The sequence below is a fragment of the Streptomyces sp. NPDC006512 genome (assembly GCF_040611935.1).
Taxonomy (GTDB): Bacteria; Actinomycetota; Actinomycetes; order Streptomycetales; family Streptomycetaceae; genus Streptomyces.
In genome coordinates, this window is record NZ_JBEXPG010000059.1 from 1 (window position 1) to 54371 (window position 54371).

46 protein-coding genes are annotated in these 54371 nt (G+C 73.1%); 30 read left to right on the forward strand and 16 right to left on the reverse strand.

The window, feature by feature from the left end:
• Together ABZZ17_RS31440 and speB are read left to right on the forward strand one after the other, a co-directional pair.
• Positions 1-219, forward strand: a 219-nt coding sequence (locus ABZZ17_RS31440; RefSeq protein ID WP_356881105.1) for a carboxyl transferase domain-containing protein, incomplete at its 5' end; no start/stop codon positions are given.
• 95 nt (positions 220-314) lie between these two features.
• Positions 315-1307 (forward strand): agmatinase, encoded by a 993-nt coding sequence (gene speB, locus ABZZ17_RS31445; protein WP_356881107.1) that lies wholly within the window; start codon positions 315-317, stop codon positions 1305-1307.
• 299 nt (positions 1308-1606) lie between these two features.
• Here speB and ABZZ17_RS31450 read toward each other — a convergent pair whose 3' ends face one another.
• From ABZZ17_RS31450 to ABZZ17_RS31460, 3 genes are all read right to left on the reverse strand, one after another.
• Positions 1607-3931, reverse strand: coding sequence for an arylsulfatase (locus tag ABZZ17_RS31450; protein ID WP_356881109.1), 2325 nt, complete (start codon positions 3929-3931; stop codon positions 1607-1609).
• The gene (locus ABZZ17_RS31455) at positions 3928-4548 is read right to left on the reverse strand and encodes a rhodanese-like domain-containing protein (RefSeq protein WP_356881111.1); all 621 of its coding nucleotides are present in this window, start codon (positions 4546-4548) and stop codon (positions 3928-3930) included. Before ABZZ17_RS31455 ends, ABZZ17_RS31450 begins: the two co-directional genes overlap by 4 nt.
• 209 nt (positions 4549-4757) lie before the next feature.
• Positions 4758-5771 carry an amino acid ABC transporter permease gene (locus ABZZ17_RS31460; RefSeq protein WP_356881113.1) on the reverse strand — a complete coding sequence of 338 codons (1014 nt, stop codon included), beginning with the start codon at positions 5769-5771 and terminating at the stop codon, positions 4758-4760.
• Positions 5772-6418: 647 nt separating this feature from the next.
• On the opposite strand from ABZZ17_RS31460, the gene ABZZ17_RS31465 reads away from it, so the two are divergent.
• The 3 genes from ABZZ17_RS31465 to ABZZ17_RS31475 all read left to right on the forward strand — a co-directional run bounded on the left by ABZZ17_RS31465 (position 6419) and on the right by ABZZ17_RS31475 (position 9383).
• Positions 6419-7588: an LLM class flavin-dependent oxidoreductase gene (locus tag ABZZ17_RS31465; RefSeq protein ID WP_356881115.1), complete on the forward strand. Its 1170-nt coding sequence runs from the start codon at positions 6419-6421 to the stop codon at positions 7586-7588.
• A gap of 65 nt (positions 7589-7653) precedes the next feature.
• Positions 7654-8622, forward strand: a complete 969-nt coding sequence (locus tag ABZZ17_RS31470; RefSeq protein ID WP_356881195.1) for an ABC transporter substrate-binding protein — start codon at positions 7654-7656, stop codon at positions 8620-8622.
• A complete protein-coding gene (locus ABZZ17_RS31475; protein WP_356881117.1) occupies positions 8619-9383 on the forward strand; it encodes an amino acid ABC transporter ATP-binding protein in 765 nt (254 codons plus the stop codon). The genes ABZZ17_RS31470 and ABZZ17_RS31475 overlap by 4 nt, the downstream gene beginning before the upstream one ends.
• An 18-nt stretch (positions 9384-9401) precedes the next feature.
• Here the strand turns inward: ABZZ17_RS31475 and ABZZ17_RS31480 are convergent, their stop codons facing one another.
• Positions 9402-11300, reverse strand: a complete 1899-nt coding sequence (locus tag ABZZ17_RS31480; RefSeq protein ID WP_356881119.1) for a M6 family metalloprotease domain-containing protein — start codon at positions 11298-11300, stop codon at positions 9402-9404.
• Positions 11301-11425: 125 nt separating this feature from the next.
• Positions 11426-12052 (reverse strand): response regulator transcription factor, encoded by a 627-nt coding sequence (locus ABZZ17_RS31485; RefSeq protein ID WP_356881121.1) that lies wholly within the window; start codon positions 12050-12052, stop codon positions 11426-11428.
• 424 nt (positions 12053-12476) lie between these two features.
• On the opposite strand from ABZZ17_RS31485, the gene ABZZ17_RS31490 reads away from it, so the two are divergent.
• Together ABZZ17_RS31490 and ABZZ17_RS31495 are read left to right on the forward strand one after the other, a co-directional pair.
• Positions 12477-12896 (forward strand): subtilase-type protease inhibitor, encoded by a 420-nt coding sequence (locus ABZZ17_RS31490; RefSeq protein WP_356881123.1) that lies wholly within the window; start codon positions 12477-12479, stop codon positions 12894-12896.
• 437 nt (positions 12897-13333) lie between these two features.
• Complete coding sequence (locus tag ABZZ17_RS31495) at positions 13334-14131, forward strand: CAP domain-containing protein (protein WP_356881125.1); 798 nt, start codon at positions 13334-13336, stop codon at positions 14129-14131.
• Between the two features lie 79 nt (positions 14132-14210).
• Here ABZZ17_RS31495 and ABZZ17_RS31500 read toward each other — a convergent pair whose 3' ends face one another.
• Positions 14211-15428: an FUSC family protein gene (locus ABZZ17_RS31500; protein WP_356881127.1), complete on the reverse strand. Its 1218-nt coding sequence runs from the start codon at positions 15426-15428 to the stop codon at positions 14211-14213.
• Positions 15429-15545: 117 nt separating this feature from the next.
• On the opposite strand from ABZZ17_RS31500, the gene ABZZ17_RS31505 reads away from it, so the two are divergent.
• Positions 15546-16058 (forward strand): hemerythrin domain-containing protein, encoded by a 513-nt coding sequence (locus ABZZ17_RS31505; protein ID WP_356881129.1) that lies wholly within the window; start codon positions 15546-15548, stop codon positions 16056-16058.
• A gap of 64 nt (positions 16059-16122) precedes the next feature.
• On the opposite strand, the gene ABZZ17_RS31510 is transcribed toward ABZZ17_RS31505, so the two are convergent.
• A complete protein-coding gene (locus ABZZ17_RS31510; RefSeq protein ID WP_356881131.1) occupies positions 16123-16266 on the reverse strand; it encodes a hypothetical protein in 144 nt (47 codons plus the stop codon).
• Between the two features lie 757 nt (positions 16267-17023).
• Between ABZZ17_RS31510 and ABZZ17_RS31515 the strand changes: the two genes are divergently transcribed.
• The 20 genes from ABZZ17_RS31515 (at position 17024) to ABZZ17_RS31610 (ending at position 42575) form a co-directional block, all read left to right on the forward strand.
• Complete coding sequence (locus ABZZ17_RS31515) at positions 17024-18175, forward strand: NAD(P)/FAD-dependent oxidoreductase (RefSeq protein ID WP_356881134.1); 1152 nt, start codon at positions 17024-17026, stop codon at positions 18173-18175.
• Positions 18176-18191: 16 nt separating this feature from the next.
• A complete protein-coding gene (locus ABZZ17_RS31520) occupies positions 18192-19229 on the forward strand; it encodes a hypothetical protein (protein ID WP_356881136.1) in 1038 nt (345 codons plus the stop codon).
• Positions 19226-20266, forward strand: coding sequence for a D-alanine--D-alanine ligase family protein (locus ABZZ17_RS31525; RefSeq protein WP_356881138.1), 1041 nt, complete (start codon positions 19226-19228; stop codon positions 20264-20266). The genes ABZZ17_RS31520 and ABZZ17_RS31525 overlap by 4 nt, the downstream gene beginning before the upstream one ends.
• 42 nt (positions 20267-20308) lie before the next feature.
• A complete protein-coding gene (locus tag ABZZ17_RS31530) occupies positions 20309-21550 on the forward strand; it encodes a M20/M25/M40 family metallo-hydrolase (protein WP_356881140.1) in 1242 nt (413 codons plus the stop codon).
• Positions 21551-21568: 18 nt separating this feature from the next.
• Positions 21569-22087 carry a GNAT family N-acetyltransferase gene (locus tag ABZZ17_RS31535; RefSeq protein WP_356881142.1) on the forward strand — a complete coding sequence of 173 codons (519 nt, stop codon included), beginning with the start codon at positions 21569-21571 and terminating at the stop codon, positions 22085-22087.
• Entirely contained in the window at positions 22084-23124 is a 1041-nt protein-coding gene (locus ABZZ17_RS31540) for a pyridoxal-phosphate dependent enzyme (protein ID WP_356881144.1), read from the forward strand. Before ABZZ17_RS31535 ends, ABZZ17_RS31540 begins: the two co-directional genes overlap by 4 nt.
• Positions 23125-23137: 13 nt before the next feature.
• Positions 23138-23740: a TIGR00730 family Rossman fold protein gene (locus ABZZ17_RS31545; protein ID WP_356881146.1), complete on the forward strand. Its 603-nt coding sequence runs from the start codon at positions 23138-23140 to the stop codon at positions 23738-23740.
• 36 nt (positions 23741-23776) lie between these two features.
• The gene (locus ABZZ17_RS31550; protein ID WP_356881148.1) at positions 23777-25141 is read left to right on the forward strand and encodes an MFS transporter; all 1365 of its coding nucleotides are present in this window, start codon (positions 23777-23779) and stop codon (positions 25139-25141) included.
• A gap of 23 nt (positions 25142-25164) precedes the next feature.
• Positions 25165-26502 (forward strand): allantoinase AllB, encoded by a 1338-nt coding sequence (gene allB / locus ABZZ17_RS31555; RefSeq protein WP_356881150.1) that lies wholly within the window; start codon positions 25165-25167, stop codon positions 26500-26502.
• A gap of 67 nt (positions 26503-26569) precedes the next feature.
• On the forward strand, positions 26570-27325 hold the full coding sequence (locus ABZZ17_RS31560; protein ID WP_356881152.1) for an aspartate/glutamate racemase family protein: 756 nt from the start codon (positions 26570-26572) through the stop codon (positions 27323-27325).
• 153 nt (positions 27326-27478) lie between these two features.
• Positions 27479-29293 (forward strand): ABC transporter ATP-binding protein, encoded by a 1815-nt coding sequence (locus tag ABZZ17_RS31565; RefSeq protein WP_356881154.1) that lies wholly within the window; start codon positions 27479-27481, stop codon positions 29291-29293.
• Between the two features lie 445 nt (positions 29294-29738).
• Positions 29739-30992, forward strand: a complete 1254-nt coding sequence (locus ABZZ17_RS31570; protein WP_356881156.1) for an ROK family transcriptional regulator — start codon at positions 29739-29741, stop codon at positions 30990-30992.
• Between the two features lie 437 nt (positions 30993-31429).
• Positions 31430-31939 carry a flavin reductase family protein gene (locus tag ABZZ17_RS31575; RefSeq protein ID WP_356881158.1) on the forward strand — a complete coding sequence of 170 codons (510 nt, stop codon included), beginning with the start codon at positions 31430-31432 and terminating at the stop codon, positions 31937-31939.
• 45 nt (positions 31940-31984) lie between these two features.
• Positions 31985-33049 (forward strand): ABC transporter substrate-binding protein, encoded by a 1065-nt coding sequence (locus tag ABZZ17_RS31580; RefSeq protein WP_356881160.1) that lies wholly within the window; start codon positions 31985-31987, stop codon positions 33047-33049.
• Positions 33046-33981 carry an ABC transporter permease gene (locus ABZZ17_RS31585; RefSeq protein ID WP_356881162.1) on the forward strand — a complete coding sequence of 312 codons (936 nt, stop codon included), beginning with the start codon at positions 33046-33048 and terminating at the stop codon, positions 33979-33981. The genes ABZZ17_RS31580 and ABZZ17_RS31585 overlap by 4 nt, the downstream gene beginning before the upstream one ends.
• Positions 33957-34769 (forward strand): ABC transporter ATP-binding protein, encoded by an 813-nt coding sequence (locus ABZZ17_RS31590; protein ID WP_356881164.1) that lies wholly within the window; start codon positions 33957-33959, stop codon positions 34767-34769. The genes ABZZ17_RS31585 and ABZZ17_RS31590 overlap by 25 nt, the downstream gene beginning before the upstream one ends.
• Positions 34753-36123 (forward strand): LLM class flavin-dependent oxidoreductase, encoded by a 1371-nt coding sequence (locus ABZZ17_RS31595; protein ID WP_356881166.1) that lies wholly within the window; start codon positions 34753-34755, stop codon positions 36121-36123. Before ABZZ17_RS31590 ends, ABZZ17_RS31595 begins: the two co-directional genes overlap by 17 nt.
• On the forward strand, positions 36120-39995 hold the full coding sequence (locus ABZZ17_RS31600; protein WP_356881168.1) for an ABC transporter ATP-binding protein: 3876 nt from the start codon (positions 36120-36122) through the stop codon (positions 39993-39995). Before ABZZ17_RS31595 ends, ABZZ17_RS31600 begins: the two co-directional genes overlap by 4 nt.
• Positions 39992-41029, forward strand: coding sequence for an aldo/keto reductase (locus ABZZ17_RS31605; RefSeq protein WP_356881170.1), 1038 nt, complete (start codon positions 39992-39994; stop codon positions 41027-41029). Before ABZZ17_RS31600 ends, ABZZ17_RS31605 begins: the two co-directional genes overlap by 4 nt.
• Before the next feature lie 199 nt (positions 41030-41228).
• Positions 41229-42575, forward strand: a complete 1347-nt coding sequence (locus ABZZ17_RS31610; RefSeq protein ID WP_356881172.1) for an NAD(P)-binding domain-containing protein — start codon at positions 41229-41231, stop codon at positions 42573-42575.
• 66 nt (positions 42576-42641) lie between these two features.
• Here ABZZ17_RS31610 and ABZZ17_RS31615 read toward each other — a convergent pair whose 3' ends face one another.
• The 6 genes from ABZZ17_RS31615 to ABZZ17_RS31640 all read right to left on the reverse strand — a co-directional run bounded on the left by ABZZ17_RS31615 (position 42642) and on the right by ABZZ17_RS31640 (position 47876).
• Entirely contained in the window at positions 42642-43712 is a 1071-nt protein-coding gene (locus tag ABZZ17_RS31615) for a tryptophan dimethylallyltransferase family protein (RefSeq protein WP_356881174.1), read from the reverse strand.
• A gap of 290 nt (positions 43713-44002) precedes the next feature.
• Positions 44003-45364 carry a cytochrome P450 gene (locus ABZZ17_RS31620; RefSeq protein WP_356881176.1) on the reverse strand — a complete coding sequence of 454 codons (1362 nt, stop codon included), beginning with the start codon at positions 45362-45364 and terminating at the stop codon, positions 44003-44005.
• A gap of 8 nt (positions 45365-45372) precedes the next feature.
• Positions 45373-45966: an ATP/GTP-binding protein gene (locus tag ABZZ17_RS31625; protein ID WP_356881178.1), complete on the reverse strand. Its 594-nt coding sequence runs from the start codon at positions 45964-45966 to the stop codon at positions 45373-45375.
• Positions 45941-46315, reverse strand: a complete 375-nt coding sequence (locus tag ABZZ17_RS31630; protein ID WP_356881180.1) for a DUF742 domain-containing protein — start codon at positions 46313-46315, stop codon at positions 45941-45943. The genes ABZZ17_RS31625 and ABZZ17_RS31630 overlap by 26 nt, the downstream gene beginning before the upstream one ends.
• Positions 46312-46713, reverse strand: a complete 402-nt coding sequence (locus ABZZ17_RS31635; RefSeq protein ID WP_356881182.1) for a roadblock/LC7 domain-containing protein — start codon at positions 46711-46713, stop codon at positions 46312-46314. Before ABZZ17_RS31635 ends, ABZZ17_RS31630 begins: the two co-directional genes overlap by 4 nt.
• A complete protein-coding gene (locus ABZZ17_RS31640) occupies positions 46710-47876 on the reverse strand; it encodes an ATP-binding protein (RefSeq protein WP_356881184.1) in 1167 nt (388 codons plus the stop codon). The genes ABZZ17_RS31635 and ABZZ17_RS31640 overlap by 4 nt, the downstream gene beginning before the upstream one ends.
• Positions 47877-48447: 571 nt before the next feature.
• Between ABZZ17_RS31640 and ABZZ17_RS31645 the strand changes: the two genes are divergently transcribed.
• Together ABZZ17_RS31645 and ABZZ17_RS31650 are read left to right on the forward strand one after the other, a co-directional pair.
• Positions 48448-50265 carry a hypothetical protein gene (locus tag ABZZ17_RS31645; RefSeq protein ID WP_356881186.1) on the forward strand — a complete coding sequence of 606 codons (1818 nt, stop codon included), beginning with the start codon at positions 48448-48450 and terminating at the stop codon, positions 50263-50265.
• A gap of 12 nt (positions 50266-50277) precedes the next feature.
• Positions 50278-50787 carry a 2'-5' RNA ligase family protein gene (locus ABZZ17_RS31650; RefSeq protein ID WP_356881188.1) on the forward strand — a complete coding sequence of 170 codons (510 nt, stop codon included), beginning with the start codon at positions 50278-50280 and terminating at the stop codon, positions 50785-50787.
• Positions 50788-50868: 81 nt separating this feature from the next.
• Here ABZZ17_RS31650 and ABZZ17_RS31655 read toward each other — a convergent pair whose 3' ends face one another.
• The 3 genes from ABZZ17_RS31655 to ABZZ17_RS31665 are packed head-to-tail and all read right to left on the reverse strand — an operon-like array spanning position 50869 to position 54227.
• Positions 50869-51471, reverse strand: a complete 603-nt coding sequence (locus tag ABZZ17_RS31655; protein WP_356881190.1) for a TetR family transcriptional regulator — start codon at positions 51469-51471, stop codon at positions 50869-50871.
• Entirely contained in the window at positions 51468-52589 is a 1122-nt protein-coding gene (locus ABZZ17_RS31660; protein ID WP_356881191.1) for a saccharopine dehydrogenase, read from the reverse strand. The genes ABZZ17_RS31655 and ABZZ17_RS31660 overlap by 4 nt, the downstream gene beginning before the upstream one ends.
• A gap of 24 nt (positions 52590-52613) precedes the next feature.
• The gene (locus ABZZ17_RS31665; protein ID WP_356881193.1) at positions 52614-54227 is read right to left on the reverse strand and encodes a carboxylesterase family protein; all 1614 of its coding nucleotides are present in this window, start codon (positions 54225-54227) and stop codon (positions 52614-52616) included.
• Positions 54228-54371: the final 144 nt, after the last annotated feature.

Sequence of the window (54371 nt, forward strand, 5' to 3'; positions counted from 1 at the left end):
CAGATCGCGGACGCCGAGGATCCCGAGGCGATGCGCGCGCGGATGGTCAAGGAGTACAAGGCCGAGCTGATGCACCCGTACTACGCGGCCGAGCGTGGTCTCGTCGACGACGTCATCGATCCCGCGGAAACCCGTGAGGTACTCGCGAGCGCCCTCGCGATGCTCCGCACCAAGCACGCCGACCTGCCCGTCCGCAAACACGGCAACCCGCCGATGTGACCTGGCCGACAGGCCCGCGGGCGCCCGGCGCCCCGACCCCCTGGGCCCGGTCCGGGGCACCAGGCAGCCGTACCCTGAAAGGCACAGATCGCACCATGACCGCCCAGCCCCCCAACGGAGTGACCCCGCCGCTGGCGCCGACCGAGACCGACCGGACGCTGCACTTCGCGGGCCAGGCCACCTTCGGCCGCATCCCCCGCCTCGACCAGGTGGAGAAGGCGGACATCGCGGTGGTCGGGGTCCCGTTCGACGGCGGTGTCACCTACCGCCCCGGGGCCCGCTTCGGCGGCAACGCCATCCGCGAGGCCTCCCGCACCCTGCGCCCCTACAACCCCGCGCAGGACGTCTACCCCTTCCACTTCAGCCAGGTCGCGGACGCCGGCGACATCAGCGCCAACCCGTTCGACACGGGCGAGGCGGTGGAGACGATCGAGGCGGCCGCCGACGAACTGCTCGCCGGCGGCGCCCGGCTGATGACCCTGGGCGGCGACCACACGATCGCCCTGCCGCTGCTGCGTTCCGTGGCCAAGAAGCACGGGCCGGTCTCCGTCCTGCACTTCGACGCGCACCTGGACACCTGGGACGACTACTTCGGTCAGCAGTACACCCACGGGATGCCCTTCCGCCGGGCCGTGGAGGAGGGCGTCATCGACACCTCCGCCCTCTGCCACGTCGGAACCCGCGGCCCCATCTACGGCAAGAAGGACCTCGACGACGACGCCAAGCTGGGCTTCGGCATCGTGACCTCGGCGGACGTGATGCGGCGCGGAGTGGACGAGATAGCCCAGCAGCTGCGCGAGCGGGTCGGCGACCGGCCCCTCTACATCTCCATCGACATCGACGTCCTGGACCCCGCCCACGCCCCCGGCACCGGTACGCCCGAAGCCGGCGGCATGACGTCCCGCGAGCTGCTGGAGATCCTGCGCGGCCTCGCCGACTGCCACCTGGTCTCCGCCGACATCGTGGAGGTCGCGCCCGCGTACGACCACGCCGGCATCACCTCGATCGCCGCGTCGCACGCCGCGTACGAGCTGATCACGATCATGTCCAAGCAGATCGCTCCGGTCCGCTGGGGCGTCGCGCAGTAGCCGCGCGGGCGCGGCCGCCGCACGAGCGGCGGTCCGCGCCCGTATTCGTGAATTCACCCCGACGAAACGGCGGCGGCACGAAAGCCATTCGGCATTCATCCGGGCCCAGGTGGACCCCGCCGTGCACCGTTCGCCTTTTCCTTGCGATCCGTGCGGCCCGTGTCAATAAAACGCAGCTAAAATCGGCGACATTCTTCCGCCGGGTGCGGCCGGGAATTGAGCGATGACGCGTCCCCCCGACCATGCCCCGGCGCGGGCGCCGCGGTCATCCTTTCGTTCATAGAGTTCACGGGCCGCCGTCATTCGAAGGCGGCGGCCGCCTCCCGCAGCGCGTGGGCCACCAGTGCCGGGTCGTACGCCGCCGACGGCCCGGGGACGTAGGTCACCGAGCGCAGACCGCCGGTGTAGCGGAAACCGCGGTGGCGTTCGTAGAGCGGCCAGGAAACCGGGGACTTGCGGTCCACGCCCACGCTGATGCCCTGCAACGGCGCCATCCCGATGAGCTGGTGGACGCTGCCCGACCGGCCGGTCTCCACGCCGTCGACGAGGACGCGGAACTCCCACCGCAGTCCCTCCAGCGCGGTGGCCCCGAGCGTGACGGTCCGGCGGCCCGCGGACAGGGGCCCGGCGTCGGTCTCGTGCAGCTCGCCGTACTCGTTGTAGGCGAACCGCAGCCGGCCGTCCTCCACGTACAGGCTGTAGCCGCCGCCCTGGTCGCCGTGCGAGACCAGCACGCCCTGGTCCGACGCGGCGTGTTCGTCGAGCTCCACGGTGACCTCGAAGGAACGGAAGGAGATGAGCCGGGAGGACCGGTAGCGCTCCAGCTCCGGCGTCCCGGCCAGCAGGGTGAGGGGGCGGTGGAACCGCTCCTCGTCCGGGTTGCGCCGGGCCAGTGCCCCGCCGGCGTCGACGAGCGGGAAGACGCCGTTGCGCCAGGCGGCGGCCTCCCACGCGGCCGCCAGCTCCTTCACCACCTCGGGATGGTCCGGAGCGACGTCGGTGGTCTCCGTCGGGTCGGTCCGCACGTCGTACAGCGCCCATTCGCCGTCGTCGTACGGTGCGCCGGGCCGGTGGAGGGTGACCAGCTTCCAGCCGTCGCGGTAGTAGCTGCGGTTGCCGGACATCTCGCAGTACTGCTCGGTGTGGGCGCTCGGGGTCCGGGCGTCGCGGAGCACGGCGGCGAAACCGGCGCCGTCGAGCTCCTGAGCGGGGCGCGAGCGCCACACCTCGGGGCGCCGCACACCCGCCAGTTCCAGCAGGGTGGGGGTGACGTCGGTGACGTACTGGTACTGCGCGCGCACCCCGGAGTCGCCCTCGGCCCGCCGCAGGCCCTCGGGCCAGGAGATGACGAACGGCACGCGCACACCGCCCGCGTAGGTCTGGCCCTTGTAGAGCCGGAAGGGGGTGTTGGAAGCCATGCCCCAGCCGCGCGGGTAGTGCACCAGGCTCCGCGGGCCGCCGATCAGGGCGGTGTCGCGCTCCACGTCGCCGTTCCAGTCGTCCGGTACGGGCTGGTGGACGAAGCGGCTGAAGTAGCTGCGGGTGCCCTCGGCGCCGCCCTCACCGGTGCCGCCGTTGTCGGAGGTGAACACGATGACGGTGTTGTCGAGCTCCCCGAGGGCCCGCAGGGTGTCCGTGAGCCGCCCGAGGTTCTGGTCGATGTTGTCGACCATCGCCGCGTAGACCTCCATGTAGCGCGCGTAGCGGCGCTGCTGCTCGGCGGTCAGCTCGTCCCAGGGGCCCACCTCGAAGCCCGCCTCGGCGTTGCGGTCCGGCAGGACGGTGCCCTCGGGGAACAGACCGGCGGCGACCTGCCGCGCGAACCGGGCCCCGCGCAGTGTGTCCCAGCCGACGTCGTAGCGGCCGCGCTGCCGCTCGATGTCCTCCGGTTTGGCCTGGAGGGGGCCGTGGACGGCGTTGTGCGCCACGTAGAGGAAGAACGGCTTGTCGGGATCGTGCGCGCGCAGCGACTTCACCATCGAGATGGCCTCGTCGGTGATGTCGTCGGTGTAGTAGTAGCCGTCGGGCAGTTCGTCGATGTCCAGCGGGCTGTTGTCGCGGACCAGCTGGTGCGGGTGGAAGAGGCTCGTCAGGCCCTCCAGCACGCCGTAGTACCGGTCGAAGCCCTTCTGCAGCGGCCAGTTGCGCCGGTCGTCGGCGGCATTGGAGGCGGAGTCGCGGGTCAGGTGCCACTTGCCGACCGCGTAGGTGGCGTAGCCGGCTTCGTGCAGGAGCTCGGCCAGGGTGGGGACGTCCTCGCCGATCTCCATGCCGTAGCCCGGGAACCCGGGATCGGAGTTGGCGACCGACGCGTAGCCGACCCGGTGCGGGTTCAGGCCCGTGAGCAGGGCGGCGCGGGCCGGTGAACACAGCGGCATGGTGTGGTAGTTGGCCAGGCGCAGACCGCGCTCGGCCAGCCCGTCGAGCACCGGTGTGGCGATCTCCGAACCGAAGGGTCCGATGTCGCTGTAGCCCATGTCGTCGACGAGGACCACGACCACGTTCGGGGCGCGCCCGCCGGGGCGGCGCCGCGGCGGCCAGGCGGGTTCCGACTCGGAGAAGGTGCGCCCGGCCCGGCCGGCGAATCCCTCGTACGGGTCGCTGCGGTGCACGCCGCCGGTCACGCGCGGGGCTCCTCGGAAACGGAAGCGGCAGCGGGGGCGGGGGCGGGGGCGGCCGGGGAGGGGAGCGGGGCGTCCGGAGGTGTGGCCCCGCGCCGGTTGAACGGAAGCCCGCCGAGTACGACGGCCATGCCGCAGGTGTTGGTGAGGGCGGAGAAGACGAGCCCGGCCGCGATCCCCGCGGACAGCAGCTGGAACGCCGGGTGGACGAGGAGGGCGAGGGCCAGGCCCAGCAGGACGACGGCGCCCGCGGTCAGGCGGACCTGGCGCTCCATGGCCCACACGGCCCGGGACCGGCCCGCGGGGCGGTCGAGCCGGTGCCCGCCGGCCGCCCAGGCGGCGGTGCCCCCGATGAGGACGGACGCGTCGACGCCGTCGGACGCCAGGGCGGCGACGGCGTTCTCGGCGCGGGCGCCCGAGGCGCACACCACCAGCAGGGGCTTGCGGGCGGCGGCCTCCCGGAGCTCCGGCAGGGCCCGCCCGACACGGTCGAGGGGAATGTTGACGGCGTCCGGCAGGTGACCGGACGCGAACTCACCCGGGGTACGGACATCGACGACGGTCAGCTCGTGGAGGCGGGGGAACGCCTCGCTCACGCTCAGGGCGGCGGAAACACTCATGGCGGATCGTGTCCTTGGCAGAGGGGACGGCGTGCGCGGAAGACCGGCGGCACGTGCCGGGGATGCTAGACCTCGCCGCGCCCCCGGGGCCGCAGACCGGCACGAATGCCACACGCTCGCCACGTTGCGGCAACAACCGGCGACGGCCGGCCCCTGCGACCCGGCGGACCGCCGGATCCGCGGACACCGGCCCCGGGCAGCCCGGCGGACTACCGGCCCCCGGGGGAGGTCGCCGTGTGCAACCGCACCCGCACGGCCGCCAGCCGGACGCGCAGCCGCTGCGGCGGCGTGGGAGGCAGGCCCCGGGACGTGCCGCGCGCGTAGTAGCGCTCGATGTAGTACTGACCCGCGCTCAGCACGGTGGTGACGGCGATGTACCAGAGGGTGGCCACCATCAGCAGCGGGATGACCTGGTAGTTCTGGTTGTAGACCAGCTGCACCGAGTACAGCAGGTCGTGCACGGCCAGCACGCTGACGATGCTCGTCCCCTTCAGGGTGCCGATCAGCATGTTCCCGGCGGTCGGCACGATCGAGCGCATGGCCTGGGGAACCACGATCCGGCGCAGCGTACGCACCCTGCCGAGGCCCAGCGCCTGCGCGGCCTCGGTCTGCCCGGGGTCCACGGACAGGATGCCGCCGCGCACCACCTCGGAGGCGTACGCGGTCTCGTGCAGGGTCAGTCCGATGACCGCGGTGAGGGTCGGGGCGAGCAGGTTGACCGTCTTGACGGTGAAGAGCTCGGGGCCGTACGGGATGCCGAGGCCGAGCGTCGGGTACAGGGCGCCGATGTTGAACCAGAACAGCAGCTGCACCAGCAGCGGCGTGGACCGGAAGATCCATACGTAGCCCCAGCTCAGCGTCCGCAGGACGGGGTTGGCGGACAGCCGCATCACCGCCAGCACGGTGCCGAACAGGAAGCCGAGGACCATTACCGCGCCGGTCAGCCACAGGGTCAGCAGCAGCCCGTCGAGAACGGCGGCGGTGGTGAAGTACCGGCCCACGACATCCCATTGGAAGGCGTCGTTGCGCACGACGGACGAGAGCACCATCGCGAAGACCAGCAGGGCGGCGGCCGCGGACAGCCGGCGCCCGGTGCGCCGGCGCGGCACGATCGGCGGCAGGCCGGGACCGGGACCGGTACCGGTACCGGTACCGGGACCCGCCGCGCCGGCCGGAGCGTCGGCAGGGTCGGCAGGTGGGGCGGCGGGGGAAGGGGTAGGCATGGGGAGGCTCTCCAGGTGAGGGATCGCGGGTGTGGACGGACCACCTGGTGCCGCGCGCAGGGCCGCGGCACACGGCTCCGCGGTGGAGCGGGGCTGCCGGATTCGGGTCGGTGCCGTCACGCTCGCCGCGTCCCTCAACGCGACCGGAGGGGCTCCTCCCGCACGGTGGAGCCGATCCGCCGTCGATCGTATGCGTCCACGGTGCGGCCGTGTCAACCACGCACCGGCCGACGGGCCGGGACGCGTCCGCCATCCGGTCCCTTGCTTGACGAAGAGCATCGTGTACTGCTCAAGTAGTCACATGAATGCCCATCAGCGCCTGGTTTCGCGCGACTACATCGACTTCGGTCGGGTGTGGTCCGCGGCTTGTTGCGCCTGACGCGGCAGCGGGCTGCCCGACCGGCCCTTCCCTCCTTCGGTGACCCCGTCGCGGGCCGAGATCTGCCCCCTCCCCGGCACTGACGCCCCCGGCGCCGTGCCGCGAGCGCGCGCCGCCGCCCGCCCGATTCCCCCGACGCCCGGCGTCGTCACGCCCGCAGCACCCCCGCACGCACATCTCTGATGCATCGTCACATCGACTTGTCCGGAGGGCAGTTCGCCCTGCCCTTCCTTCCCGCACGCGATCGGTCGCCCCGAAAGGCCACTCCATGCCCGTGGAATTCCTCGGCATAGCCGCCACCAACAACGGCTCCGAAACCACCGCCCGCTCCGGCGCCGCCTTCGACAAGGAGTACACGCTCCGGCTCGCCCGGGCCCACGAGGACCACGGCTGGGACCGGGTGCTGTTCGCCTACGGCTCCGGCTCCCCGGACCCCGCGCCGGCCGCCGCGTACATCGCGAGCAGGCTGGACCGCCTCCAGATCCTGCTGGCCCACCGGCCCAACGTCTCCTACCCCACCTTCGCCGCCAAGACCTTCGCGACCCTCGACCAGATCAGCGGGGGCCGGCTGGCCGTGCACTTCATCACCGGCGGCAACGACCACGAGCAGGGGCGCGAGGGGGACACCCTCACCAAGGACGAGCGCTACGCCCGCACCCGCGAGTACATCCGCATCGTCAAGAAGATCTGGACCACGCACGAACCCTTCGACCACGAGGGCGAGCACTACCGCTTCCACGACTTCGTCAGCGACGTCTTCCCCGCCCGACAGCCCCGCCCCGACGTATCGTTCGGCGGATCCTCGGCCGCCGCCTACGCCGCCGGAGGCGCCGAGGCCGACGTCTACTGCCTGTGGGGCGAGCCGCTGGCGGAGACGGCCCAGCAGATCGAGGCGGTGAAGGCCGCCGCGGCCGCCGCGGGCCGCACGGACGTACCGCGCATCCAGGTCGCGTTCCGCCCGATCATCGCCCCGACCGAGGAACTGGCCTGGGAGAAGGCCCACCGTACGGTCGGTGCCATCCGGCGGCGCCGACAGGAGGGCGCCGTACCGCGACGCCACCAGGGCGGCGTCCTGGAGGCCGCGGCACCCCAGAACACCGGATCGCAACGCCTGATCGCCATCGCCGAAGCGGGCGAGCGCTACGACCGGGCCCTGTGGACCCCGACCGCCGCGGCCACCGGCGGCGCGGGCAACTCCAACGCACTCGTCGGCACCCCCGAGACGGTCGCCCAGGCCCTGCTGGACTACCACGACCTCGGCGTCGACATCCTCTCGGCCCGCGGATACGACCTCCTCGACGACGCCGTCGACTTCGGCCGGTACGTCATCCCGCTCGTCCGCGAGGAGGTCGCCAAGCGCGACGCCGCGCGCGCGGACCAGGATGCCGGGCGCCCGGCCGGCACCCCGCACGAGACCCTCAGAGCGGTGCGCGGGTGACCACCGCGGCACGCACCGACCACCACCACGCTCCGCCACCGAAAGGCCTCCCCGCCGTGACCGCCGTGACCCTCCCCGGGAACGGGACCCGCACCCGTCTGCGCACCGCCGCCGCCCTCACCCTCCTGCCCCTCCTGCCCCTCCTGGCCCTGACCGGCTGCGGCTCCGGCGGCGCGGGCCCGGAGCCTGCGGGCGCACAGGTCTCTCCCGCACCCTCCGACGACCCGGTCGCCGGCGTGCGTACCGTGGACGCGGTCGCCGCGCTGCTCCCCGCAGAGGTCCGCAAGGCGGGCACCGTACGGGTCGGCGGCTCCGTCGGATCGCCGCCCTCGGCGTACTACCCGAACGGGCAGGACAAGCCGCCGGCCGGCCAGGACATCGACATCGCCGCCGCGGTGGCCAAGGTCCTCGGCGTGAAACTGGAACGGCAGGACGCCTCCTTCGAGACGATCCTCCCCGCCCTCGGCAGCGGCAAGTACGACGTCGGAACGGGCAACTTCGGCGTCACCGCCGAACGCCTCAAGACCATCGACTTCGTCACCTACATCAACGACGGCCAGGGCTTCGCGGTCAAGACCGGCAACACCACCCTGACCGGCCAGGTCTCGGACCTCACCCAGCTGTGCGGACTGACCATCGGCACCGGGGCGGGCACCACGTTCGAGAAGACGCTCACCGCACGCAAGGGCGTCTGCGCCGAGGCCGGCAAGAAGCCGTACGAGGTCAAGGTCTTCTCCGAACCCGGTGCCGTGACCACGGCGCTCCAGCAGGGCCGCATCGACGTCGTCATGTCGACGATCAACGGCCTGCGTCACCAGGCGGCGCAGCCCGCCGCGCAGACCACCTTCCTCGGCGAGTACCACCGCCTCGACGTGGGTTTCGCCTTCAAGAAGGACTCCCCGCTGACCCCCGCCTTCCAGGCCGCCGTCAACGAGCTGATCAAGGACGGTACCTACGCGCGGATCCTGAAGAAGTGGGGCACCACCGCCTCGGCGATCGACGCCTCGCAGATCAACCCGGCGGAGCACACGTGAGCGAGGTCATGGTCGACGTCCGCGGCGTCCACAAGAGCTTCGGGCCGCTGGAGGTGCTGCGCGGTGTCGACCTGCTGGTCCGTACCGGCGAGGTCACCGTGGTCATCGGCCCGTCCGGCTCGGGGAAGTCCACGCTCCTGCGGACCATCAACCACCTGGAGAAGGTCAACCGCGGCTGGATCCGCGTCGACGGCGAGCTCATCGGCTACCGCGCCGCCCGCGGCAAGCTGTACGAGCTGAAGGAGGCGGAGGTCCTGAAGCAGCGCACCCACATCGGGTTCGTCTTCCAGAACTTCAACCTCTTTCCGCACCTGACCGTGCTGGACAACCTCGTCGAGGCTCCGGTCGCCGCGCTGGGCGTGCCACGGGCGCAGGCGCGGCAAGCGGCCCGCCGGCTGCTGGAGCGGGTCGGCCTCGCCGACAAGGGCGACGCCTACCCCCGGCAGCTGTCCGGCGGACAGCAGCAGCGGGTGGCCATCGCCCGCGCCCTGGCCCTCGAACCCAAGGTGCTGCTCTTCGACGAACCGACCTCGGCGCTCGACCCGGAACTGGTCGGCGAGGTCCTCGACGTCATCAAGGACCTGGCCCGGGCCGGAACCACCATGATCGTCGTGACGCACGAGATCGGCTTCGCCCGCGAGGTCGCCGACACCGTCGTGTTCATGGACGGCGGCCTCGTCGTGGAACAGGGCCCGCCCGCGGCCGTCCTGGACGCCCCGCGGCACGCCCGTACCCGCGCCTTCCTCTCCAAGGTGCTCTGACGGGCGGGGAGCCGTGGTTCAGGTGCCCGTCCGGACGTCGAGCGACCACCTGCGCAGCACTCCCGCGGCCGGTACCACCGCGTCGGTGATCCGGAGCTTCCAGCTGCCGGGGACGGAGTCGCCGACCAGCGGTGCGAGCAGGGAGGGCGGCCGCGAATCCAGCGTCACCCGCAGGTTCTTGGCGTCGCCGCCGGTGCGGTTGTGGATCACGGCCCGGCGGCCGCTCGGCGCCATCAGCACCACGCGCAGGTCACCGATGCGGGGGTGCTCGATGTCGATCTTCACCGTCAGGTCCCGGACCGTTCCCTCGCCGTCGAGGACGATCACGTCGGTGAGGCCGCCGACGTCGTCTTCCGGGATCGCGGCGAGGGGCGCCGACCGGCCGGTGACCAGGGTGCCCGCGACGCCCTGTTCGCCCGTCCGGAAGGTCAGCACCTCGCCCGGGGCGGAGATCGCGGAGAGGGTCAGCCCGGATTCGGTCCCGTCCCACCACAGGGACGGAGGGCGGCTGCCGTGCGAGACGGCCGTGCCCTGCGTGGGCCCGAACAGGTCCGCGCCGTCCCCCTGGTTGCGGTTGGTCTCCAGGTCCATGTGACCGTCCGCCTGGAGGAGCGCGCACTGGTAGTGGCCGACCGGCGTACCGTTCTGGAACTCGTTCGACCCCGTGATGTCGCAGTGGTAGACGGCGAGTCCGCTGGAGGTCAGCCGGGAGTCGAAGCCCATCCGGCTGCGGTTCTCGACGAGGTAGTACTCGATGTCCTCCCGCTGCGGGTGCTGGTAGATCAGGGCCGTGTCGTACGCTCCCTGCCGGGCCTCGTAGACGCCGGGTACGGAGATGTCGACGTCCCGGGTCCAGTTCACGAGGCGGCGCAGGTAGACGCAGACCGCCGACGGGAGGAACCCGTCGCCCAGGTTGTTTCCGGCGGCCATCGTGCAGTAGGTGCCGAGACCCGCGCTGGTGAAGTCGTCGCCCTCGCGCTCGGCCGTCCCGTAGTCGTAGAGGTCCGGCCACCTGCACAGCAGGTGTCCGCTCTCGTGACAGAAGGTGCCGATGCTCAGGTCGGCGGGCGTCTCCCCGATGCTCGTGACGGTGTAGAAGTCCGTGCGCACGTCGCCGATCTGGGCGGGGAAACGGGAGTTGTGCGGCCAGAGGTCCTCCCTGAACTCCGTCCGGCCCGCGTACATGACGCACAGGGAGTCCACGACGCCGCGTCCGAGCGAGTCGAAGCGGCCGAAGTCCACGCCGGCGTCGACGGCCGCCTGGAGCGACTCCAGTACGAGCTTGCCCCGGTTGGCCTTCAGCCCGTAGGCGAGCCGGGGCCGGTTCAGCCGGAGGGGACCGACCACGGTGTTGGTGAACCGGAGCTTGCCCGTCGACATGGTGCGGAAGAACTCCTTGACGGAGCAGATGTTCCCGTTCGCCGTGAAGTGGGGGCTGTTCAGGAGGGCGTCGACGTCGTCCGCGGTCACGTCCGTGGGCGTGTCCGGGAAGTCGACGAGGATCGTGAGGCCCTGGACGTCACCCTGACTGAGGACGAAGCCGGGCAGGAGGCCCTTCTCCGGGCCGAAGGTGAGCAGCGTGTCCGGGTCGGTGCCGGCCCGCTCCTCTTCCGGGACCATCTCCATCAGCCGGTCCTTCACCACGTCCCGTCGGTAGAGCTGTCCTTCGCGCAGGTGCCGGGGGAGCCCCTCGGGCGGCGCCTCGGTCACGGGGACACCGCTGGAGACGAACCGGCGTCCGGCCCCGCCGCTGTCGGCCTCGGCGTAGCAGTAGCAGCCCCTGGCCTCGTCGTAGACGACCGAATAGCCGTCGACCGTCTCGTACCGGGCGTACTTGTCGTCACCGAAGGCGACGAGCCGGACGTCACCGCCCTCTTCCTGGGTGAAGGTGAGGGTGTCGCCGAAGATGCCACTCATCGCAATGCGCCTCCCGGGATCGGGCACACGAGGGCTGTCCGCACCAGTGTCGTGCGGATCCCGGGACGCCGGCAGGCCGGAAGGGCCCACGCCGGACGGGGCAGTGTTACCCCGGTCCACCCCGGTCAGGACGCCGTGGCGATGAGGTCGTGGGTGATGGCGAAGCGCGTCAGGTCGGCCCGTCGGCGGGAGCCGATCTTGTCGCGGAGCCGGTCCAGGTGGGAGTGCACGGTGTGCTCGCTGATGCCCAGCCGGACGGCGATGCCGTGGTCGGTCTCCCCGTGCGCGATCAGCTCCAGGATCTGCCGCTCGCGCGCCGTGACGCGGCAGGGAGCCTCCGCTTCCGGGTCGGGCACCACGACGAGGTCGGCGGAGACGTACGGGCAGCCGCCGGCGACGAGCCTGAGCGCGGCCAGCAGCTCCCGCTCGTCGGCCCGGCGGCTCAGGCACCCGCGCGCACCCGCGCGCAGGGCGGTCCGGGCGTGCGGTTGCGGGCCGGAGACGAGGACCAGGACGCCGAGGCCGAGGGCCACGAGCCGGGCCACCACCTTCGACGTGCACGCCGGGGCCAGCTGGAGGTCGAGGAGCACGACGTCGCCGCGCACCAGCGTCGCCGCCGCCTCGTCGACCGACGCGGTGCCGAGGACGAACGTCAGGCCGTCGGCCGCTTCGACCGCGTGGGCGACGCCGTGCCGCAGCAGCGGGCAGTCACCGAGGACGGCGACCCGTCCCGCGCCCGCATCGCCGTGCATCGCGTTCCCGCGCGGCCCCGGGCGCGGCTGGGATGGCGGCCTCACCCCTTCAGTCTTGGGCCTCCGCGGTCGTCCGGCATGCCGGGAGAGCCGGGGCATGACGTTCGGCGGGCGCGTTCCCCGGACCCGGACCGGCGCGATCCGGTCAAGCTGCGTGGCCGTTCGGTGAACCGCGGACGGCCGGCTCCGGGTCGCGGCGCAGGTGGCGGCCCCGGCCACTCTCGGTACGGAGCCGTGTTCGGGGCGTGCGCACCCCGCGTGAGCTGCCCGAACGACCATTCGGTCGCCGCTATGCGAACACCCTGTCCGTAAATCGGTCATCGACATGCGCGTGGCCTTCGGATCGGACAGAGTCGGTCACGTCAGGCCGCGATATCGCAAGAAAGTATCGCGTTCAAGCTTTGAATCGAAAGTGAGTCTTGTCGTGCGTCGCTTCACCACGGTCTCTGCCGCTGCCCTCCTGTGCCTCGCCGGCGCTACCGGCGTGGCGGAGGCCAAGCCCACCAGCCTCTACGCCCCGTCCGCCATGGTCTTCACCGTCGCCCAGGGCGACACCGCCGCGGCCACGGTCGTACGGGCGTCCACCCTCAGCTGTATGCCGGCCGCCACGGGAACCCACCCCGACCCCGCCGCCGCCTGCGGCGCGCTGAACGCCACCGGCGGAGCGTTCGACCGCCTGCTGGCCGCCCCGGACCCGGACCGCGCGTGCCCGATGCACTACGACCCCGTCACCGTCACGGCGGACGGCGTCTGGCAGGGCAGCCGCGTCAGCTGGAAGCACACCTTCTCCAACACCTGCGCGATGTCCGCGACCCTCAACGGCAACGCCGTCTTCGCGTTCTGATTCGGACAGGACATCAGGGGTACCGGACGTGAACGCGGTGCCGTCCGGTTCCCCCTCGGGGCCGTGACATGCGTCACGGCCCGCACGTCGGCCCCGCGGCCCCCACGGTGATCGTCGGGCTGCCGACATTTCGCTACATGTCCCTGTTTGGCGTTGACATGCCGCACTCCGCCAGAAACGGAATCTGGGACTCCCGTTTCTCCCGCTCCAACATGACTGGCGGGGAGCGGTTCTGGCGGTGAGCCAGACGCGTGCCGGAGCGGCCGCGACGGGGCCATGCACGATCTTCCGGACGATTCAAGCCGCACCACGGACCTCTGCCGAGGCCCGGAAACAGTGGCTTGCCAGGCAGCTGCCGGGCTTCTAAGAATGGCGACTCCTCCGGCGCCTTCGCGGTCCGGCGCCGGGAGCTTCGCGATCACCGAGTGAGGTCCCGCATGAAGAAGCACCGTAAGAAGACGCACCACAGGAAAATAGTCGTCGCCGTCGGGGCACTGGCCCTCGTCGGCGTACCCACCACGGCCATGGCCTGCCTCGACCCGCAGGAGACCGGGCCCGTGCGGCCCGTCGCGGCCCAGCAGGACAGCCGCCCCCGGCACGGCGGCCCCCTCGGCGACCCGGCCGCGCAGCCGCCCGTGGAGGTCCCGGTCCAGGCCGAGGCCCCCGCCGAGCCCGTCGCACAGCCCGTCGCCGAGCCGGTCGGGCAGCCGGTCGCGGACGCGCCCGCCGAGCCGGTCGCCGACACCGCGCCTCCCGTACAGCCGCAGCCGGAGCAGCAGCAGCCGCAGCCGCAGCAGCCGGTGGAACCGCCCGCCGAGCCGGCCGGGACCCCCGCGCCGTCGGACTCCACCGCGCCCTCCGGCGCCGTGGCCGAGGTCCTCGCGCTCGTCAACAAGGAGCGCGCCGCGGTCGGGTGCCCCGTCCTCACCGTCAACGAGAAGCTCACCAAGGCCGCCCAGGACCACAGTGAGGACATGGCCGCCCACAACAACATGTCCCACACCGGCTCCGACGGCTCCGACCCCGGCCAGCGGATCACCCGCGCCGGGTACCAGTGGAGCACGTACGCCGAGAACGTCGCGTACGGCTATGACACCGCCGCCAAGGTCATGGAGGGCTGGATGAACAGCCCGGGCCACAAGCGGAACATCCTCGACTGCAACGTCAAGGAGATCGGCATCGGCCTCGCGCAGCCGGGCCAGTACTGGACGCAGGACTTCGGCGCCGCCCGCTGACCGGGCGGCTCCGGCAGCCGGCGTACGACGCGTGGGGGCGGCCGGCATCCGGCCGCCCCCACGCGTCGTACGTCCGGGGTCACCCCTTCGCGCCGCGGCGCCCGCGCGGCACCCGCGCGGCGAGGGCGTGCAGCCGGGGGTACCGCTCGCGCCGGGCGCTGGTGTGCCGGTCCAGTTCCTCCATCAGCCGCGCGGAGCGCTTCTCCACGCCCAGTTCGTCCAGCACGCGGTCCGCTTCGGCGAGCAGGGCTCCGTAGAGCTGCCACTCCCCGGGCCGGTGCGCGATCTGCTCCGGCAGGAGCGCCGCGAACCGGTCACGGCTGCGACGGGCCGTGGCGAGCTCTTCCGTGAGCCGGGCCTCGGCCGCCTCCGCGTTGGCGCTGACCTGGGCCGTGATGAGCTGGGAGAAGGACTCGACCGCGACCGCCAGGTGCTCGTACACCTCCCGCAGGGCCTCCGCCACCCGGGGCGGGAGGAGCGGCTCCGGCCCCCGGGCCTGCGCGAGGTCGGTGAACGTCCGGCACGACACCCGCAGCACCACCGCGCAGATCTCCAGGGTGTCGAGACCGGTCCGCAGCACGAGCCGGAACAGCAGGCCCTCGCGCACGCGGGGATTCAGCCGCAGGCTGTCCTCGGCCTGGCGCAGCGCCGCGTCGACCCCGGCGACGTCGTTGTCGAGCCGGCGGGCCTCGTGCAGCCGGGCGGCGGCCGACTCGACGGTGGTGGCGTGACCCGACTCCTGCCCCATGTGCAGCAGGAGCGCGCGCATGCGCGCCGCGAGATCGGTGATCGCGGCACTCGCCGGCTCGACCCACACGGGCGGGGCGACGAGGACGTTGAAGGCCAGGCCCACCGCGGCTCCGATCAGCGTTTCGAGGACCCGGTCCCAGGCGGTGTCCGTCACCTGGGTCACCCCCAGGACCAGCATGGCGCTGATCGCCACCTCGGGTACGAACTCCCCCGCCCGCACCAGACGCCCCACCACGAGCGAGGCCAGGATGATCAGGCCAAGGCTCCACCACGTCAGACCCACCAGGGCGCTGAACCCGATCGCGAGCAGGACGCCCGAGACCACGGAGTTCACGCGCCGGATGCCGGTGGTCAGCGTCGTGTACAGCGTCACCTGTACGACGAGGAGTGCCGTCAGGGGCGCGGTCAGCGGAGCGGGTTCGCTGCTCAGCCGGAGCGCGACGGCATAGGAGACGACGGCGGCGGCCGTCGACCGCAGGGCCTGGACGACCGCCGGCTCCCGGTACCGGCGTACGAGGTGCAGGAACGATGCAAGTGCGTGGGTCATACCCGCGCCCCTGCCCGCACCCCGCAGGGGAAACCCGGTGGTCCGGGAGGTTTCAACCGCCCGTCGGCGAGCACGCGCCGGGTGAGGGAAGTGACCCCGACCGAGGAGGGAGCCGGCATGGCAGCCGACCGGCAGCACCAGGAGCAGGACCAGGACGTCGTGGCGTTGATCCTCAAGGACCACCGCAGGATGGAGGAACTCTTCCGCCGGATGCGGAGCGTGGAGTCGGACCGGGCGGACGCGCTCGCCAAGTTCTCCGCCCTCCTCGTCGCGCACGGCGAGGCGGAGGAGGCGGAGGTGTACGGCGCGCTGAAACGGTTCAAGGACGTGGACAACGAAGAGGTGGAGCACGGGACCGAGGAGCACGCCGAGGGCAACGAAGCGCTCCTGGCACTGCTGGAAGTGGACGAGGTGGGTTCCGAGGCGTGGGATTCCCGCCTGGAGGACCTCGTCAAGGCGGTGACCCACCACCTGGACGAGGAGGAGCGGACGATCCTCAACGGAGCCCGGGAGAACGTGCCCGACGAACGCCGGGCCGAGCTGGGCTCCGCCTTCCTGGCGGAACGCGAGCGGCAGCTGGCCGCGGACTGCGGCAGCCTGGAGAACGTACGCGCCGTCGTCGGCAGGTGACACCCCTCATCCCCGCCCGCGCCCCGGCCACCGGGGTGCGGGCGCAGGCGCGGGCCGGAGCGCTTCACAGGGCCCGGGGCGGCCCGATCAGCGGCGGCCCGATCAGCGGGGTGCGCACCGGCGTGGCCGGCCCCACGAAGAGCACCGGCTGACGCCCGCCCGGATCGGTCGGGAGCGGGACCAGCTCCCCGTCGTCCGTGAGCCACATGGTCCTTCCTTCCGCCTGCCGGACACGGTCCGCGCCAGCCTCACACCACCCGCGCCGCCCCCTTCCGGTACCGCCCCGCCGCCGCGCCCGATCCGCCCGTACGGCCCAACCCCCGGCCCGCTGCCGTCGTGCGTCCGACGGGACGGCCGGGGTGCGCGGTGCGGGGCGGCGGGGGCGATGTCCGGCCATCCGGTTCCGCCCCGAAGGGCGGGTGACGCGTGAGCCGTGGCCGAAGGAGCGGTGCGATGTGGCCTGTTCCTTGCCCCGGCCGGTGCGTGCCGACAGGGCGGGGTCCGGCGGCGTGGGATCGGACGAAATCGATCCGTAACACGCATACGACCAGCCCGGATGACGCGGCACCACGACGCGCCGCGGTGCGCGGGCCGGATCCACGCCGCGGCCGGCGGCGGACGGGGCCGGGCGGAAACGGGGGCGCGTGACGTGCTTTCAGGGCACGGCGGAGATAGTTTCACGCCGCACCTGTCTTCTGACTCATTGCCGTCGTTGACACCCCGCAATCGGCCCTCATACCGTTGACCGGGTCGTTTTCACGCTCATTCGCCGAGGCGCCGGTACCGAAAACCGCGCATGCGATCACCGTCGATCAACCGGACGCGATCCACGATTCCAGCTCTACCCGGCGCGGCCGGAGGAAGAGTACCGGGATGGATTCTCCTTTTCCTTCTCCCTTTCCTTTACAACCCCGTTTTTCTTTACGGCCCCGTTCCGCCGCCGTTCGCGCGGAGGCGGGTGCGACATGAAGGCGGTCATCATCGGCGCGGGCATCGGGGGCCTGGCGCTGGCCGTGACACTGCAGCGCAGGAACGTCGAATGTCTGCTCCACGAACGCCGGCCGGACCTCACCTCCGAGGGCTCGGGCCTGGTCCTGCACCCGAACGGACTCGCCGCCCTGGACCTCATCGACCCGGAGCTCCGGGCGGAAGTGAACGCTGCCGGATATGCGCTTCCCGACGGAACTCCCACCTACATCCTGTCCGGCGACGGACGCGTCATCAGAGAACGCGTTCTCGAACCGGGTGAACGTCCGGTGACCATTCGCCGGTCGGATCTTCACCGATTACTCCACGCCCGCGCCAAAGAGGCGTGGGTGGTGTGGGGAAGCAGGTTCGTCGATTACACGGAGAAGGATTCCTCATTGACGGCACACGTCATCCGCACGCGGTGGCCGGCCGACGGAGAGGACTCCCACGACATCCAGGACGTCGAGGCCGATGTGCTCGTCGGCGCCGACGGATTGCATTCAATGGTCAGGCGCCGCCTCCTCGACGACGGCGCCCCGACACCGATGGGCCTCACCTCCGTCAAGTCCATCGTCCGGCTGGACCACGACGACCCCCGGCTCCGCGGCGGGTTCGTCCTCTTCGGCCGGGGCCACCAGGCGTTCTGCGCACCGATCGGACCGGACGCCCTGTACTGGGACGTCACCCTGCGGTCTTCCCACCGGGCCCTGCGCGACGGCGCGGACCTGCGGCGCGGGCTGCTGGCCCGGGGCTGGGGCTGGCCCCCGTACGTCCGGGACATGATCGCGGCCACCCGCCGCGAGGACATGATCGTCACGGTGCTGCGCGACCGCCCCGGCAGCCCCCGCTGGTCGCGGGGCGCGGTGACCCTGGTCGGCGACGCCGCCCATCCGATGTCCCCGTTCCTCGGGCAGGGCACGAACCAGGCCCTGCTGGACGCGGTCGTCCTCGCCGGAGCCGTCGACACGCACGGCAGCGACCTGGCCAAGGCCTTCCACGACTACGAGGAGGCCCGCAGGGACGTCGCCTACCGGGCGATGCGGGACTCACGGCGGATCGGCTTCCAGGGCCAGACCCGCAACCCGCTCGTGCGCCGGCTCCGCGACCGGGCCGTACGGGCCTCACCGCAGACGATCACCCCCCAATGACTCCCCGAGGACGGCAATGCGGCAGGAACGACAGGGCACGGGCAAGCACACGGGCAAGGACACGGGCAAGGGCAAGGGCACGGCGGCGGTGATCGGCGCCGGGCCGTGCGGGCGGATGACCGCCCAACGGATCGCGGAGTCCGACCTCTTCGACACCGTGGTCCTCACCGACGTGATCGACGGGCTCGCCGAGGGCATCGCCCTGGACATCAACCAGTCCCGCCCCATCGTGGGGTTCGAGACGACCATGGCCGGACGCACCACACGCACCGCGGACGCCGCCGGGGCGATCGCCGGAGCGGAGGTCGTCGTGCTCGCCGCCGGAGCCCCGCCGGACCCGTCCGGCGGGAGACCGGTCCGGGAGAACGGCCGGATCGTCCGGGAGGCCGCCGAGACGATCGCCCGGCACGCGCCGGACGCCGTCGTCATCGTCATGACCGACCCCGTCGACGTCATGACGGCACTGGCCGGCGAGGCCACCGGCTTCCACCCCTCCCGCGTCCTCGGCCAGTCCGTCCTCCTCGACGCGGCCCGGTTCGCCGACTTCGTGGCCGGTCCGCTCGCGGTCCCCCGCTCGGTCGTGGCCGCGGTGACCGTGGGCTCGCACGCACACGGCGACGCGATGGTTCCCCTCCTGTCCACGGCCACCGTCGCGGGCACCCCCCTCACCTCGCTGCTCGACCCCGCCCGGCTGGCCGAAGCGGTGGCGGCGACCCGCCGCGGCGGGTCCGACGTCGCGAGACTGACCGGCGGCCACTCCTCCTTCCACGCGCCGTCGGCCGCCGCGGCCCGCATGGTCCGCGCGGTCAAGGAGGACGACGGGACGGTCCTGCCCGTGTGCGCCTTCGTGGACGGGCCGTACGGGATCCGCGGCGTCTGGATCGGTGTTCCCGCCCGGCTCGGCCGCAAGGGAGTCCTCGACGTCGTCGAACTCCCGCTGGACGAGGCCGAGTACGGGGCCCTGGCCGACGCCGCCCGGGTCCTGCGCGCCGCGCAGGACCAAGCCCGTACAGCAGTGTTCGACCAGCGCCGAACGGAAGGTGGCACCGCATGACGGCCTCGAAGAAGCAGCTCCGCGTCGCCCTGCTCGTGGGCGGCCGGACCGCGGAGCACTCCAACTCGATCTGCAGCGGCGACTACGTACGCGAGTCCCTGCGCAAGTCCGGCCACGAGGTGACCGTGGTCGGCATCAGCCGGACCGGACAGTGGCTGAGGCAACCGGCCGACGTCCCGCTGGCGTTCGACGACGGCACCAGCGAGATCACCACGGGTACCCCCATCCGCGTCGGCGACCTCGACGAGGACGTGGTCTTCCCCGTCCTCCACGGCCCCTACGGCGAGGACGGCACGGTCCAGGGACTCCTGGAGATGCTCGACCTGCCGTACGTCGGGTGCGGGGTCTTCGCGTCCGCCGCCGCGAAGGACAAGGAGTGGGCCAACCGGGTCCTGGAGGGCGCGGGCCTGCCCGTACCGCCCTGGGCGGTCCTGGCACCGGGCACCCCCGCGGCCGGCCCGGTCGACGGCTTCACCCTCCCGGTGTTCGTCAAGCCGGCCCGCTGCGGGGGCAGCATCGGCATCAGCCGGGTGACCGACTGGAACGACCTCCCCGACGCCGTGGCCGAGGCCCGCCGGTACGACCCGAAGGTCGTCATCGAGCAGGGCCTGACGGTCCGTGACGTCGAGTGCGGGGTATTGGAGTTCCCCGACCGGGAGGGCCCGGTGCCCAGCGTCGTCGGGGAGACCGTCGCCGGTGACGCCCACGACTTCCTCAGCTACGACGCCAAGTGGTTCGACCCGGACGTCGCACTGCTCGCGCCCGCCCCGCTCGACGCCGCGACCACCGAGCGCGTCCAGCAGATCGCCGTGCGCGCCTTCCTGGCCTTCGGCTGCACCGGACTGGCGCGCGTGGACACCTTCGTCACCCCGGACGGCTCGGTGCTCGTGAACGAGGTGACCACGATGCCCGGATTCTCCGGCGTCTCCAACTTCCCCAGGATGTGGGAGGCCTCCGGCCTCAGCGGGGCCGAACTCGTCGACGGCCTGGTCGCCCTGGCGATCCGGCGGAAGGCGGAGTCCGAGCTCCCGCTCTGACCGGCCCCGCACCGCTACCGAGAGCTTCCCGAAAGGACGAAGATGACCAGGCCCGCCAAGGACCACGCGCACGACCCCCGGCCGGACGGCCGGTCCCCGGGGCAGGTGGACGACGCCGCCCTGGTCGACCTGGCCCGCCGGCTCGCCGCCACCCCCAGCCAGTCCGGCAACGAGCAGGAGGCGATCGGCCTCGTGGCCGACGCCATGCGCACGGTCGGCCTGGACGTCACGGTCGACCGCAGCGGCAACGCGATCGGCACCGTCGGGCGGGGCGCGCCCGGCGCGCCGCGCCTGCTCATCGACGGCCACATCGACTCCATCCCCCTGCACTCCGAGGACAGCTGGCGGGTGGACCCGTTCGGGGGAGTCATCGAGGACGACCGCCTCTACGGGCTCGGCATCTGCGACCAGAAGGCCTCGATCGCCGCCGCGATCCTCGGGGTCGGGGCACGGTACGAAGAACTCGCCGACCTTCCGGGGCTCGTCGCCGTCGTCGCCAGCGTCGGCGAGGAGAACATGGAGGGCGCGGCGCTCTCGGAAGCCGTGGCGGCGGTGGAACCCAGCGTGGTCGTCACCACCGAGCCCAACGACACCCGGCTGGCCGTCGGACAGCGCGGCAGGGCGAAGGTGGAGGTCGAGGTGGTGGGACGGGCGTGTCACGCCGGCCACGTCGCGCAGGGCGTCAACGCGGCCGAAGCCCTCGCCGCCGTGATCACCAGGCTCCGGGACGCCCCGCGCCCGCACCACCCCGAGCTCGGCCACCGCGACGTCACCTGCATCGACGTCACCTCGTGGCCCTACCCGTCGGTCTCCACCGTGCCGGGCCGGGCGCTCGCCCGCTTCGACGCCCGCTTCCTCCCGGGCGAGACCGAGGAGTCGCTCCACCGGCTGCTGAACGACACCGCGGCCGCGGCGCTCGCCGACTGGCCGGAAGCCCCCACGGTGATCGTGCGCACCGTACTGGCCGCCTTCACGACCTACACCGGAGTCCGCTACGAGGTGGGGGAGTTCGCCCCCGCCTGGTGGACCGAGGGACCGGTGGTCACCGAGGCCCAGCGGGCCCTGTCCGCGGCGGGCCTCGACCCCACCCCCATGTCGTACTCCTTCTGCACGAACGGCTCCTACACGGCCGGCCGGCTGAAGATACCGACCATCGGCTTCGGGGTGGGCGAGGAGCACATCGCCCACCAGGCCAACGAGTACGTCACGCTGACCTCGCTGCGCCGGGGCGCGCACGGACTCGCGGCCCTCGCCCCGCGGCTGACCGTGCCCGGCGGGCACTGAAGGGGACGGTCGATTCCCGTGACCCTCATCAGGCGGATCGACGCATCCGACTGGGCGCGGCTCCTCCCGCTCCTCACCGACCGCTGGGGAGCCCCGTACATCGTCAAGCACCACACCCGCTTCGACCTCGACGGTCTCCCCGGGCTGCTGGCGACGACCCGCGACGGCGGCCTCCTGGGACTGCTGACCTGGACGGACGGGGCGGACGGCGAGGCGGAACTGCTGACCCTCGACGCGCTGACGCGCCGGCAGGGGACCGGCGGCACGCTCCTCGACGCCTACCTGGACCGGGCACGGCCGGCCGGCGTCCGGCGCGTGCGGGTCACCGTCACCAACGACCAGCTCACCGGGCTGAAGCTGCTCCAGCGGCGCGGCTTCCGCATCGAGGCGGTACGGCGCGGCGCCGTCGACGCGGCCCGTGCGGTGAAACCGCAGATCCCCGAGGTGGGGGAGGACGGCATCTCCCTCCACGACGAACTCGACCTCTGCCTCGGCCTCGCGGGCGCGGACCCGACCGCCGGCGGAGGACTCCGGTGACCGGGACCACGCTGCGCGGCGGCGCGCTCGCGGCGCCGATGGGCCGCCGTGACGTGCGGCGCGCGGCGAGCCGCCTGGCCCCCCACGTGGTCCGCACGCCGGTGATCCGCGCCGACTTCCCGGACCGGCCGGCCTGCGTACGGCTGTGGCTGAAGGCGGAGAACCTGCAACGCGGCGGCTCGTTCAAGATCCGCGGGGCGCTGCACGCCGTCGGCCGGATGGCCGCCACGGGATGCCCCGGGGTGATCGCGCCCAGCACCGGCAACCACGGCATCGCGGTGGCGTACGCGGCGCGGGCCCACGGCCTTCCGGCGGTCCTCGTACTCCCCGCCGACGCGGCGCCGTCCAAGGTGCGCGGCATCCGCGCGACCGGAGCCCGGGTGGTCCTCGCCGGCACCGCGCCCGCCGAACGCGCCGCCGTCGTCGCGGAACTGGGCGAGCGGTACGGGTACCGCACGGTGGACCCGTACGAGGACCCGGACGTGGTCGCGGGGCAGGCGACCGCCACGGCGGAACTGCTCGCCCAGGTCACCGCCGCCGGGGGCCGCCTGGACGCCGTGGTCGTCCCGGTCGGCGGCGGCAGCGCCCTGGCGGGGGCCTGCCTGGCCGCCGAGGGCACCGGCATCGCCGTGGTCGCCGCGGAGCCGGCGGCGGTCCCCGCGCTCGGCGCGGCCCTCCGCGCGGGCGCACCGGTCACCGTCACACCGCGGCCGACCATCGCCGACGGCCTCCGCCCGGACCGCATCGGGCGGCTGCCCTTCGCGCTGGTCCGGCGGAGGGTGACCGCCGTGGTGGAGGTCGAGGAGGACGCGATCGCCGACACGATGCGCCTGGCCCTGGAACGCCTGCGGCTCGTCGTGGAACCGGCCGCGGCGACGGCCCTCGCCGGCGCGCTGCGCTTCGCGGCCGGAGGGGAAGGCCGGGCGGCGGGCATGACGGACGTGGGCGTGCTCCTCAGCGGCGGGAACGTCGAATCCGCCCTGATCGCGTCGCTGCTGCTGTCCGGTGAAGTCCACCGTTCCCACCGAGGCACGTGACAAGGGGTAAGGGATGTCCACAGGCGGATCGGTCATCAGGAACATCGGGGTCTTCTGCGGTTCGCGCGCGGGCGCCAGACCCGAGTACGTGCGCAGCGCGCGCTCGCTCGGCGGGGAACTGGCCCGGCGGGGCGCGGGACTCGTCTACGGGGCCGGCGGAATCGGCGTCATGGGCGCCCTCGCCGCCGCCGCACTGGACGGCGGGGCCCGCGTCACCGGGGTCATCCCGCACGACCTGTACGAGCGAGAGCGACCCGATCTGACGAAGGGTGAGGTCTACGTGGCACGGACCATGCACGAGAGGAAAGCACTGATGTACCGGCTGTCCGACGGCTTCGCGGTCCTCCCCGGAGGATTCGGGACCCTGGACGAGGCGATCGAAGTGGCCACCTGGAACCAACTCGGCTTCCACAGCAAGCCGGTGGTCCTCGTCAACTGCGACGGCTTCTACGACCCCTTGATCGACCTCCTCGACCACATGGTGGCCCAGGGCTTCGTGTCCCACGAGGAGCGGTCCCTGCTCGGCGTGGCCGCCGGCCCCGAGGAGGCACTCGACCGACTGGGCTGGCCGGCCGTGCCGGACCCCTGCCTCGGTGCGTCCACGCCCGTTTCCTGAAACCCTGCTGACAGCCGGCGGCGTACATCCGCGCCGGTGAACCCGCGCAGCACCAACTCCCGCAGCACCAACTGCCGCAGTACCGACTCCCGCAGAGAGGGCGAACAGATACTTCCTTCCGCCGAGGAAACCCCCCGGGGTACCAGCACACCCACCCTGTACGCCCCGCTGCGCCACCGGCGCTTCAGACGCCTGGCCGTCGCCCGCTGCGCGAGCGCCTTCGACAAGACGATGGCCCCGGTCGTACTGGCGTTCGCCGTCCTCGACATCGGCGGCTCCACGCTCGACCTGGGACTCGTCATCGGTGCCCGCTCGCTCGCCCTGGTGGCGTTCGTCCTCTTCGGCGGCGTCGCGGCCGACCGGTGGCCCCGCGTCCGGGTGGTCCAGGGCTCGGGAGCGGCGTCCGCGCTCGTCATGGCCGTGACCGCCGGCAGCGTGTACACCGGGCTCGCCTCGGTGCAGCTGCTCCTGTGGCTCAGCCTGCTGGGCGGCGCCCTCGCGGGCGTCTCGCTCCCCGCCCTCTCGGCGCTCACCCCGCAGACCGTCCCCCCGGAGCTGATCCCGCAGGCCAACGCGGCCGCCCGGATGGGCGCCAACGCCGCCATGTTCGTCGGGGCCTCGGCCGCCGGGCTGCTCGTGGCGGTCTTCTCCGCCTCGGCCGGGATCGCCGTGGACGCGGCCGTCTGCCTGGTCATGGCCGTCTGCTTCCTCGGCGCCGGCGAGGTGACGGCCGTCGGCTCCCGGCCGGCGCCGGGCCGTACGCGTCCGATCGCCGAACTCCGCGAGGGCTGGCAGGAGTTCGTCCTCAGACCGTGGGTGTGGGTGGTCACCGTCGCCTTCGCGCTGATCAACGCGGCGGGCTCCGGAGGGCTACAGGTCCTCGGTCCCGTCGTGGCCGACGCCTCGTTCGGCCGTGCCACCTGGGGGTTCGCGCTCGCCGCGCAGACGGTCGGCATGCTGTGCGGAGCCCTGCTGGTGACCTGGTGGCGGCCCGTCCACGCCCTGCGCAACGGCGTGGCGCTGTCAGCGCTCGAAGCGGTGCCCCTCGCCGTGCTCGCGTTCTGGCCGAGCCCGCTGCCGCTGGTCGTCGCCATGTTCCTGTCCGGGGTGGCGATCGAACAGTTCGGCATCGCCTGGGACGTCTCGCTCCAGGACCGGGTCCCCGCCGACCGGCTGGCCCGCATCTACGCCTACGACACCCTGGGCTCCTACGTGGCGATCCCCCTCGGACAGGTCCTGGCCGGACCCCTCTCCGGCCGGCTCGGCGTACGGGCCACCCTGATCGGCGGGGCCGCCCTCGTCGTCGCCTCCGTCGCGGGGGCCCTGTGCAGCGCGAGCCTGCGCGGCCTCGTCCGCAAGGTTCCCGCCCCCACCCCACCCGCCCCCACCCCACCCGCCTGACACCTTCGAAAGGCAGGCCCGCCATGGCGGCCGTCGACACGGTCCTGCGCGCGCCGCGCGTCATCACCCCGGACGGGGAACGGCCCGCGGCGCTCGGCATCGCCTCCGGCCGGATCGCGTTCGTGGAGGACGTCCGGGTGCGCGCCCCGGCCGGCGCGGCCGAGACCCGCCTCGGGGACGACGTCGTGGTGCTGCCGGGCCTGGTGGACACCCACGTGCACCTCCAGGACCCGGGGAACACCGCGTGGGAGACCTTCGCGTCCGGTACCCGCGCCGCCGCCGCGGGCGGCATCACCACCCTCGTCGACATGCCGCTGGACAGCCTCCCGGTGACGGTCTCCGTGCCGGCCCTGGAGGCCAAACGGCGCGCGGCGCAAGGCCGTTGCCACGTAGACGTCGGCTTCTGGGCCGGGCTCACGCCCCACAACCCGCACCTGTTGCGCGACCTGCACGACGCCGGCGCCCTCGGCTTCAAGTGCTTCCTGGCGAACACCGGCCTCGACGCGTTCCCGCCCGTCACCCCCGGGCAGGTCGACGCCGCACTGGACGTCCTCCACGGCTTCGAGGGGGTGCTGCTCGTCCACGCCGAGGACACCCCCGCACCGCCCCCGCCCAGCCGCCGCGTCACGCGGTACCGGGACTTCCTGTCCCGGTACCCGCCCGAGACGGAAACCCGGGCCGTGCGGCGCCTCCTCGACGTCGCCGCCCGCCACCGCCGCGGCCGCCTCCACGTCGTCCACGTGTCGAACGCCGACTCGGCCGAGATGATCGCCCGGGCGCGCGCCCGCGGCGAGGGCACCGCGCTCTCCGCGGAGACCTGCCCCCACTACCTCGCCTTCGGCTCCGGCGACGTCCCCGACGGGGCCACCGCGTTCAAGGTGTGCCCGCCGATCCGCGAACCCGAGCACCGCACCCGCCTGTGGGAGCACCTGCGCGGGGGAGCGCTGGACATGGTCGTCTCGGACCACTCGCCGACCGCCGGGCCCGGCAAGCGCGCCGCGGGCGGCGACTTCGCCCGTGCTCCGGCGGGCATCGGCTCCCTCCAGGTCAGCCTGCCGGCCGTCTGGACGGAGGCACGCCGACGGCACGTCCCGCTGTCCGAGGTCGCGCTCTGGATGTCGACCCGGCCCGCGGAGCTCGCCGGCCTCACGGCCAAGGGGCTGATCGCGCCCGGCCGCGACGCCGACTTCTGCGTACTGGCCCCGGACGAGACGTTCACCGTCGACCCGGCCCGCCTCGCACACCTGCGGCCCCTGACGCCCTACGCGGGCAGGACCCTGTACGGGGTCGTCCGCCAGACCTGGCTGCGCGGCCGGCCCGTCGACCCCGCACGCCCCCGCGGCACCCTCCTGACCCGCTGAAACTCCCACCCCGGGGGAACCCGGACCGGCTGCCGACCGGGCAGCGCACGACACAAGGAGAACGACGTTGAAGATCCTCGTGGTCAACCCCAACACGTCGAAGTCCATGACCGAGGCCATCGACCGGGCCGCCCGCCACCAGGCCTCACCCGGCACCGAGATCGTCACCCTCCACGCGAAGTACGGCGCCGAGGGCATCGACAGCACCTTCGCCGGACTCCTGTCGGCCGTGGCCGTGATGGACCTCGTCTCGACGTACCCCGATCCCTACGACGCCGTCGTGACGGCCGGCTTCGGCGAACCGGGCCGGGAAGGCGTCCAGGAGATCGCCCACGCCCCCGTGTTCGACATCGCGGAATGCGCCGCCCACGTCGCCCAGCTCATCGGCCGCCGCTACTCGGTGGTGACCACCCTGAGCCGGTCGACCGCCGCGATCGAGGACCGCCTCGCGGTGGCCGGGCTGGCGGCGCGGTGCGCCTCCGTCCGCGCGGCGGGCCTCGACACCGTCGAGGTCGACCGGGACCCCGTACGCGCCCGCCGGGAGATCCTGGCCCAGGCGCGGGCCGCCGTCGCCCAGGACCGGGCCGAGGTCGTCTGCCTGGGCTGCTCCGGTATGACCGGCCTCGCCGACGAGATCGCCGCGGAGCTCGGCGTGCCCGTCGTGGACGGGATCGCGGCCGGCGTCGCCCTGGCCGAAGCCGTCGTCCGCATGGGCCTGAGCACCAGCAGGATCTGCACCTACGCGGCGCCCGGCGAAACGGCGGTCAAGGGCTGGCCCCTGTCGGACCTGGTGCAGTTCCTCGGGATCCGCCACCCCTGCTGACACCCCTGCTGCCACCCCCGCCGACACCGGGCGGACACCCGGTTCGGGCGGGTGTGCGACGGGTTAGCCCACACGGAAAACGCTTGGACGGCGCGGGCGCGCACGCGGGACACTGCGGTTTCCCCGTTCGCCGCCGACCTCACAGGGTTGCCCATGGGATCGTCCGCATCACGAGGGGTTCCGCCAGGCAAGGGCGCGGTTCTCCTCGCAGTCCGCTACTACGGACGGGAGTTGGCGAAGCTGCGCCGGCTGACCGTGCCCGCCATGCTGCTGCCGGCCGTCGGCAACATCGGCATCAGCTACATCGCCCCGCTCGTCGTCGCGAAGCTCGTCGGCCGCATCGCCGAAGGCGCCGCTCCCGGCTTCGGCGAGATGCTCCCGTACGTCCTCGGATTCGCCGGCGTCCTGCTGTTCTCGGAAGCGCTGTGGCGCGTCGGCCTGCACTGCCTGAACCGGCTCGACGCCCGCGGCATCGAGAACCTGTACGTGATCGGCATGGACGAACTGTTCGCGAAGGACGCCGCGTTCTTCCACGACAACTTCGCCGGCTCCCTGACCAAACGGGTCCTCAGCTTCGCGTCCCGCTTCGAGGAGCTCGTCGACACGCTCACCTTCTCCGTCGTGGGCCGGTTCGTGCCGCTGCTGTTCGGATCGGTGGTCCTCTGGCACTACGAACCGCTGCTCGTCGTGGCGCTCCTGGCGATGATCGTGGTGACGGCGGTGTGCGTGCTGCCCCTCATCCGCCGCCGCCAGGAACTCGTCGACCGGCGCGAGGCCGCCATCGCCCGGGTGTCGGGACACGTCTCCGACAGCCTCATGAACATGGACACGGTCCGCGCGTTCGCCGCCGAGGAACGCGAGGCCGCCGAGCACCGGTCCCGCGTCGCCGAGTCGCGCGGGCTCACCCTGCGGTCGTGGGACTACGGCAACCTGCGCATCGACACCGTCGTCGCGCCGATGTCCGTACTGACCAACGCGCTCGGCCTGCTGCTCGCCGTCGCGATCGCCGGCGGCGGCAACGGCGTCGAGGCGGTCGTGGTCGCCTTCACGTACTACTCCAACGCGACCCGGATCATGTTCGAGTTCAACCAGATCTACCGCCGCCTGGAAAGCTCGATGACGGAGGCCGCGCAGTTCACCGAACTGCTGCTGAAGCCACCCACGGTCGTCGACCCCGAGACGCCGGAGCCGCCGCCGACCCGGGCCGCCGACATCCGCTTCGAGCGGGTGACCTTCGCCCACGCCGGCGCCGAACCCCTCTTCGAAGGACTCGACCTGGACGTGGCCGGCGGGGCGAAGATCGGCCTCGTGGGCCGGTCCGGCGGCGGCAAGACCACCCTCACCCGGCTCCTGCTGCGGATGACCGACATCGACGACGGCCGGATCCTGATCGGCGGCCGGGACATCAGCAGGCTCCGCCAGCGCGACCTGCGCGCCCTGATGGCCTACGTGCCGCAGGACCCGGCGATGTTCCACCGCACGCTCCGGGAGAACATCGCGTTCGCCCGGCCGGACGCCACCGACGCCGAGATCCGCCGCGCTGCCGGGGCGGCCCACGTCACCGAGTTCGCGGACGCTCTGCCGGACGGCCTCGACACCATGGTCGGCGAGCGCGGTGTCAAACTCTCCGGCGGCCAGCGCCAGCGCGTCGCCCTCGCCCGCGCGATCCTGCGCGACGCTCCGATCCTGCTGCTCGACGAGGCCACCAGCGCCCTGGACTCCGAGAGCGAGATCCTCGTCCAGGAGGCGCTGTGGCGCCTGATGGAGGGCCGGACCGCACTCGTGGTGGCGCACCGGCTCAGCACGGTCGCGCACATGGACCGGCTCGTCGTCCTCGACCACGGCCGCATCGTCGAGCAGGGAACCCACCAGGAACTGCTCGCCACCGACGGCGCCTACGCGAAACTGTGGCAGCACCAGTCGGGCGGCTTCCTCGACGACACCCCCGCCCCGTCCGACCTGCACTGAACTCGGGCCGTGCACCCCGTGGCGATCACGACGGGGCGCACGGCCCGGGCACGGGGGCGGACGGGACGAGGAGTCCCCTCCCGTAACCCGGTGTTGTCCACGGGGCGGGCGGCCGTTTGACCGGCTCGCGCCGCCCCGGCTATGTTGCGCGCCATGTACCGATCCGCGCTGCTGACGACACGAGGTCACGTCGACCTGAAGCGTGTCTGCTCCGCGGCGTGTCGGTGGTCCTGACCGTACGGCGACCGCGCGGAACCGCCGGCCCCCGTCCCGCCCGGTGGCGGACCCGGTGCCCCAACTCCCGCAGTGTCCCCGTGCCCTGGTGAACAGCGCTCCCTCCCGCGGAGCTCCCCGCGCACGCCCCCGCCCGGCCTGGCCGCCCCCGTGCCGTCCCCCGGGAGGCCCGGGTGTGCCGCGCCACCGCCCAGGACCTGGAAGGCCCCCCGTGCACACACCGAAGACCGCCGCCGGCCACCGTGCCCCGCTGCGCCGCTCCGACATCCCGCCGGCCGCCGCGAACCCGCTGCGCAGGGCGTCCGGTACCGGAGCGGTGCTGGGCGCCGTCCTCGACCACGGGCCCGTCGCGCGCAGCACCATCGCACGGCTCACCGGCCTCTCGCCCGCTTCGGTCAGCGGCCACTGCGCGGCCCTCCTGGAGCGGGGCCTGGTCAGGGAGGGCCCCGAGACGGCCGGCCCCCGCGGGCTGGGCCGCCCGCACATCCCCGTGGAGATCGACACCAGCCGCTTCCTCGTCGCCGGGGCCCACATCGCCGTCCCCCACACGACGCTGTCGCTGATGGACCTGAGCGGGCGGATCGTCGCCGAGGAACGCCGCCCGCACGACGGCACCGCACCCGGACGGATCCTCGCCCGGGTGGCCGACGGACTGCCCCGGCTGCTGGCCGCCCACGGGGCGGGACGCACCGCCCTCGCCCTCGGCGTCGCCACCGGGCACTGGGTCGACCCCGAGGCCGGTGCCGTCGTCCACCACCCCCAACTCGGCTGGCGGGACGTCCCCGTACGGGACGAACTCGCCCGGGCCACCGGCGTCCCCGTACACCTCGACAGTCATGCGCGGGCCCTCGCGCGGGCCGAGCAGCTCTTCGGGGAGGCCGCCACGCGCGCCAGCGCCGTCGTGCTGTTCGTCGGCAACGTCGTCGACGCGGCGTTCGTCACCGGGGGCGCCGTGCACCAGGGGCCGCGCTTCGGCGCGGGCAACGTGGCGCACCTCCCGGTGGGCGCGGGCTCCGCCGGCGCCTCCTGCGCCTGCGGTACGGCCGGCTGCCTCCAGTCCGAGGTGTCGGAACCGGCGATGGTGCGCCGGGCCGCCGAACGGGGCCTGCCCGTCGCGGCGTTCGCCGAACTGCTGGACCTGGCCGTCGGGGGAGACCCGACGGCGGCCGGACTGTTCCGCCAGCGGGCCAGACTCACGGGCCGGGCCGCCGCCGTACTGCTGGACATGTTCGACCCCGAGGTGCTGGTCGTGGTCGAACCCGGCACGGGCCGACTGCCGTCGTGCATGGACGAGTTGCGGGCGGAGGTACGGGCGCGGTCCCAGGTGTGCGACGACGCCGACCGGTCCGTCGTACCGAGCAGCTTCACCGGGTCCGTACTCGCCACCGCGGGCGGGGCCGTCGCCCTGGGCGCCCTGTACGACGACCCGCTGGGCCCGTGGCCCGCGCTGCCCGCCGTGTCCTGACCCGCTCCCTCCGAAAACCGACTTAATTCAGAAAGTTGCATTGTTGACCGGTCCGGAGCCGGAAAGGGAGGATGGATCCATGAGCAGCCCGCGGAGGAATCGACGGTACGCGCACCGGATCGCGCGACACTGCCGTCCGTTCCGGCCGGCCGTCTCCGGTGCCGCCCGCTCCTGTTGTTGTTGACGGGCGAGCCGCGGCACTTCCGGTAGGGCACCTGCGTTTCCGGTAGGGCTCCTGCGTTTCCGGTGCGGACCCGCACGTCCGGTGCGGGCCTGACGCGCCACCCTTTTCTTCGCCCGTGTTTCCACATGGCCCTTTCGAGCGCGAGCGGCGCCCCGGCGCGCCGTTCCGTGTTCTGCCATGCCCATTCGGCCGTGATCCGCCTTTCCGCCGCCGCATTTCCGCGGCGCACGGCACCATTCACCCTGGGGGAACCGTGTCCATTTCCTTGTCCGCGCATCCGGCGGCGGCGAGCCTCGTCGAACCGGACCGTTTCAAGCAGATCTTCCGCGCCTACCCGGGCGGCGTCGTGGTCGTCACGGCCGACTCCGGCGCGGGTCCGGTCGGTTTCACCGCCACCTCGCTGTCCTCGGTGTCGCTCGACCCGCCCCTCGTCTCCTTCGGCATCGCGAACGGCTCCTCCTCGTGGCCCCACCTGGAGCGGGCCGGGACGGTGGTCGTCAACTTCCTCGGCTCCGCGCAGGAGGACCTGGCCAGGCGGTTCGCCACCAGCGGCATCGACCGGTTCGCCGCCCCGACCCGATGGCACCGGCTGCCGCAGGGCGAGCCCGCGCTCGACGGGGTCACGGGCCGGCTGCGGCTCGCCGTCGAACAGCTCGTCCCCGCGGGCGACGCGCACATCGTGGTGGCCCGCGTCCTGGAGGCCTGGCAGTCCGACGACGGCCGGCCCCTGCTCTTCCACAACGGTTCCTACCGTTCCCTCTGAACCGCGGCGACCGGCGAAACCCCCGTCATGAGAACAGGAACGTCCATGCCCTCCCGCTCCCCCTCTCCCCGCATGGGTCGCAGAGGATTCCTCTCCCTCGCCGGCGGCGCGCTTCTGGCCGCCGCCGGATGCGCCCCCCAGACCACCGGCGCCGCCCGTTCCGGTCCGGTGGGCGCACTGCCCACCGGACCACCGCCCGCCGGAACCTCGCTGGCCGTGGCGGTACGGACCTCGCAGATCCAGCTGGCCACGTCGGGACTCGACAAGAACCTCCCCTTCAAGGTCTCCTCCTGGATCAACCTCAACGCGGGACCCGACATCATCCAGGGATTCCGCGCACGCTCCATCGACATCGCGAGCAATGCGGGAATTCCGCCGATCCAGGCCGAAGCCATCGGCGTGAAGGCCCGGATCGTGGCCGTACAGGAACGCCACCATCCCACCTACGTGTTCGCCACGGCGCCCGGCTCGGCCATCAGGACCGCCGAGGACTTCAAGGGAAAGCGGATCGCGTTCTCCCAGGGCCAGGCCCAGGGCGTGGTCGTCCTGCGCGCCCTGAAGAAGGCCGGCCTCGCCAACTCCGACGTCGAACTCGTGGCACTGCCGAGCACGCAGTTCCTCACCGCGCTCCAGTCGAAGCAGGTCGACGTCGCCCCGCTCGGCGAGCCGACCCTGACCAAATACCTGACGCAGTACGGCAAGGACGGCGCCCGCGGCGTGCCCACCGAGGTCGTGGACCTCCTCACCGTCCTGTGGGCGCCCGTGGAGGTCCTGAACGACCCCGCGAAGGCGGCCGCCGTACGGAGCTACGTCACGCTCTGGGCGCAGGGCGTGGTCTGGGCGTGGGAGAACGCCGACCAGTGGATCGACGCCTACTACGTCAAGGACCAGGGCGTCAGCGCCGCCGACGGCCGCCGCATCGTCGACTCCCTCGCGAAGCCGCGGTTCCCGGCGAGCTGGGACAAGGCCATCGCCTGGGAGCAGGAGACCGCGGACCTGATGGCCGAAGGCGGCTTCGTACCGAAACTCGATGTCGCGGCGCTGTTCGACCGGCGCTTCGAGGGCCTCACGGCCGCCGCCGTGCCGGCCGGATACCGGGAGGGCGCATGACCGAGGCACTGACGGGCCCGCGCGTACGGGCGCCGGAGGCGGACACCGTGACGGCGGACCGTCCCGCCGGAACACGGCCCGGCGGCCCCGCGAAACCCGCCGGCTCGGCGCGGCCACCCGGCCCCGCCGCCGGACGGCGGCCCACGGCCCGCAAGGCCCGCCGTCTGGGACCCGGCCGCGGCGTCCCCTTCGGCCGGCTCCTGGGGCCCGCCCTGCTCGTCGCCGTCTGGTGGGCGGCGTCCGCCGGGGGCTTCCTCGACCCGCGGATCCTGTCCGGACCCGACGCCGTGATCGCCACCGCCGGTGAACTCGTGGCGGACGGCAGGCTCCAGGGCAACGTACTCGTCTCCCTCCAACGGGCCGGCCTCGGACTGCTGTTCGGCGTCGTCACCGGGGTCGCGGCCGCCGTCCTCGCCGGACTCAGCCGCACCGGCGAGTACCTCGTCGACGGGCCGCTCCAGATCAAACGCGCCATCCCGTCGCTCGCCATGCTGCCGCTGCTCATCCTCTGGCTCGGCATCGGCGAGCAGATGAAGGTCACGGTCATCGCCCTCGGCGTCGCGGTGAACATGTACATCAACACGTACGCGTCGCTGACCAGCATCGACAGCCGCCACGTCGAACTCGCCGAGGTGCTCGGCCTGAGCCGGTGGCGCTTCCTGCGCAAGGTGGTCCTGCCCGGCTCCCTGCCCGGATTCTTCGTCGGGCTGCGCCTCGGCGTGACCTCGGCCTGGCTGGGGCTGATCGTCGTCGAACAGATCAACGCCACCAGCGGAATCGGCTACATGATGTTCCAGGCCCAGCAGTACGCCCAGTCCGACGTGATCATCGTCGGCCTGGTCGCCTACGGGATCTTCGGCTTCTCCTCCGACGCACTGGTCCGCGCGATCGAAAGGAGGGCCCTGTCATGGCGACGTACCCTGGCGGGCTGACCGACACCCCGACCGCACCGGCGGGGACGCGCACCCCGGCCGCCGTGCGCACCAGCCGCCTGGTCCGCCGCTTCGGTGACCGGACCATCCTCAAGGAACTCGACCTCACCCTCGGGGCCGGCGAGTTCACCGCCCTCCTGGGCCGCAGCGGCTCCGGCAAATCCACCCTGCTGCGCGCCGTCGCCGGCCTCGACCACGACGTCGAGGGCTCGGGCGAGCTGACCGTACCCGAGCGGGTCTCCCTCTCCTTCCAGGACTCCCGCCTGCTGCCCTGGCTGCGCGTCCTCGACAACGTCACCCTCGGACTGCGCGGACCCGGCGTCCGCGAACGCGGCGTACGCGCCCTCTCCGAAGTCGGGCTGGAAGGCCGCGAGCGCGCCTGGTCCCACGAACTGTCCGGCGGCGAGCAGCAGCGCGCGGCCCTGGCCCGCGCCCTGGTCAGCGATCCCGAACTGCTCCTCGCCGACGAGCCGTTCGGCGCCCTCGACGCCCTCACCCGCATCCGCATGCACGGACTCCTGCGCGAACTCTACGAACGCCACCGCCCCGCGGTCCTCCTCGTCACCCACGACGTGGACGAGGCCGTCGAACTGGCCGACCGCGTGCTGGTCCTCGACCAGGGCCGCATTTCGGTCGACCTCGCCGTCGACCTGCCCACCCCCCGGAGCCGCCGCCACCCGCGCTTCCAGGAGTACCGGGACACCCTGCTCGCCGCCCTCGGCGTGTCCGAGCACCCCGCCCCCGCCGACCACCACCAGAAGGACGACCCCGATGTCACGAACGCCTGAGCGCAAGCGCCTCCACCTCAACGCCTTCCTGATGTCGGTCGGCCACCACGAGGCTTCCTGGCGGCTCCCCGAAAGCCCCGCCGACGGCGGCACCGGCATCGCGCACTACCAGAACCTCGCCCGCATCGCCGAACGGGGCCTGCTCGACTCGGTGTTCCTCGCCGACAGCCCAGTACTCCAGGGCGACCCCGGCCGACGGCCCTCCAGCAAACTGGAGCCGACCGTCCTGCTGACCGCGCTCGCCGCGGTCACCAGCCGCATCGGACTCATCGCCACCGCCTCCACCAGCTACAACGAACCCTTCAACCTCGCCCGCCGGTTCGCGTCCCTCGACCACGTCTCGAACGGCCGCGCCGGATGGAACATCGTCACCACCGCCGGCGCCGAGGCCGCACGCAACTTCGGCCTCGACGACACCCCCCTGCACCACGACCGCTACCGGCGCGCCGCCGAGTTCGTCGACGTCGCGACGAAGCTGTGGGACAGCTGGGCCGACGACGCCGTCGTGGCGGACAAGGAGGCCGGCGTCCACACCCTCGCCGACCGGGTCCGGCCCGTCGGCCACCACGGCGAGTTCTTCCGCGTCGACGGCCCCCTCAACGTGGAACGCTCCCCGCAGGGGCACCCGCTCCTCGTCCAGGCGGGGTCCAGCGAGGACGGCAAGGACTTCGCGGCCCGCTACGCCGAAGCGGTGTTCACGGCGCAGCAGACCCTCGACGAGGGGACCGCCTTCTACAAGGACGTCAAACGGCGCGCCCTCGCCCTCGGCCGCGACCCGGACGGCATCAAGATCCTGCCCGGGATCGTCCCCGTCATCGGCGACACCGAGGCCGAGGCCCGGGAACTCGACGCCGAACTGGACCGGCTCATCGTCCCCGAATACGCGAAGCGGCAGCTCGCCCAGCGGCTCGGCATCGCCCCCGACGCCCTGGACCTCGACTCCGAACTCCCCGACGACATCCCCACCGAGGACGAGATCGAAGGCGCCAAGAGCCGCTACACCCTCGTCGTCGAACTGGCCCGCCGCGAACGGCTGACGGTACGGCAGCTGATCGGCCGGCTCGGGGGAGGCCGCGGCCACCGCACCTTCGCCGGCACCGCCTCCCAGGTCGCCGACACCATCGAGCACTGGTACGACAGCGGGGCCGCCGACGGCTTCAACATCATGCCCGCGGTACTGCCCTCGGGACTGGAGCGCTTCGTGGACCAGGTGGTCCCGATCCTCCAGGAACGCGGCCTGTTCCGCACCGAGTACACCGGCACCACCCTGCGCGAGCACTACGGCCTCCCGCGCCCCGCCGGCCGCCCCTTCGACGGCCCCGCCCCCCGCGCCGGCCTGGTGGAGGCACGGTGACGGGCTGTCCCACCGCCACGAAGGAGCCGGCCCCCGCGCACGACGCGGGGGCCGGCCCCGCCGCCCGGCCGCCGGCCGACGGCTGGGCACGCCGGCTCGCCGGCTACTGCCTGCGCCACCGCACCGATCTGGTCCTCGCCTTCGGCGCCGCCGCCGTGGCCGCGGTCGCCACCGCCACCCTGCCCCTGGTCCTGCGCCACGTCGTCGACGACGTCGCCGCCGCGGACGGCGCCGCCCTCACCCCGTGGATCCTGCTCCTGGCCGCCGTCGGAGCGGTCCGCTTCGGAGCCTCCTTCGTCCGCCGCCACCGCTCGGGCCGGCTCTCCCTCGGCGTCCAGTACGACCTGCGCAACGACGCCTTCGCCGCCCTCCTGCGCTACGGCGGACCCCAGCAGGACAGCCTGCGCACCGGAGAGGTCGTCAGCAGGTCCATCTCCGACATCACCCTCATCCAGACCCTGCTCCAGTTCCTGCCCAACCTGACGGGCAACGCGCTGATGTTCTGCGTGTCCCTCGTCTTCATGGCATGGCTCTCACCGCTCCTCACGGTCATCGCCCTCGTCGTCGGACCCGCCCTGTGGATGATCGCCCTGCACAGCCGGCGCACCCTCTTCCCCGCCAACTGGCACGCCCAGCAGGAAGCGGCCGAGGTGGCCTCCGCCGTCGAGGCCACCGTCACCGGCGTCCGCGTGGTGAAGGGCTTCGGCCAGGAGCGCCGCGAACTGCGCGGGCTGGAGGCACGCGTCCGCGCGCTCTTCGCCTCCCGGCTCCGCGTGGTCGCCTTCACCAGCCGCTACAACCCTGCCCTGCAAGCCGTACCGGCCCTCGGGCAGGTGGCCGTACTCGCCCTCGGCGGCTGGCTCGCCATGGACGGCCGCCTGTCCCTGGGCACGTTCCTCGCCTTCACCGCCTACCTCGGCGCCCTCGTCACCCCGGTACGCCAGGTCGCGACCCTCCTCACCGTCTGGCAGCAGGCCCGGGCGGGCGCCGAACGCGTCCTGGAGGTCATCGACGAGACACCCGTGATCGCCGACGCGCCCGGCGCCCGCCGCCTCGGCCCGGCCGCCCCGGCCCTGTCCTGGCACGAGGTGACCTTCGGCTACGGCGAGGCCGCGCCCCTGCTCGCCGGGTTCACCCTGGACGTGCGGCCGGGGGAGACGCTCGCCCTCGTCGGCCCCGCCGGCTGCGGCAAGTCGACCGTCGCCGCGCTCCTGCCCCGGTTCTACGACACCCGGTCGGGCACCGTGTCCGTCGGCGGCCACGACGTCCGGACCCTGACCCTGGACTCCCTGCGGTCCCGCATCGGCTTCGTCTTCGAGGAGAGCCTGCTCCTGGCGGACACCGTCCGCGCCAACATCGCGTACGGGATCCCCGACGCGACCGACGCCCAGGTCCGCGAGGCGGCCCGGCTCGCCCGGGCGGACGAGTTCATCGACCGGCTCCCCGACGGATACGACACGGTCGTCGGCGAACAGGGGCTCACCCTCTCCGGCGGCCAGCGCCAGCGGGTGGCGCTCGCCCGGGCCCTGCTCACCGACCCCGCCGTACTCGTCCTGGACGACGCCACCTCCGCCCTCGACGCCCGCGTCGAAGCGGAGATCCACGCCGGCCTGGGGGAGGCCGGCCACCGCCGCACCACCCTCATCGTCGCCCACCGGGAGTCGACCCTGGAGCTCGCCGACCGCGTCGCCCTGATGGACGGCGGCCGGATCGCCGACATCGGCACCCCCGGCGAACTGCGCGCCCGCTCTGCCCTGTTCCGGTCCCTGCTGTCCACCCTGGGCGACCCCGAAGCGGTCGCGGGCCCCGCCGCCGCACGCACCCCCGGCGTTCCGGCCGGCGGCGTCACCGAGGAGCTGTGGCGACGGCCCGACGGGGAAGGCCCCGGCCGCCACGAGGCCACCGCCGCCCGCGCCGCGAACGCCCTCGCCCAAGCCGCCGCCTCCGGCCCCGGCCGGGGCGGGCCCGGCAGCGGGGTGCTCGGCTCCGCCCCGCCCGCCCCCGAACTGCTGGCCGCCCTCGCCCGGATCCCGCTGCCCGCCGCCGAGCCCGCCGTCCCGCTCGCCCAGGCCGTTGCCGGCGACCCCGCCTTCCGCCTCGGCTCCCTGCTGCGGCCCTTCCGGATCCCGCTGCTCGGCGGACTCCTGCTGGTGGCCGCCGACGCGCTCGCGCAGATCGCCGTACCCGTACTCGTCCGGCACGGAGTCGACAGCGGGGTCACCGGCCAGGCGCGGGGGGTCCTGTTCGCGGCCGCCGCCGCGGCGGCCGCGGTCGTCGCCGTGAACTGGCTCCTCGGCATCGCCCAGGTCCGCACCACCGGGCGCACCGGCGAGCGGCTCCTCTACACCCTCCGGGTCAAGACGTACGCCCAGCTACAGCGGCTCGGCCTCGACTTCTACGAACGGGAACTCGCGGGCCGGATCATGACCCGGATGACCACCGACGTGGACGCCGTGTCGAACTTCCTCCAGACCGGCCTCATCACGGCCGTCGTCAGCCTGCTGACGGTCCTAGGAGTCCTGGTGTCCCTGCTGGTCATCGACGCACAGCTGGCGCTGGTCCTGCTGGCCGCCCTGCCCCCGCTGATCGCGGCGACCGCCCTGTTCCGGCACTACTCGGTCCCCGCCTACCTGGAGGCCCGCGAGCTGATCAGCGCGGTCAACGCCTGCCTCCAGGAGAACGTCGGAGCCCTCCGGGTCACCCAGGCGTTCCGCCGCGAGGAGCGCAACGCCGAGGACTTCGCGGCCCTCGCCTGGGCGTTCGGCGAGTCCCGGCTGCGCGCGCAGCGGTACATGGGCACCTTCTTCCCCTTCGTCGAGTTCCTCGGCACCCTCTCCACGGCCGCCGTCCTCGCCGTCGGAGCCGGTCAGGTGGCCTCCGGCGGACTGACGGCAGGCACCCTGATCGCGTTCCTGATCTGCGTCGAACTGTTCTTCGCGCCGATCCAGCAGCTCTCCCCGGTCTTCGACGGGTACCAGCAGGCGGTCGTCGGCATGAACCGACTGCGCACCCTGATGCGCACCCCCGCCGGCACCCCGCCGGCCGGCGAGCCGAGACCCGTGGGGGCCCTGCGCGGGGAGATCGAGTTCGACGACGTGTCGTTCCACTACGCGGGCGGGGCCGGCCGGGACGTGCTGCACGGCATCCGGCTGCGCATCGCCGCCGGCGAGACCGTCGCCCTCGTCGGCACCACCGGCGCGGGCAAGTCCACCGTGGTCAAACTCCTCGCCCGGTTCTACGACCCGGCCACCGGAGCCGTCCGCGTCGACGGCCACGACCTGCGCGACCTCGACCTGACCGGCTACCGGCGCCGGCTGGGCATCGTCCCGCAGGAGCCGCACCTGTTCGGCCACACCGTCCGCGACGCCATCGCCTACGGACGCCCGGACGCCACCGACGCGGAGGTGGAAGCGGCCGCCCGGGCCGTCGGCGCCCACGAGACGGTGGCCGGACTCGCCCACGGCTACCTCACCCGGATCGGGGAACGCGGCCGGGGCCTGTCCGCCGGCCAACGCCAGCTGCTGGCCCTTGCCCGGGCCGAACTCGTCGACCCCGACGTCCTGTTGCTCGACGAGGCGACCGCCTCGCTCGACCTCGCCACGGAACGGCGGGTCACCGCCGCCGTCGCGGCCCTCACCCGGCGGCGCACCACCGTCGTCGTCGCCCACCGCCTCACCACGGCCGCCCGCGCCGACCGGGTCGTGGTCCTCGACGCCGGGACCGTCGTCGAAACGGGCACCCACACCGAACTGCTCGCCGCACAGGGGCCGTACCGGCGCCTGTGGGACGCCTACCGGCAGGGCGGAACCGACACCGGTTCCCTCCGGGCCGGCACCCTCACCGATCAACTCGTCAACGGGAGTGCACGATGACCGACCACCGCCTGCTCGGACGCACCGGCGTCAAGGTGAGCCCGCTCTGTCTGGGCACCATGATGTTCGGGGCCCGCGGCAACACCGACCACGCCGACAGCGTCCGCATCATCCACCGGGCCCTCGACTCCGGCATCAACTTCGTCGACACCGCCGACGTGTACTCGGCGGGGGAGTCGGAGACCATCGTCGGAAAGGCGCTCGCCGGAGGCCGCCGCGACCGGGTGGTGCTGGCCACGAAGTTCCACGGCAGCCTCGGCGAGGACCCCAACGAACGCGGCAACAGCCGCCGTTGGATCATCCGCGAGGTCGAGAACAGCCTCCGCCGCCTCGGCACCGACTGGATCGACCTCTACCAGGTGCACCGGCCCGAGCCGGAGACCGACTTCGACGAGACGCTCGGCGCCCTCAGCGACCTCGTCCACCAGGGCAAGATCCGCTACATCGGCACCTCCACCTTCGAACCGTCCGCGATCGTCGAGGGCCAGTGGATCTCCGAACGCCGCGGCCGCGAACGCGTGGTGACCGAGCAGCCCCCGTACTCGCTGCTCGCGCGCGGCATCGAACGCGAGGTCCTTCCCGTCGCCCAGCGGTACGGGCTCGGCGTGCTCAGCTGGAGCCCCCTCGCCGGCGGCTGGCTGTCCGGCCGCTACCGCAAGGGCGCCGCACAGCCCACGTCCAGCAGGAGCGACCGGCAGGCCGAGCGCTTCGACATCGCGGACCCCGGGAACGCCGCCAAACTCGATGCCGCCGAAGCCCTGGCCCAGCTCGCGGAAGAAGCCGGACTGACCCTGGTCCAACTCGCCCTGGCCTTCGTGCTGGAACACCCCGCCGTCACCTCGGCCATCATCGGGCCGCGCACCTTCGAGCAGCTGGAGAGCCAACTGGGCGCCGACCGGGTGCGGCTGAGCGACGACGTGCTCGACCGCATCGACAAGATCGTCCCGCCGGGCACCAACCTGTCCGCCCGGGACGGCGGTTACCTGCCGCCGGCGCTGTCCGACCCGCGGGCGCGCCGCCGCCCCCGCGGCTGACCGTACTGCCACACCTCGGAATACCGACCTCCGGACCGCTCGCTATCGTGATCCGTCCGGGCTCCCGCGCGGGGACCGCCACGACGACCCGTCGCGGCGGTCCCCGCGCCGCCGTGTCCCCGCGTGCCCGAGTCCGGCGAGGACCGGCAGGGAAGCCGACGCCCGGTACGAAGACGGATGGTGTTCTGTGGAGGGGTCCTTGAACAGGTCAGGTACGGGCGGTGCTCCCACCGCCGCGACCGTGTGCGTCATCGGTGCGGGTCTGTCGGGTCTGGCGGCCGCACACGCGCTCTCGGCCGCGGGAATCGACTTCGTCTGCCTGGAGAAGGCACCCGACGTCGGGGGGATATGGCGCCGGCCGGGAGCCGGCGAGCCGGGCCCCGGATACGAGTCGCTGCACCTGAACACCGCCAAACAGCTCACCGGGTACTCCGGCTTCCCGATGCCGCCCGAACTGCCCCTGTACCCCCGGCACAGCGATGTCGCCGCCTACCTGCGGTCCTTCGCCGAATGGGCCGGGCTGCCGCCCCGCATCGAGCTGCGCACCGAGGTGCTCTCCGTACACCAAGGAGACGACAAAGACGACAACGTCTGGACCGTCACCAGCCGGGACGCCGGGGGAGGGGTCACGGAGCGGCGCTTCGGGCACGTGGTCGTGGCCTCGGGCCACAACACCGAGCCGTCGCTGCCGGACCCCCTGCCGCCGGGCGCCGGATCCTTCACCGGCAGGATCCTCCATTCCATGGACTACCGGGACGGCGGCGACTTCGCGGGGCAGCGGGTCGTCGTCGTCGGACTGGGGGCGTCGGCCGTCGACATCGCCGCGGACCTGTCCCGGCACGCCGCACGGACCCTGCTGTCCGTCCGCCGGGGACTGCACATCGTGCCCAAGCAGCTCTTCGGCACCTCCGTGGACCTCATCGCCGACGCCCCGTGGTGGAGCGAGATGTCCTTCCCGGAGCAGCGCCGCTTCGTCGAGCAGTCACTGCTCGTGGCGCGCGGGAAGCTGTCGGACTACGGACTGCCGGAGCCCGACCACCCGGTCTTCTCCTCGGCGGTGACCATCTCCGACGAGATCCTCAGCCGGATTCGGCACGGAGGGGTGGTCCCGAGGCCCGCGATCGCCTCCCTCGACGGCGGCAAGGTGTCCTTCACCGACGGAACCACCGAGGAGGCGGACGCGATCGTCTACTGCACGGGCTTCCGCATGGCCTTCCCTTTCCTGCCCGCCGGATGTCCCGCGGGCCCGCGGCAGGGTCCCGTCGAGCTGTACGAGCGGGTCGTCGCACCCGACCGGGCCGGCCTGTACTTCGTCGGCCTGATCCGCCCCCACGGCTCCGTCACGCGGCTCGTCGAGGCCCAGTCGCGGTGGGTGGCCCGGATCGTCGCCGGGGAGGTGACCCTGCCCACCCCGGAGGCCATGCGGGAGGAGGTGGACACGTACCTGAGCGGGATCGAGGCGCGCTACGGGATGACCGAGGGGGCCTGCATCCAGGTCGACGTCGGCCCCTACCTGAGTGAGCTGCGGGAGCTGGACGGGGCGTAGGCCGCACGGCGGTTGAGCGGCCCGGAGGGTTGGCCACCGGGCGGCTCCATCGGCCGCCGTGAAGCGTCAGTGGCCGGCTCGCGCCCGCCGCAAGGACGGGCCGGCCGGCGGCCTGACCGCGTACGCCTCCGAGGAGATGTACGCGTTCACCCGCGGCGGCCGGCCCTGCTGGTGCGCCAGCCCCAGGTAGGCGATCAGCCCGACACCGTCCGTCAGCCGCCGGGAGGTCACCGCCGCCAGCGAGCGGACGAGGGGGGCCGCGTCGATGCCGTGGTGGCCGAGCACGGCCACCGCCCGGTCGAGGGCCTCCCCGTCGTGCCGGGCGTAGTCGCGGACCGGTACGTGCAGGGTGAACCCGCCGGGCAGGGCGGTCTCCGTGTCGGTGAAGGCGTGGCAGGTCAGGCCCGGGCGCCGGTCGAGCAGTTCGTCCGCTCCGCCGGGGCCGCCGGTTCCGCGTCCGGAAGCGGTGCGGAAGAAGCGCTCGATCTCCAGGCGTTCGGGGGCGGCGCCCGTGCGGGACAGGCCGGGGGCCTCCGCGGCCGAGAGGCCGTCGTGCGCGAGGTAGACCTTCACTCGCGGCTCGTCCCAGTCACCCAGGTCCAGGGCGAAGAAGAGGTGGCGGTCGCCCGGGGGGAGCGCCTCGAACGCCTCCCGGTGGCCCAGCCGGCGCAGCGCCTCGCGCACCGTCGCGGCGGAACGTTCCTGCCCCGATGCCGCGGGGTTCAGGTACACCTTGACCTTGGGCACGCCGCCGGGGAGCAACTCCAGCGCGCACCACAGCGCCAGCGGGCCCTGGGGGTCCGCGGGGAAGAAGAGGTCCTCCAGGACGTCCAGCCGCATGGTGTCGAATCCCCAGCGCCGCGCCGCCCCGCGCACGGCCCGCAGGCCGGCGCGGCCGTTCTCCGCCAGGCTGCCGGCCCCGTACCCCGGCTCCAGCAGCACGCGCAGGACCGGCTCCGCGCCGGGTGCGAAGGAGAGCGAGTACTCCACCGGCGTGTGGTCGTCCGAGAGGAAGGTGTCGGCGGGCGGCAGGCCGAGGGGCCGTCCGGCGGCGGAGCCCAGCAGGGCGAGCAGGGTCCGTGCGTACTCCGCGGAGTCGGCCCCGCCCAGCCCCACGGCCTCGCACAACCGCAGCACCTGTCTCGCCGCATGACCGCCGAGTGATTCTCCATCAGACGTATGCGGAACCGAGAGCGGAGATGTGGACTCCGCCGCTCCCGTCATGGACGGGAGCGGCCGCGCCGGAGACCGCCGGGCGGGGCGTGCACTGAACGGGCCCACCCCGGTGCGCTGTTGCATGACAGTGGCGGCGGCGGACATGTGATCCACGGCACTCCTTCACCTCGCGTAGCAGAAACAAAGCTGCTGACTACCCGCGAAGCGGAACCATCATGCGGTGGTGATCGGTCACTCGGAGTTTGGCTGGATCACTTGGTCAGCCAGTTCAGGAACTGGCTCCACATGCCGCCGCGTTCCCGTCCGCGGCCCGAGCCCGCCGTCCCGGCCGACTCGGCCGAGGGGGTACCCGGGTGCTCGTGCGGAGCCGCCCGGCCCGCCGTCCTGACGGGGGTGAACCGGGTGGGCAGCGTGACGAGACCCCGGTTGAAGGGGCCGGGCCGCCAGACGAGACTGTCCTCGGGCACGGCGAGTTCGATGTCGGGGAGCTGGTTGAGGAGGTTCTCCACGGCGGTCACGGTGATCTGCCGGGCGGGCTCCTTCGACGGGCAGGCGTGCGGTCCCGCGCTCCACGACAGGTGGGCCCGGTTGCTGCCGGCCTGGCGTGCGGCCGTCAGCGCCGGCCCGGTGTTGGCGGCCGCGAAACTCACCAGCACCAGATCGCCCGCGCGCAGCTTCTCCCCGGCGAACTCCATGTCGGACGCCGGGTAGTGCGGCGCGTAGTTCGACATCGGCGGGTTGTCCCACAGCGTGTCGTCGAGGGCCTCGTCGATCAGCCCGCCTCCGTCGGCGTACCGGTCGTCGGTGAGCAGCCGGTGCAGGAGGTTGCCGATGAGATTGCGCAGCGGCTCCGCGCCCGCGCCCAGCAGCAGGGCGAGCTGATGGACCATCTCCTCATCGGTGAGGGCGGCCTGATGCTCCATCAGCCACGACGTGACGTCGTCGCCGGGACGGGTCCGCTTGAGCGCGACCAGTTCGCCGACGGCCTGGAACAGCACCTCGGTGGCCCGCTCGGCGTTGACCCCGTCGAACATCCCGGATATGCCGAACAGGACCCGGTCGCCGATCTCCGCGGGGCAGCCGAAGAGTTCGTTGAACACGAACAGCGGCAGCTGCTTGGCGTAGTCGCCGAGCAGGTCGGCCGAACCGCGGTCACCGAACTGGGAGATGAGGTACTCCGAGATCTTCCCGGTGCTCCGGCTCAGTGTGCGCGGGTCGACCCGCGCCATGCTGTCGGTGACGGCCTGGCGCAGCCGCAGGTGCTCGGCGCCGTCCGTGAACATGCAGTTGGGGCGGTACGCGAGCAGCGGGGTGACCGGGCTGTCCGCCGGCACCCGGCCCTCGCCGAGGTCCCGCCAGCGCCGCGCGTCCTTGCGGAAGGACCCGGAGTCCTGGAGGAGTTGCAGCGCCGCCGAGTAGTCGGTGACGAGGGTGGCCTCCACCCCCGGAGCGAGCTCCACGGGCGCGGCCGGGCCGTAGTGCCGCAGGTAGGCGTAATACGCCTGCGGGTCGGCCGCGAACCCCGGTCCGTGCAACGGCACCCGGCCGCCGGTCATGTGGGCGGGGCACCCGGGCGGGGGCACGGGTGCGGTGGGGGTGGGTCGAGCGTTCATTCCTGCTCCTAGTGAGCGCGGTCCAGCAAGTAGCGGACGAGAGTGATCAGTGCGGCGGCGGACGATTTCTCGTCGCGCGCGTCACAGGTGACGACCGGAGTGTCGGGGAGCAGGTCCAGCGCCTCGCGCAGCGCCCGCTCCTCGTGGCCCGGCGTGCCGTCGAAGCGGTTGATGGCGATCGCGTAGTCGAGCCCGTAGTGCTCGATCAGGTCGATGACGGCGAAGGAGTCCGCGAGCCGTTCGGGATCCACGAGGACCAGGGCCCCGAGGGCGCCGCGCGCCATGTCCTCCCACATCTGCACGAAGCGCTGCTGGCCGGGTGTCCCGAACAGGTACAGCACCACGCGTTCGCTGATGGTCAGGCGGCCGAAGTCCATGGCCACCGTGGTGGTGGTCTTGCTCCGGACCCCCTTGAGGTCGTCGAACGACTCGCCGGCGCGCGTCATCGTCTCCTCGGTGGACAGCGGGGGGATCTCCGATATCGCACCGATGAAGGTGGTCTTGCCCACGGCGAAGTGACCGACCACGAGGATCTTCACGGCGGTCTGCGTCGCTCCGGCGCGAACGTACGCCTGCTCAGCCAAACTTGGTGCGGAGCCCATTCAGCACCTCCTCCAGGATGTGCCGGTCCGTGAGCGGGGCGCGCTGCACGGGAGGTCGGGTGATGAGGTAGCCGCCCTCGGTAAGGGCGGAGAGGAGGATCTTCACCACGCCCATGGGCAGCCGTGTGTGCCCCGCGATCTCGGCGACCGAGAGGTAGCCGGCGGTGCACAGGTCCAGCAGGCCCTGCTCCTCGGGGGACAGCTGGGTCGGGCGCTGCTGCTGGTCGCCCGCCGCGGTGACCAGGGTGATCAGGGACAGCTTCGCCTCGTCGGGCAGGCCGCGTCCCTTGGTGATGACGTAGGGACGTACTAAATCCGCCTCGGGCTCCAGTCCGTCGAACCCGGTCATGACCGGGCGCCGAGGTTCTCGCGCGGCGGTGTCGTCAGCGCCTTGCCGAGCTGGCCGACGAGCTGCTGCATCCGGAAGGTGATGTCCTGCATGTCCACGTCCGGCGAGGCCGAGACGCCGAGGTACGCGCCCTCCCCGGCGGAGATCAGGAAGACCCAGCCGCCGTCGAACTCGACCAGCGTCTGCCGCCACCGCATGTGGCCCGCCTCGATGAAGAACCCGAGCGAGCGGCTGAGCGACTGCACGCCGCTCATCGCGGCGGCGACCGTGTCCGCGCCGTCCTTGTCGAAGTCCCTGGTCCTGGCCATCAGCAGCCCGTCGGCGGAGACCAGGACCGCGTGCAGCGCCCCGGGTATCTCCAAGGCGCTGTCAAGCATCCATGACAGATCGTTGTTCACGAGAACTCATGCCCTTCGCTGCTCGCATCACGTGTGCTGCTCGATTGACCCGCCGCATCCGCGGGCGTCGTCCTGCCGGACAGCGTGCCCCGCTGGAAGGCCCCCATGATCGCCGCGGCCTCCGCGTCGGAACGGCCCGCCGACGGCGTGCCCGACGCGGTTCCGGGCACGATCGCCATCGGCCGCTTGCGGCTGCGCCGCGGCAGGCCGTCGACCGTCGAGGACGTGCTCACCGCCGCTTCGGGACCGCCGGAGAGCGTGGCGGAGCCGGAGACCGGCGGGGCCGGCGACCTGCGCTCCGGCATGCCGGTGAGCAGCTCGTGCGGCAGGAGGAGGACCGCGCGGACGCCTCCGTACGGTGAGCTGGAGTCCACGGACACTTCGAAGCCGAAGCGCTCGGAGAGCACGCCGATCACCGCGAAGCCGAACTGCGGGGGGCTGCCCAGTCCGGAGACCCCGGAGACCCGCTCGGTCGACAGGAGCTTCGTGGCCCGGGACCTCTCCTCGTCGTTCATGCCGACACCGGCGTCGTCGACGACGATGCAGATTCCCTTGGGGACGGTCCGTATGTTGATTTCGACCACGGTGTCCGGGCTGGAATAGCTGGTGGCGTTGTCGAGCAGCTCGGCGAGAGCCAGTGCCACGGGTTCGACGGCCCGGTTCGTGATGCCGAAGTCGACCTGCGAAAGGATTTCGACCCGCCGGAAGTGCCGGATCCTGCCCTGCGCACTGCGGACCACGTCATAAACCGAGGCGACCTCGCGCTGCCGGCCCAGCCAGCCGTCGCACAGCACGGCGATGGACTGCGCGCGCCGACCGAACTGAGAGTTCGTGTGGTCGATCTCCAGGAGGTCCTGGAGAATGAGGGACTCGCCGTACTTGTTCTGCAGCCCGGAGAGGACCGACTGCTGTTCGGCGGCCAGGCCCTGGAGTGTCCGCATCGCGGACTTCAGGACCGATTTGGTCGCGTCCTGGGCCTGTTCCTTCTCGGCCTGGACGGATGCCGAGAAGCTGTTCTCCAATGCTGCGTAGTGCGTTCTCATCTCGGCGATCTCGTGCCGCAGGTCCCGGGCCGCCCGGCGTTGGCGAACAATGACGGCGACCGCGCCGACGACGGCGGCGAGAAGGGCCCAGAGCACTGGGTTCTGTATGTAATACGTCATAAGACTCTCTTCAGGCGACTGACGGCCAGTTGCTGAATTCCGTCAATGCGGGTGGACCGGCGGACCGTCCGTACCGGGGGCACCGACCGGAAGGTCGCCGTGGTCGGAGATGTCGTTTTGCGCCCATCCGCCGCTCCGCAAGCGCGATGATCGTATCACTGGGTGTCAGTAGGTGACCGACCGTCACCATGGGGCTTGCTGAGGCCCATTGGCCCGATCCGGCAGGCTCCGCCGGATGTCAATGCAGTACGGGACGAACTTCTCTCAACCGAAGTTCCGCCCGGCCCGGCGCGGTGTCCGATAAAGGTCATCTACGGCTTTCGGTGCTCGGTGGCGGTCCGGCGATCCGCACGGTGCGAGTTCGTCGGCATTCGTGGATGGCCGGGAATTGCCGTCGTGTATCCCTGCGTACCGACCGGATGGTGGGACGAACGCGGTGCGACTTCGCGCAGCGTCGAGCGAAAGGCGGGCCGTCCGTCACCGGATCGCCGCCGCGCCCCGATGGGCGGCGCCCCCGGAAGGCGAGAGCCCGCCGGGAAATTCCGAGCCCGCCGTCCCCCGCGGTGACAGGATGCCGCGCAGGCGGGAGGTGCCCGCCGAGGGGCGGGCGGTGGGCATGCTGGACGGGCTGGACGCAGTGGACTGGAAGGCACTGGAGACGGTGCAGCCCGACCGGCCGGCGACCGAGGTACCGAAGGCGCTCCGCCGCCTCGGCCGGGAGGACGCCGCCACCCGGCCGAAGGCGGTGGAGCGGGCCTGCGTCGATCTGCAGGACCTCCTCCTGGGCTGGAAGCAGATCACCAGCGCGGCCACGGCGGCGCTGCCCTTCCTCGTGGACCTCGTCCTCGCCCCGGACGGGGCCGCCCGCCCGGACCTGGTCGACCTCCTCGTGTACCTGGCCGAGAACGCCGAGAACGCCGGGAGCGCCGAGAACGCCGGGGCCGCCGACACCGGGGCCGGTGACCCGGCGTCGGTGGACCCGGGCTGGGGCGCCGCCTGGCGCACGCAGGGGCCCCGCCTGCACGGGCTGCTCCGGGACGCGGATCCCGCGATCCGGCGGTCCGCGCTCCAGCTGTTCGCCGGCCGGACCGGTCTCCTCCTCGACCGGTGGCGCGAGGAGACGGACCCCGCCGTCCGCGTGGCCGTACTGCTGAGCCTGGGTGAGGCCGCGGCCGCCGAGGACCCCGCGCACGCCGTCGTGACCGAGGTGCGGGCCCTGCTGGACCGCGTCTTCCGGGCCGAGGACCGGGTGATGCGGGTCGCGGCCGTCGTCGCGACGGCGCACCTGGACGCCCGGTCGCCACAGCGCGCCTACCCCGTCCTCCTCGACGCCCTCACCGACCCCGCGCTCGCCCCGGCCTTCGAGGCGGTCTGGTACCTCCGGGACTGCGAGTACCCGTACCACCGGGACGACGTCGCAGCCCGGGTGGACCACCTGCTGGAGCCCGACACGCCCGCACGGGCCCGGTTCGTGACCGACCTCGCGGCGGCCGGGAACCGGACGGGCGACGCGGGGCTGCGCCGGTGCGCGCTGGACCTCGGGTGGCGGCTGCTGGTGGACCGGCCGTCAGCCGCCGACGCCCTGCTGCCGGTGGCGGCCGCGCTGCTGGACGACCCGGACGACGGCGTGCGCTACAGGGCGGCGCACCTGATGGCGGTGCTCGGCCGCCGCGCGGCCCCGCACGCCGACCGGCTCGCCGGCCTCCTCGACGACCCCGGGGAGGCGGAGTACTTCGACGGCACCGTCGGCGGCCACGCCCGGTGGGCGCTGACCAGGATCGGGGACCCTCGCGCCCTGCCGGACCTCGTCGAGCGGCTCGTCGCCCCGTACCGCGACCTGCCGGGCAGGGGCTACGCCCCGGCCGACCCGCGGCAGCCGGACGTCGCCGACGTGCTCCGGCCCCTGCGCGAACACGCCGCGCTGCTGCTGCCCGCGGTGCGCGAGGCCCTGCGCGACGAGATCGCGCGCGGCGGATGGCTGGTCACGGACCTGCGGGAGGTGCTCCTGGCGTGGGGGGAGGACCCACTGCTCCCCGGGGAGACGATCCCGTACCCGCAGTGGGCCCCGCCGCCGATGGAGCGGGAGCGGGCGGAGGCGACGGTACTGGCGTTCGCCGTGGGCGGGGAACCGCTCGACTGGACGTTCGCCCACGCCCTGGCCGCGCTCGACCGGCACGGCCCCCTCGCCCCGCCGGTCCGCGCGGCGCTGGAGGCGCTGACCGCCGGGGACCGCAGGGTGTCGCGGTACGGCGACTACCGGGCCATCCTGGAGGACGAGGAACTGCGCGCCCGTATCGGGGCGACGCTCACGGGCGGCACCGCGGCCATGCGGCCAGGCGCTACCGCGGACCGGCGGCACCGCGGACCGGGCCGCGCGGACCAGGGATGAAATGATGGCGCCGTGCCAGCCATCGGAACGACCGCCATCGTGATCGAACTCCCCACCGCGAACGTGCTGTTGGAAGCGGCCCGGCAGGTGAACCCGGCCCTGGTCCGGCCGGGCCTGCCCGCTCACGTGACCCTCCTCTACCCGTTCGTGCCCGCCGCGGAACTCGGCGACGACACGGACGGGGCGGTCCTCCGGCTGGCCGGCGCGCTCCCGCCGACGGACGTCGTGCTGCGCCGGACGGTGACGGCTCCGGGTTTCGTCGCGGTCGACGCCGCCGAACTCGGCCCGGCCGTCCGGACGTTCCACGACGCCTGGCCGCACCTGCGCCCCTACAGCGGCCGGTTCGGGGAATCCCCGTCGGCCCACGTCACCGTGGCACTGGGCGGGGACGACGCGGAAGCCCGGCAGGTGAGCGACCGGCTCGGCCGCCTCCTTCCCCTCCGGGCCCGGGCGGAGGCGGCCCACGTCGTCGTCCTGACCGACCGGGGCTGGCGGCGCAGACTCTCCGCGCCGTTCTCCTGACCGCCCCGGCCGGTCCGCCGGACGCGTCGACCGCCTGCCGGGGCGCGGTACCGACGGGGCGGGCGCGCGGCCCGCTCCCGATCAGGGGCGGGTGGCACCCAGGAGCAGGGCGAGCGCGGTCTCCCGCAGACGGGCGTCGGCCCCGGCCGTACGGCGGCCGGTGATCCCGGAGCGGAACAGGGACGACCCCTCCATCAGCATGACGAACACCTCCGCCCGGTCGTGGGCCTCGGCCGCGCTCAGGTCCGGCGCGTGCTCCCGGACGAACGCCGCCACGTGCGCGGCGTACTGGCCGTAGAACGCACGGACCGCCGCGGCCGCCTCCTCGTCGTGCGCGGCCAGCGCCCACACCTGGGTGAACAGCCGTACCAGGCGCGGATCGTCGTGGTCGGACAGGACGCCGTCGAGGAGGGCCCCGTGGCCGGCGCCGTCCGCGCTCGCGAGGGCGAGGCCCGTGACCCGTTCCAGGGAGGAGGCGAGGACCCGGTCGAGGAGCGCCGACAGGAGGGCGGAACGGGCCGGGAAGTAGTACTGGAGGTGACCCAGCCGGACACCGGCCTCCTCGGCGACGGCCCGCAGGGTGAGTTCGGCCCCTCCGGAAGAGGTGAGGACGCGCTCGGCCGCGTCGAGGAGGGCCGTACGCCGCTCCCGGCCCTTGGGCGTCGGCCCCGCCGCGGCGCTCATGCGGCGGCCCCGGCCCGGCCGCGGTCCGGGCCGAAGGCGTCGCCCTCCGCGTCGAAGGCGAGGCCGACACCGTGCGCGGCGAGCAGCTCGACCGCGCGGGCCGGATCCGGATGCTGCTCGGGGAAGACCACGCCCCGGGGAGCGGGGGAACCGTCGGTGCCCAGGACGCGGCGCAGGCCCAGCACGGCTCCGACGGCCGTCAGGTGGTGCTGCCCGAGCGGGTCGGTGACGGTCGCGGTGCGCGTGCGCCCGCGGTGGGTGACGTCGACGCGCAGCCGGGCCGTTCCGCCGTCGCCCGGCGAGTGCAGCAGGGCCCGGCGCGCCGGCGCCCAGCGCTCCCCGCCGGCCCAGCGGAAGAATCCCGTACCCCGCAGCGCGAGGAGCGCCCTGGTCGCGGCCGGGGAGCTGAACCCGATGCGGGTGGCCGCGGTGGTGGTGCCGAGGGTCAGCGGCAGGGTGAACTGCTCCGGGGTGTCGATGCGCGCGACGCGTACGGGCGCTCCGCCGATGCGGACCGTACGGGACTCCGTCATCGGGGAGGCGAGCCGGCGCCTCCCGCCGTCCACCACCTCGAACGCCACGCCCAGCCGGTCCATGAACTCGACGGAATCCGCCCCGGCCCGGTCGGCCATGTCCCAGCGCACCGCGATCTCGACCCGTTCGGCGCCGCCCAGGTCCCCGGCCAGCGCGGCGGCCACCAGGCTGCTGACCCCGCCCATCCAGGCGGAGGACAGCAGCACCGGCGCGGCCGGCCGCAGCAGCGCGGCGACGGTGACGGCCCGCTGCATCCGGCCCGTCCACCGGGTGATGTCGACGTAGGGCACGCCACCGGCCGCGGCGGCGTGCAGCACCCGGTCGTCGGGGTCGTTGACCGAGCCGATGACGGCCCGGACGGCCGCCCGGAAGGGAGCGGGGTCCGCCAGGTCCCAGGCGCGCACCTCGCCCCCGACCTCGGCGGCCAGTGCCCTGCCGCGGTCGGGGTTGCGGCCGGTGAGCAGGGTCGGGGTGTCCACGGCCAGGATGCGGGCGATCTCGGCGCCCACGGTGCCGTAGCCGCCGGTGACCAGGACGGGGCCGGAAGGGTCCGGGCGCAGCTCGTCGATCGGTTCGGTGATCATGAGCCACACTCTAGGTCAGATGACCTAGAAATGCGATTCCGGCTGGGCCCGCCAGAAGGCGCACTGGTGGTCCGTCTCGAACGACGTACCCGTACGCGTCGCCCCCGGGGTGAGGGTCAGGACGCTCACGGCACCCGCCCCCGCCGTCGGCGGCCACGCCGCCTGACCCGGTACGACCGGGCTGCCGAAGCGGGCGAAGGCCCCCCAGTAGCGCTTCATCGCGGTCGCGAGGGCGACCTGAACCGGTGTCAGCGGCCGTTCCCCCATGGTGAAGTCGTGCAGGTAGGCGAGCTCCGCGCTGTGCGCGTTCGACTGGTCCAGCCCCGGTACCCGCGCCCCCGCGAGCGTGGGCGAGTCCGGGTCGTCGAACTCGTACGCGTACGTCGGCACCTGACCCGCGAACAGCCGAGCCGTCCACGCCGTGTGGCAGGCGAACGTGGAGTCGGTCATCACCGCCGACAGCGCCAGGTAGGGCGAGCCGTGCTCCGACACCGGATAGCGGGCCAGGACCTCCGGCCCCGCCGCCCCGTACCGGGCGAGCACCTGCGCCGCGTACTGCTCCGCCGTCAGGTACGGCTGCGTCAGCGCGACGAAGAACCGGGCCTCCGAACGGGTGCTCCCGATCAGCACCGGCACCTTGTTCCAGGTCCCGCTCCCGATGGCCCGGGCCGGCGCGACCGGCAGCAGCCCGTCACCGGAGGCCGGGCCCGACGTGGGCACCGTACGCGCCGCCTCGACCAGAGCCGGACCCGCGGCGGAGCGCAGGCACGCGGGGACCCCGGCCGGACCGGCGCAGCCCGCCCGCGCGGCGAAGGTCCGCGCCTCCGCCTCCGCCCGCGCGGTGTCCGGCGTACCCAGCAGCGTGCACGGCCCGCTCTGCAACACGGCCCGGTGGAACAGTCCCGCGGCCGACGGCGCCGCCAGCAGGGCGCAGACGGAACCGCTGCCCGCCGACTGCCCGGAGACGGTGACGCTCCCAGGATTCCCGCCGAACGCGCCGATGTTCTCCCGCGTCCAGCGCAGCGCCGCGATCTGGTCCATCAGCCCGAAGGAACCGGAACGGCGCCCGTTCTCGGCGGCCAGCTCGGGCAGGCCCAGATAACCGAGCTGTCCCAGCCGGTAGTTGACGCTGACCACGACGCTCTGCGTGAGCTCGGCCATCGTCCGGCCGCCGAACTGGGTTCCCGTGCCCTGGCTGTACGCGCCCCCGTGCATCCAGACCACCACCGGAAGCCGCGCTCCGGGACGGGCGCCACGGGGCCGGTACACGTCCAGGTACAGGCAGTCCTCGCTGACGGCCGCGGGGTCCCGCAGCCCGAACGGCGAGAACTGCAGGCAGGCGGGGGCCTGCCGGACCGCCTCCCGCACCCCCTTCCACCGGGCCGGCGGCTGCGGCGCCCGCAGCCGCGCCGCCCCGACCGGGGGAGCGGCGTACGGGACGCCGAGGAACTCCTGCGCCCCTTCCCGCTCCTGCCCGCGCAGGCCGCCCTGCGCGACGGCCACCACCGGGCGGGAGGGCCCGCCCGGCAAGGCGGTGGCCGGGGCCGCCGGGACGAGCAGCGCCGCCAGCGCGAGGGCCGTACCGAACAGGGGTCGTGCCGCAGCCGGCCGGAGCAGCCGCTGCCAGGTCCACTTCATGCGTCCGTCCTCCAGGAAGGGCGAAGCGGCCGGGGCGGGGCGCGCCCCCCCCCCGCCGGCGGGGGGGGTACGGGCGGAGCCCGGCGAGCAGGACGGACGCCACGGCCCCGGCCGCCCGTGCGGGGTTGCAGTGGGGGTTGACGG

What these genes read in the sequence shown, in the direction of transcription:
- speB (WP_356881107.1), top strand. Translation starts at nt 315, where the DNA reads ATGACCGCCCAGCCCCCCAACGGAGTGACCCCGCCGCTGGCGCCGACC.
- ABZZ17_RS31455 (WP_356881111.1), bottom strand. Translation starts at nt 4,548, where the DNA reads ATGAGTGTTTCCGCCGCCCTGAGCGTGAGCGAGGCGTTCCCCCGCCTC.
- ABZZ17_RS31460 (WP_356881113.1), bottom strand. Translation starts at nt 5,771, where the DNA reads ATGCCTACCCCTTCCCCCGCCGCCCCACCTGCCGACCCTGCCGACGCT.
- ABZZ17_RS31465 (WP_356881115.1), top strand. Translation starts at nt 6,419, where the DNA reads ATGCCCGTGGAATTCCTCGGCATAGCCGCCACCAACAACGGCTCCGAA.
- ABZZ17_RS31480 (WP_356881119.1), bottom strand. Translation starts at nt 11,300, where the DNA reads ATGAGTGGCATCTTCGGCGACACCCTCACCTTCACCCAGGAAGAGGGC.
- ABZZ17_RS31485 (WP_356881121.1), bottom strand. Translation starts at nt 12,052, where the DNA reads ATGCACGGCGATGCGGGCGCGGGACGGGTCGCCGTCCTCGGTGACTGC.
- ABZZ17_RS31495 (WP_356881125.1), top strand. Translation starts at nt 13,334, where the DNA reads ATGAAGAAGCACCGTAAGAAGACGCACCACAGGAAAATAGTCGTCGCC.
- ABZZ17_RS31500 (WP_356881127.1), bottom strand. Translation starts at nt 15,428, where the DNA reads ATGACCCACGCACTTGCATCGTTCCTGCACCTCGTACGCCGGTACCGG.
- ABZZ17_RS31505 (WP_356881129.1), top strand. Translation starts at nt 15,546, where the DNA reads ATGGCAGCCGACCGGCAGCACCAGGAGCAGGACCAGGACGTCGTGGCG.
- ABZZ17_RS31510 (WP_356881131.1), bottom strand. Translation starts at nt 16,266, where the DNA reads ATGTGGCTCACGGACGACGGGGAGCTGGTCCCGCTCCCGACCGATCCG.
- ABZZ17_RS31515 (WP_356881134.1), top strand. Translation starts at nt 17,024, where the DNA reads ATGAAGGCGGTCATCATCGGCGCGGGCATCGGGGGCCTGGCGCTGGCC.
- ABZZ17_RS31520 (WP_356881136.1), top strand. Translation starts at nt 18,192, where the DNA reads ATGCGGCAGGAACGACAGGGCACGGGCAAGCACACGGGCAAGGACACG.
- ABZZ17_RS31525 (WP_356881138.1), top strand. Translation starts at nt 19,226, where the DNA reads ATGACGGCCTCGAAGAAGCAGCTCCGCGTCGCCCTGCTCGTGGGCGGC.
- ABZZ17_RS31530 (WP_356881140.1), top strand. Translation starts at nt 20,309, where the DNA reads ATGACCAGGCCCGCCAAGGACCACGCGCACGACCCCCGGCCGGACGGC.
- ABZZ17_RS31545 (WP_356881146.1), top strand. Translation starts at nt 23,138, where the DNA reads ATGTCCACAGGCGGATCGGTCATCAGGAACATCGGGGTCTTCTGCGGT.
- allB (WP_356881150.1), top strand. Translation starts at nt 25,165, where the DNA reads ATGGCGGCCGTCGACACGGTCCTGCGCGCGCCGCGCGTCATCACCCCG.
- ABZZ17_RS31565 (WP_356881154.1), top strand. Translation starts at nt 27,479, where the DNA reads ATGGGATCGTCCGCATCACGAGGGGTTCCGCCAGGCAAGGGCGCGGTT.
- ABZZ17_RS31580 (WP_356881160.1), top strand. Translation starts at nt 31,985, where the DNA reads ATGCCCTCCCGCTCCCCCTCTCCCCGCATGGGTCGCAGAGGATTCCTC.
- ABZZ17_RS31585 (WP_356881162.1), top strand. Translation starts at nt 33,046, where the DNA reads ATGACCGAGGCACTGACGGGCCCGCGCGTACGGGCGCCGGAGGCGGAC.
- ABZZ17_RS31590 (WP_356881164.1), top strand. Translation starts at nt 33,957, where the DNA reads ATGGCGACGTACCCTGGCGGGCTGACCGACACCCCGACCGCACCGGCG.
- ABZZ17_RS31595 (WP_356881166.1), top strand. Translation starts at nt 34,753, where the DNA reads ATGTCACGAACGCCTGAGCGCAAGCGCCTCCACCTCAACGCCTTCCTG.
- ABZZ17_RS31605 (WP_356881170.1), top strand. Translation starts at nt 39,992, where the DNA reads ATGACCGACCACCGCCTGCTCGGACGCACCGGCGTCAAGGTGAGCCCG.
- ABZZ17_RS31620 (WP_356881176.1), bottom strand. Translation starts at nt 45,364, where the DNA reads ATGAACGCTCGACCCACCCCCACCGCACCCGTGCCCCCGCCCGGGTGC.
- ABZZ17_RS31625 (WP_356881178.1), bottom strand. Translation starts at nt 45,966, where the DNA reads ATGGGCTCCGCACCAAGTTTGGCTGAGCAGGCGTACGTTCGCGCCGGA.
- ABZZ17_RS31630 (WP_356881180.1), bottom strand. Translation starts at nt 46,315, where the DNA reads ATGACCGGGTTCGACGGACTGGAGCCCGAGGCGGATTTAGTACGTCCC.
- ABZZ17_RS31640 (WP_356881184.1), bottom strand. Translation starts at nt 47,876, where the DNA reads ATGACGTATTACATACAGAACCCAGTGCTCTGGGCCCTTCTCGCCGCC.
- ABZZ17_RS31645 (WP_356881186.1), top strand. Translation starts at nt 48,448, where the DNA reads ATGCCGCGCAGGCGGGAGGTGCCCGCCGAGGGGCGGGCGGTGGGCATG.
- ABZZ17_RS31655 (WP_356881190.1), bottom strand. Translation starts at nt 51,471, where the DNA reads ATGAGCGCCGCGGCGGGGCCGACGCCCAAGGGCCGGGAGCGGCGTACG.
- ABZZ17_RS31660 (WP_356881191.1), bottom strand. Translation starts at nt 52,589, where the DNA reads ATGATCACCGAACCGATCGACGAGCTGCGCCCGGACCCTTCCGGCCCC.
- ABZZ17_RS31665 (WP_356881193.1), bottom strand. Translation starts at nt 54,227, where the DNA reads ATGAAGTGGACCTGGCAGCGGCTGCTCCGGCCGGCTGCGGCACGACCC.